The organism is Allorhizocola rhizosphaerae (assembly GCF_003426775.1).
GTDB classification, from domain to species: Bacteria; Actinomycetota; Actinomycetes; order Mycobacteriales; family Micromonosporaceae; genus Allorhizocola; species Allorhizocola rhizosphaerae.
The window spans coordinates 1-52263 of record NZ_QJUG01000029.1; the positions used below are offsets into that span (position 1 = coordinate 1).

44 protein-coding genes and 2 pseudogenes are annotated in these 52263 nt (G+C 66.4%); 20 read left to right on the top strand and 26 right to left on the bottom strand.

The annotated features are described in order from the left end of the window. Window positions 1–599 precede the first annotated feature (599 nt). Window positions 600–1157 (bottom strand): annotated as a pseudogene (locus DM816_RS44265) (transposase family protein); the annotation flags it as partial. A gap of 18 nt (window positions 1158–1175) precedes the next feature. Continuing rightward, window positions 1176–4496, bottom strand: a complete 3321-nt coding sequence (locus DM816_RS08365) for a tetratricopeptide repeat protein (protein ID WP_117209577.1) — start codon at window positions 4494–4496, stop codon at window positions 1176–1178. Here DM816_RS08365 and DM816_RS08370 point away from each other — a divergent pair. Next, window positions 4410–5105, top strand: a complete 696-nt coding sequence (locus DM816_RS08370; RefSeq protein ID WP_162907240.1) for a hypothetical protein — start codon at window positions 4410–4412, stop codon at window positions 5103–5105. The two genes, DM816_RS08365 and DM816_RS08370, sit on opposite strands and share 87 nt — an antisense overlap. A gap of 385 nt (window positions 5106–5490) precedes the next feature. Here DM816_RS08370 and DM816_RS08375 read toward each other — a convergent pair whose 3' ends face one another. Next, window positions 5491–6081 carry a hypothetical protein gene (locus DM816_RS08375; protein WP_162907241.1) on the bottom strand — a complete coding sequence of 197 codons (591 nt, stop codon included), beginning with the start codon at window positions 6079–6081 and terminating at the stop codon, window positions 5491–5493. A 182-nt stretch (window positions 6082–6263) separates the two neighbouring features. On the opposite strand from DM816_RS08375, the gene DM816_RS42315 reads away from it, so the two are divergent. Further along, window positions 6264–6401, top strand: coding sequence for a hypothetical protein (locus DM816_RS42315; protein ID WP_162907242.1), 138 nt, complete (start codon window positions 6264–6266; stop codon window positions 6399–6401). 262 nt (window positions 6402–6663) lie between these two features. Here DM816_RS42315 and DM816_RS08380 read toward each other — a convergent pair whose 3' ends face one another. Continuing rightward, the gene (locus tag DM816_RS08380) at window positions 6664–6906 is read right to left on the bottom strand and encodes a hypothetical protein (RefSeq protein WP_162907243.1); all 243 of its coding nucleotides are present in this window, start codon (window positions 6904–6906) and stop codon (window positions 6664–6666) included. A 61-nt stretch (window positions 6907–6967) separates the two neighbouring features. On the opposite strand from DM816_RS08380, the gene DM816_RS08385 reads away from it, so the two are divergent. The 3 genes from DM816_RS08385 to DM816_RS08395 all read left to right on the top strand — a co-directional run bounded on the left by DM816_RS08385 (window position 6968) and on the right by DM816_RS08395 (window position 9390). Further along, window positions 6968–7696 carry a tetratricopeptide repeat protein gene (locus DM816_RS08385; RefSeq protein WP_162907244.1) on the top strand — a complete coding sequence of 243 codons (729 nt, stop codon included), beginning with the start codon at window positions 6968–6970 and terminating at the stop codon, window positions 7694–7696. 357 nt (window positions 7697–8053) lie between these two features. Next, window positions 8054–8656, top strand: a complete 603-nt coding sequence (locus DM816_RS08390) for a DUF4240 domain-containing protein (RefSeq protein WP_117209612.1) — start codon at window positions 8054–8056, stop codon at window positions 8654–8656. Between the two features lie 221 nt (window positions 8657–8877). After that, window positions 8878–9390 carry a hypothetical protein gene (locus tag DM816_RS08395; protein WP_162907245.1) on the top strand — a complete coding sequence of 171 codons (513 nt, stop codon included), beginning with the start codon at window positions 8878–8880 and terminating at the stop codon, window positions 9388–9390. A gap of 277 nt (window positions 9391–9667) precedes the next feature. Here DM816_RS08395 and DM816_RS08400 read toward each other — a convergent pair whose 3' ends face one another. The 6 genes and pseudogenes from DM816_RS08400 to DM816_RS08425 form a co-directional block, all read right to left on the bottom strand. Further along, window positions 9668–10858, bottom strand: a complete 1191-nt coding sequence (locus DM816_RS08400) for an ABC transporter permease (protein WP_117209583.1) — start codon at window positions 10856–10858, stop codon at window positions 9668–9670. Between the two features lie 18 nt (window positions 10859–10876). Beyond that, on the bottom strand, window positions 10877–11482 hold the full coding sequence (locus tag DM816_RS08405; protein ID WP_425455228.1) for an ABC transporter ATP-binding protein: 606 nt from the start codon (window positions 11480–11482) through the stop codon (window positions 10877–10879). A 65-nt stretch (window positions 11483–11547) separates the two neighbouring features. Beyond that, entirely contained in the window at window positions 11548–12282 is a 735-nt protein-coding gene (locus tag DM816_RS08410) for an efflux RND transporter periplasmic adaptor subunit (protein WP_162907246.1), read from the bottom strand. A 103-nt stretch (window positions 12283–12385) separates the two neighbouring features. Continuing rightward, the gene (locus DM816_RS08415; RefSeq protein WP_117209586.1) at window positions 12386–12883 is read right to left on the bottom strand and encodes a hypothetical protein; all 498 of its coding nucleotides are present in this window, start codon (window positions 12881–12883) and stop codon (window positions 12386–12388) included. Window positions 12884–12953: 70 nt separating this feature from the next. Continuing rightward, window positions 12954–13496, bottom strand: a complete 543-nt coding sequence (locus tag DM816_RS42320; RefSeq protein WP_162907247.1) for a hypothetical protein — start codon at window positions 13494–13496, stop codon at window positions 12954–12956. Window positions 13497–14947: 1451 nt separating this feature from the next. Further along, window positions 14948–16066: pseudogene (locus DM816_RS08425) on the bottom strand (IS630 family transposase). Between the two features lie 188 nt (window positions 16067–16254). Between DM816_RS08425 and DM816_RS08430 the strand changes: the two are divergent. From DM816_RS08430 to DM816_RS08460, 7 genes are all read left to right on the top strand, one after another. Then, window positions 16255–17562 (top strand): vanadium-dependent haloperoxidase, encoded by a 1308-nt coding sequence (locus DM816_RS08430; RefSeq protein ID WP_246001711.1) that lies wholly within the window; start codon window positions 16255–16257, stop codon window positions 17560–17562. A 714-nt stretch (window positions 17563–18276) separates the two neighbouring features. Further along, the gene (locus DM816_RS08435; RefSeq protein ID WP_117209588.1) at window positions 18277–20856 is read left to right on the top strand and encodes a nitrate- and nitrite sensing domain-containing protein; all 2580 of its coding nucleotides are present in this window, start codon (window positions 18277–18279) and stop codon (window positions 20854–20856) included. Further along, window positions 20853–21293 carry a roadblock/LC7 domain-containing protein gene (locus tag DM816_RS08440; RefSeq protein WP_117209589.1) on the top strand — a complete coding sequence of 147 codons (441 nt, stop codon included), beginning with the start codon at window positions 20853–20855 and terminating at the stop codon, window positions 21291–21293. The genes DM816_RS08435 and DM816_RS08440 overlap by 4 nt, the downstream gene beginning before the upstream one ends. 65 nt (window positions 21294–21358) lie before the next feature. After that, window positions 21359–21916 carry a GTP-binding protein gene (locus DM816_RS08445; protein ID WP_246001715.1) on the top strand — a complete coding sequence of 186 codons (558 nt, stop codon included), beginning with the start codon at window positions 21359–21361 and terminating at the stop codon, window positions 21914–21916. A gap of 41 nt (window positions 21917–21957) precedes the next feature. Continuing rightward, the gene (locus DM816_RS08450; RefSeq protein WP_117209590.1) at window positions 21958–23133 is read left to right on the top strand and encodes an ABC transporter substrate-binding protein; all 1176 of its coding nucleotides are present in this window, start codon (window positions 21958–21960) and stop codon (window positions 23131–23133) included. Window positions 23134–23354: 221 nt separating this feature from the next. Further along, window positions 23355–23579 carry a hypothetical protein gene (locus tag DM816_RS08455; protein WP_117209591.1) on the top strand — a complete coding sequence of 75 codons (225 nt, stop codon included), beginning with the start codon at window positions 23355–23357 and terminating at the stop codon, window positions 23577–23579. Between the two features lie 528 nt (window positions 23580–24107). After that, the gene (locus DM816_RS08460) at window positions 24108–24608 is read left to right on the top strand and encodes an MmcQ/YjbR family DNA-binding protein (RefSeq protein WP_342768682.1); all 501 of its coding nucleotides are present in this window, start codon (window positions 24108–24110) and stop codon (window positions 24606–24608) included. Between the two features lie 189 nt (window positions 24609–24797). On the opposite strand, the gene DM816_RS42325 is transcribed toward DM816_RS08460, so the two are convergent. The 3 genes from DM816_RS42325 to DM816_RS08470 form a co-directional block, all read right to left on the bottom strand. Then, a complete protein-coding gene (locus DM816_RS42325) occupies window positions 24798–25040 on the bottom strand; it encodes a hypothetical protein (protein WP_162907238.1) in 243 nt (80 codons plus the stop codon). A 194-nt stretch (window positions 25041–25234) separates the two neighbouring features. After that, a complete protein-coding gene (locus tag DM816_RS08465) occupies window positions 25235–26212 on the bottom strand; it encodes an alcohol dehydrogenase catalytic domain-containing protein (RefSeq protein ID WP_117209592.1) in 978 nt (325 codons plus the stop codon). Then, window positions 26209–26544 (bottom strand): hypothetical protein, encoded by a 336-nt coding sequence (locus DM816_RS08470; RefSeq protein ID WP_117209593.1) that lies wholly within the window; start codon window positions 26542–26544, stop codon window positions 26209–26211. The genes DM816_RS08465 and DM816_RS08470 overlap by 4 nt, the downstream gene beginning before the upstream one ends. Window positions 26545–26620: 76 nt before the next feature. Between DM816_RS08470 and DM816_RS08475 the strand changes: the two genes are divergently transcribed. Further along, window positions 26621–27262: a TetR/AcrR family transcriptional regulator gene (locus DM816_RS08475; RefSeq protein WP_162907248.1), complete on the top strand. Its 642-nt coding sequence runs from the start codon at window positions 26621–26623 to the stop codon at window positions 27260–27262. A 1020-nt stretch (window positions 27263–28282) separates the two neighbouring features. Here DM816_RS08475 and DM816_RS08480 read toward each other — a convergent pair. From DM816_RS08480 to DM816_RS08495, 4 genes are all read right to left on the bottom strand, one after another. Next, window positions 28283–28822, bottom strand: a complete 540-nt coding sequence (locus DM816_RS08480) for a DUF4765 family protein (RefSeq protein ID WP_162907249.1) — start codon at window positions 28820–28822, stop codon at window positions 28283–28285. A 418-nt stretch (window positions 28823–29240) separates the two neighbouring features. Further along, window positions 29241–29708 (bottom strand): MSMEG_6728 family protein, encoded by a 468-nt coding sequence (locus DM816_RS08485; protein ID WP_117209596.1) that lies wholly within the window; start codon window positions 29706–29708, stop codon window positions 29241–29243. Between the two features lie 335 nt (window positions 29709–30043). Further along, window positions 30044–30295 carry a WGxxGxxG family protein gene (locus tag DM816_RS45705; protein ID WP_425455227.1) on the bottom strand — a complete coding sequence of 84 codons (252 nt, stop codon included), beginning with the start codon at window positions 30293–30295 and terminating at the stop codon, window positions 30044–30046. A 369-nt stretch (window positions 30296–30664) separates the two neighbouring features. Next, the gene (locus DM816_RS08495) at window positions 30665–31237 is read right to left on the bottom strand and encodes a hemerythrin domain-containing protein (protein ID WP_117209598.1); all 573 of its coding nucleotides are present in this window, start codon (window positions 31235–31237) and stop codon (window positions 30665–30667) included. 267 nt (window positions 31238–31504) lie between these two features. Between DM816_RS08495 and DM816_RS08500 the strand changes: the two genes are divergently transcribed. The 5 genes from DM816_RS08500 (at window position 31505) to DM816_RS08525 (ending at window position 36061) form a co-directional block, all read left to right on the top strand. Next, window positions 31505–31933, top strand: coding sequence for a DUF2243 domain-containing protein (locus DM816_RS08500; protein ID WP_246001712.1), 429 nt, complete (start codon window positions 31505–31507; stop codon window positions 31931–31933). 612 nt (window positions 31934–32545) lie between these two features. Then, window positions 32546–33676 carry a TolB-like translocation protein gene (locus tag DM816_RS08505; protein ID WP_117209599.1) on the top strand — a complete coding sequence of 377 codons (1131 nt, stop codon included), beginning with the start codon at window positions 32546–32548 and terminating at the stop codon, window positions 33674–33676. A gap of 219 nt (window positions 33677–33895) precedes the next feature. Beyond that, window positions 33896–34390 carry a MarR family winged helix-turn-helix transcriptional regulator gene (locus DM816_RS08510; RefSeq protein WP_117209617.1) on the top strand — a complete coding sequence of 165 codons (495 nt, stop codon included), beginning with the start codon at window positions 33896–33898 and terminating at the stop codon, window positions 34388–34390. Window positions 34391–34817: 427 nt separating this feature from the next. Beyond that, the gene (locus DM816_RS08520; protein ID WP_117209600.1) at window positions 34818–35624 is read left to right on the top strand and encodes an MBL fold metallo-hydrolase; all 807 of its coding nucleotides are present in this window, start codon (window positions 34818–34820) and stop codon (window positions 35622–35624) included. Window positions 35625–35629: 5 nt separating this feature from the next. Next, on the top strand, window positions 35630–36061 hold the full coding sequence (locus DM816_RS08525; protein WP_211588595.1) for a nuclear transport factor 2 family protein: 432 nt from the start codon (window positions 35630–35632) through the stop codon (window positions 36059–36061). Window positions 36062–36177: 116 nt separating this feature from the next. On the opposite strand, the gene DM816_RS08530 is transcribed toward DM816_RS08525, so the two are convergent. The 5 genes from DM816_RS08530 to DM816_RS08550 form a co-directional block, all read right to left on the bottom strand. Next, window positions 36178–36927, bottom strand: coding sequence for a S1 family peptidase (locus tag DM816_RS08530; protein ID WP_117209602.1), 750 nt, complete (start codon window positions 36925–36927; stop codon window positions 36178–36180). A gap of 402 nt (window positions 36928–37329) precedes the next feature. Further along, a complete protein-coding gene (locus DM816_RS08535) occupies window positions 37330–37764 on the bottom strand; it encodes a hypothetical protein (RefSeq protein WP_162907250.1) in 435 nt (144 codons plus the stop codon). Between the two features lie 139 nt (window positions 37765–37903). Further along, window positions 37904–40774 (bottom strand): AfsR/SARP family transcriptional regulator, encoded by a 2871-nt coding sequence (locus DM816_RS08540; protein ID WP_117209604.1) that lies wholly within the window; start codon window positions 40772–40774, stop codon window positions 37904–37906. Window positions 40775–41324: 550 nt separating this feature from the next. Then, the gene (locus DM816_RS08545; RefSeq protein ID WP_117209605.1) at window positions 41325–42524 is read right to left on the bottom strand and encodes an amidohydrolase family protein; all 1200 of its coding nucleotides are present in this window, start codon (window positions 42522–42524) and stop codon (window positions 41325–41327) included. Window positions 42525–42887: 363 nt separating this feature from the next. Then, on the bottom strand, window positions 42888–43496 hold the full coding sequence (locus tag DM816_RS08550) for a GNAT family N-acetyltransferase (RefSeq protein ID WP_117209618.1): 609 nt from the start codon (window positions 43494–43496) through the stop codon (window positions 42888–42890). A 278-nt stretch (window positions 43497–43774) separates the two neighbouring features. On the opposite strand from DM816_RS08550, the gene DM816_RS08555 reads away from it, so the two are divergent. Continuing rightward, window positions 43775–44260 carry a hypothetical protein gene (locus tag DM816_RS08555; RefSeq protein ID WP_117209606.1) on the top strand — a complete coding sequence of 162 codons (486 nt, stop codon included), beginning with the start codon at window positions 43775–43777 and terminating at the stop codon, window positions 44258–44260. A gap of 259 nt (window positions 44261–44519) precedes the next feature. Here DM816_RS08555 and DM816_RS08560 read toward each other — a convergent pair whose 3' ends face one another. Both DM816_RS08560 and DM816_RS08565 read right to left on the bottom strand, forming a co-directional pair. Then, a complete protein-coding gene (locus tag DM816_RS08560) occupies window positions 44520–45173 on the bottom strand; it encodes a response regulator (protein ID WP_117209607.1) in 654 nt (217 codons plus the stop codon). Then, window positions 45170–46294, bottom strand: a complete 1125-nt coding sequence (locus DM816_RS08565) for a sensor histidine kinase (RefSeq protein ID WP_246001718.1) — start codon at window positions 46292–46294, stop codon at window positions 45170–45172. Before DM816_RS08565 ends, DM816_RS08560 begins: the two co-directional genes overlap by 4 nt. A gap of 148 nt (window positions 46295–46442) precedes the next feature. Between DM816_RS08565 and DM816_RS08570 the strand changes: the two genes are divergently transcribed. After that, window positions 46443–48326: a serine hydrolase domain-containing protein gene (locus DM816_RS08570; protein ID WP_162907252.1), complete on the top strand. Its 1884-nt coding sequence runs from the start codon at window positions 46443–46445 to the stop codon at window positions 48324–48326. A 264-nt stretch (window positions 48327–48590) separates the two neighbouring features. Here DM816_RS08570 and DM816_RS08575 read toward each other — a convergent pair whose 3' ends face one another. Together DM816_RS08575 and DM816_RS08580 are read right to left on the bottom strand one after the other, a co-directional pair. Further along, window positions 48591–50081 (bottom strand): peptidoglycan-binding protein, encoded by a 1491-nt coding sequence (locus tag DM816_RS08575; protein WP_117209610.1) that lies wholly within the window; start codon window positions 50079–50081, stop codon window positions 48591–48593. A 32-nt stretch (window positions 50082–50113) separates the two neighbouring features. Beyond that, a partial coding sequence (locus DM816_RS08580; protein WP_211588597.1) for a hypothetical protein occupies window positions 50114–52263 on the bottom strand: 2150 nt, incomplete at its 5' end.

Below are 52263 nucleotides of genomic sequence, written 5' to 3' on the forward strand. Positions count from 1 at the left end.
TCCGAAACGGCGCGGTCTGCGACCGGGCAAGGGAATCCAGCACTTCCCGCTCACCATCGGATACCGGTAACGGATCGGCAGCAGCAGTCATGACATCGAATACTACACAACTGTCTATTCAAAACTGAGACGGCACACTAGCATTCCCAGCAACGTAAATGGGCAACTGCGGCCGAGTCGAGGCGTCATAGCAATTTATCGCGCCGCAAAAGCGTCCGAACAGTTGTCGCTGTTTGACTTGGTCATGGTCGGAGTTAGACCGGCGGCTGGTACGACGGTGGCTTGTGCCGTACCGGCTGCTATCACGGATCCAGCAAGGGACAAGGTGGTGACCACGACCAGTCGGCCGAGGACGCCGCAGGCGGATCGAATGCCCATTCGTTGTCTCCTTCGATCGAAGTGCCGGTGCCCGCATAGGCGCGGTACACCTCGGTTAGGTTCGCGCTGCTGACCGGTGGCGGGCGAGAGGCTCGGTGATCCGGGACCGTCGCGGCCATGTCCGCTGCGGCTTCATATATGGAGTCACTCGCTTTCGCGGCACAGACAAGCTGGTCGATGACCACTCGATGAACGAGTCCGAAGTTTGGGCTGGCTAATTGGTCGTAGGCGATGAGTGATCTCTTGTGGGGTACACCGGCGTTGGTGTTGTGCCAGGTGCAGGCGGCCATGGCCAGCAAGCGTTAGCCGATCCGAGCGTAGATGCCGCCTCCGGTATGTGTGCCCCGTGTTGTTGGCCCAAGTACAGTTGGCCTTTCAACGTGTCCAAGATTGCTTCGATCCACTGGCGCATACGTAACAAGCGACGTCCGGTCGGGACCGGGTCGGCGGTGTTCTTACGGGCCGGGGCGGACCAGGTGCGTACCCAGGCCGTCGAGCAAGGTTTCCACCTCGCCCCCCGGGCGAAGCCCTTGTTGGCCAGGATAATCTGCCCGACCGTGATGAGGTGATGGTCGACTCCGAGCAGGGCGGTTATCACCTCCCGCTCGCCGAGCTTCGGGTTGGCCAAGGCGCCAGGTGACCGGCATGCCCTTCCACGGTGCACACCAGGTACCGGCGCATGCCCCAGAAGCTACGCGAGTGCGAGGCGCTGTAATCGTATCCGGCGTCACCGACCAGATCCGAGCGTTTCGCGGCTCCCGAGATGCGCCGCAAGGTACCGCTCGAGGCGCCTGTGTTCACTTTTCGTCGGGTGACCGCATATGGCTTGTAGTAGTTCTTTTCGAACTCGTATGGCGCGATCGAATTTCGTTGTATCGAAGAGCAAGGGTCCGAGGGTTTAGCCGCCCGTAGGGGGCGTCTAATGCCAGGTGTAGGTGTGGATTTATGGCGACAAGGATATCGGCTATCCGTTTAACACCAGGGCGTGACATGTGGGAGTTTCTTTGCGGTGGCGTCAGCTGGTCCCCGATGGCGGTATCCCACTTGTTGTTGAACCCGATAAATGTGTCGGCCACTGCTTGGCGGATCCAATCTTCGTGGAGTGAGTCGGCGGCGGCGAAGGCCGAGGCTGCCATTGCCATACCGATGACCTGCTCGCGTGGAGGCGTTGACGTCGTGGGGGCGTGGGTGACGAACGCCAGCATGTCCCCGGCATCGAGCATGAGATCGCGCAATGCCCTCTTATCCCCTCTGGGTGAGGCAAGGGCGGAGGTCACCCATCGGCGGGTATCGAGCCGGATGTGGAAGTCTGCGCGGGACAGGTGGAGCCGGTAGCCGGTTTGGGTATGGATCGCGTCGGCCTGGCTCGCGGTCTGGCGTGCTTGATCGGACTCGCCGAGATCGTGGTGGACGGCGGCCAGGACGCTGAGGGCATAGGCCTGCAGATGGCGCCAGCCTGATGTCTGCGCTTGCATCAGCGCCTGCTGGATGTCGTTGGTGGCCTCGGCGAGGCGGCCCAGGTGCCGACGATCGGAGGCCAGGCCGATGAGCGTGGCGATTGTGAGATAGCGTTCCTGGCTTTGCATAGCTGTCTGGTAGGCCTCGAGGCGGGTCTTGAGTGCCTGCTCAGGGTTGCCGATACGGTGGTAGGCCTCGGCGAGGGCGTTGAGTGCGACGGCAACCTGATAGTTGCGGTGTCCGCTTTGCCGAATCAGGTTGACGGCCGCGGACGCTAGTTCTATGGCGTGACGGTTGTTTTCTGTAGCTGAGTGGATCATAGCGAGAACGGCGAGCGTTTCGGCCTCCTCGGCGCGGTTGCCGTTTTGGCGATGCAGGTCGCGTGCCGTGGCCAGGTGCGCGATGGCCTTCTCGGTACGGCCGAGCAGGTGGTATGCCAGGGCCAGGTGGGTCCGTGAGGTGGCTTTCATCGCTGGGAAGCCCAGGATGTCATGTATTGCGAGTGCGTCCTCGAGGCTCTTGATGGCCAGGTCGAAGCGACCCATCATGAGGTGGGTAAGGCCGAGGTTGGCCAGGACGGTGGCCTGCCCGGCGACGCGGCCGGTGCGCTGGTTCAGGGTCAAGGCTTCGTGGAGTTGGCTGATGGCGGCATCGAAATTGCCTTGCTCACTGCACTGGGCGCTGCTGCTCGCGAGGATTGCAGCTTCCCCGTCGGCCCAGTCGGCTCGCCGGGCAGCGGCCATCGCCAACTGAAAGTGCTGGACGGCCTGGTCAGGGTGGTCTTGGCGCCAGTGCAGCACGCCGAGACTTAGTTGGGCGCTGGCCTGGGCATGTGCGTTGTCGTCATGTTGAGCCGCGGCCAGCGCCGCGTCTGCGGTGGTCTGCCAGCTGACGGCGTGCATGCGGTTGCTGAAATAGCCGCGCAGGCCGTCGGCCAGTGACCAGGCGGCCGGTCGGGGGCCATGCTGCCCGGCGTGGACCGCGACGGCGACGAGGTTGAGGTGTTCGGCGTCCAGCCAGGCCAGTGCCCGGCAGGCGTCGTCGAAGTGGGTTGCCGGCTGTGTTGTGGTGCCGGGTAGCCGCAGAAGGTGGGGGTATAGCAGTTGCGCGGCGGCATCGACGCGATTGTGGTAGTGCTGCAGCAGTCGTTGTATGGCGGCTTGACGGGCCGGTGCGGGTTCTTCCCGCTGGGCGATGTCTGCGGCGCACAGGCGGATCAGGTCATGGCCGGCGTAGCGGTCGCCGCGGCGGTGGAGCAGATGCGCGTCGTGGAGGATGTCCAGTAGGCGTCGCGTCTCCTCGATGGGCAGGTCGGCCAATGCCGCGGCTGCCGGTGCTGTGGTGTCAACGCTGGGATCGACGCCGATCAGGCGGAACAGTCGTTGGGTCGCCGGGTCGAGTCGTTGGTAGGAAAAGGCAAACGCGGCACCAACTGCGGCCTGGTCATCGCCGACGACTTGCAGGGCGGCCAGTCTGTTGGTTGCCAACTGCTGCACGTAGTCGTTCAGGTCGAGGCCGAAATCGGAGAGGTTGGCTGCCGCGATGCGCAATGCCAGCGGCATCCTGCCGCATGCCTCGATCAGCATGAAGGCGATCCGCCGGAGGGCGCGTAGCCGCTGACCACCGATCAGCCTGGCCAGAAGTAACGCAGCCTCTGCGGTAGACAAGGGTTCCAACGCGATTCGTTGGGCACCCTCCAAGGCCGCCAACCCGCCGAAACCGGTCCGGCTCGTGATCAACGTCAGGTTCCGGCGCCCCGGGGGCAGCAGCGCCCGCACTTGCGCGGGAGAAAGCGCATTGTCCAACACGATGAGCATCCGCCGTCGAGCGATGATGCTGCGATACATTGCGGCGGCTGCGTCCAGATCAGGCGCAATCTGCTCGGCGGGAACCCCCAGGCTGGTCAGCATATGCGACAAGGCTTGCGCCGGCGGCATGGGTTCGGTCGGGGAGAAGCCGCGCAGGTTGAGGTAGAGCTGGCCGTCGGGGAAGCGTTCACTGACATGATGCGCCCAATGTATCGCCAGGGCGGTCTTGCCAACCCCGGCTGCCCCGCAGATGACAACGGGCACTGGTGGCCTCTGGCCGAGCGTTGCCAGCAGGTGGTCCAGGCGGCGAATCTCCTGGCCACGCCCACTGAACTCTGCGATATCCGCCGGTAGCTGCGCGGGCTGCACGGTAGCCACCGTTACGGGCTCCGCTACTTCCGTTGCCGCGGCAGCATCGACTAGAAACTGGACACGTTGATCTCCCTGCAACCCGAGCGCATCGGCCAGCACACGGATCGTGGCCGGCCGTGGCCTGCCAGCGCGGCCAGACTCCAGGTAACGGACCGTACGTACTCCCAACCCCGCCCGCTCAGCCAGTTCCTCCTGGGTCAAGCCGAGTCGTCGGCGGTATGCCACCACCGCTGCTGCGAACACTCCACCAAAATAGCGTCCACCATCGATATGTGGCGAGCGTTTGCCTGCCAGATGCCTCCCGGTTGCCTGGGCCAATCCACCGCACAGGCATAGCTTTCCACCAGATCCCTGCCGGCCGAGGCCAAACCTCCACGATGCAAGGAGACAACCATGGCACCACACCGCCGCACTGGCGCCGGCGCGTTGCCGTATCCGAGTTCTGAGACGGCAGCCGGTGATGGGCGTCCCGATCCGCACGCCGTGGCCACGGCCGCCGGGTTCGTGGAAGCGTTGCGGCAGTTGAGGAGCTGGGCGGGTGTAGGCTTTCGGCGGTTGGAAAAACGCGCTGCCAACCTGGGGATGGTACTGCCGCGCAGCACGATCACCGCGGCGTTAAAGCGGGAGGTGTTGCCGCGGGAAGAATTGGTGGTCGCGCTGGTCCGGGCTTGCGGCGGCGACCAGAACGACGCGGGCCGGTGGGTGGCTGCCCGGCGGCGTATCGCCGCAGGCACGTCACAGCCCTGGCCATCGTCGGCGTCTACGCCGCCGGTCCGGGAGGTGACGGGTCGTGCCAGACAAGGGCGGGGCGGGTCAGCCGCTGCCGGTGCCAGGTCGATCGCCCTCGACCGAGGAACGCCCGCCGACAGCCAGAGCGGCGTATTGCCGCTGCCGCCCCAGCGTCCTCATGACATGGCAAGGTTGAGCGGCCAGATGGCACAGCTAAAGCTTTTGCTGACAGTGGCATCCAGGCCCGCGGGATCAGCCGTGGTGATCTCCACCATCGAGGCGATGGTCACCACAGATAAAACGACATTCGAGGTACATGCCGGGCACCACGCGCCCGCCTGCATCGTCATCTACGTGTGAGCGCAACCAGCTCGGCCACGGCGACCTTGGCGGTGTACTGATAGGAGCTGCGCCGACGGCCTGACTCAGTTCGCAGGATGCCACAAGCGATCTGACGGGCATGTTCCTTTCTGCGGGTGGGGTCAGCGGACCGGAGCTCGGACGTTTGTAGCGGACGAGAACGATTGTGGTGTCAGCGGCGGGGCCCGGGACGTCAAGCGTTTCGTTCGTGCTGTCGGAGAGGCAGCCCGAACCGTGGCGGGGTGTTGGGTCGGCCTGCAAGATCAGAAGGTGGCCGACGTGTGCATGCGGGGGACGGGCCGAGGAATTTATCGTGGTGGAGGACGTCACGGCGGTCGGCTGCGGGTTGCTGCAGCCGACCGTTGTATCGATTCTGGAGTTGCTGTTAGGACATGCCGCTGATGCTGACCATGCCTATCGTGATGCGGTCGCTGGTGCTGCCGAAGACCACTTTCAGTCCCAGCGTGAGCGTGCCTGCCGGGGTGAAGCTGGCGGGCACGGTGTAGCAGAGCGGGCCGAGCGTGGTGCGGTCGGTGCCGTCGTCGAGCATGACCAGTGCCGAGTTGGGTGTGGTCATGCTGGTCAACCGGGTTTGGCTGATGTAGGTGCGCCCGGCTGCTGCCGTGGGGCTGATGGCGTAGCACACGGTCACAGCGTTGACCGAGGTGTTGTCCCAGGGCAGACCGAGATGCATCCACTGGAAGTCTGTCTCGGCCGAGATCTGGGTCGGGGTGAGCACGACGGCGGTGGACGGGCAGCAGTACGGCGTCGCGGTGAACCTGGCCGTCGCGGGGCCGGAGGGCCCGTTGGCGGTGGCGCCGAGCGGGCTGTACCTGGCTGTGACGGCAACAGCGTTGATGCTCGGCGGGTTGGCCGTTTGGTCGGTAGCCGCCGCGGCGCTGGTGATGAGGAATCCGGTGGCCAGGCATAGCCCGGCTATCGAGATCGACGCCATGATGCCTCTGATTCTGTTCACGGAGATTCACTACCTTTCTTTCGGGTTGGCCGGGTTACTCGTTCGGTCCGAGCTGGCGCTGCCAGTTGGTGTCGGCGTTCAGCTTCAGGCGGGGCAAGGGACGCCCGCGAGTGGTCCGGGCGGCGCGGGACTGTCCCGGTCCGCTCTGGAGTTTCAGCTTTGTGACGCAGCCAAGGGTGTCGATGGCTACTATGCTGAGGCTGGCGGATGGGGTGACCGGGGTGGTGGTGCAGTGGCTGAATCTCCTGAGGGAAACGGTCGGCCCGATCCTGGTGCGGCGGGCACAGCTGCCGAGTTCGTGGGCGCATTGCGGCGGTTGAAAGCCTGGTCTGGCATGGCTTCCGGAGGCTGGAGCGCCGTGCCGCGGCAGCTGGGCAGGTGCTGCCGCGCAGCACGATCACAGCGGTGCTCAACCGGAATGCGCTGCCCCGGGAGGAGCTGGTGCTCGCGTTAGTGTGTGCCTGCGGCGGCGATCAACATGAGGTGGCCCGGTGGGTGGCCGCCCAGCGGCGTATCGCCGCAGCCATACTGTCGCCTGTGCCTTCACCTGAACCGCGGGTGGACGGCGTACCATCGGTGACCTCAATGGTTCGGCCGGTGCGGTGCACGCTGCCGGCCGATCAGGCTCTGTTCGTGGGCCGGGACAAGGAACTCGAGCAGATCACCGCCGAGGTCGCCGATGCCGCCCAGGCTGGTGGGGTGATCACGATCCATGCCATCGATGGCATGCCCGGCGTGGGTAAGACCACCTTGGCTGTGCATGTGGCGCACAGGCTCACCGATCGGTTCGGTGATCGGCAGTTGTTCGTCGATCTGCGCGCCCACACCCCAGGGCAAACCCCGGTGCGACCATCTGCTCGAAGAGCCGGTCTACCGCCGGTATCGGATGCACGACCTGATTCGCGTGTACGCCCAGACTTTGACCGCCAACCTCGACGCAGACACGATATGGCGAGCGGCTGCCGGGCGGTTATTGGACTTCTATCTGCAGAACACGGCCACCGCCATGGACCTCACCCATCCCTACGAGCGGGGGCGTCGTCCGGCTGTCCCGGCGACCGGCGGCCCGGCACCGGATCTGTCCGATCGACGCAGGGCTGCCCAATGGCTGGACATCGAACTGGCCAACTTGCTCGCTGCCACAGGGTATACCGCGGACAACGCTTGGCCCGAACACCTGTTACACATGTCGGCCCTGCTGCACCGGCACCTGATCATTCGTGGCCGTTACCAGGAGGCGGAGGCATTGCACCAACGGGCCCTCAACCTCGCCTGCGGCTTCGGTAACCAGCTGGCCCAATTGGACGCGCTGATCCGCATCGGCGAAGTCCGGCAGATGCAGAGCCGTTTACAACTGGCCGCCGACCACTTCGGACGGGCGCTGCAAATGGCCCGTGGCACCAGTATCCGCGACGGCGAATCGTACGCACGGGTCGGCCTCGGCGACATTCACCGTCTGCAGGGCCGTCTTCAGCAGGCCGCCGAACATTACGGGCAGGCGTCACGGATCGCTCACGACACCGGCAACCACGACAGCGAACTGGCCGCACTGGTCGGCCTAGCGGACGCCCTCCTGGCGCTAAGCCGCTATGAGCAAGCCACCGATTGCGGATGATGGTGGGTCAGGGCGGGATTGGGATGGCCAGTGGCGTGATGGAGACGGCCCAGGCCTTGCAAGGCTTCAAACAGCCAGTTGCCGTTGCCAAGCTCGTGCGCCAGGTCGAGCATCTGCTGGTATAAGCGCTACAACACGCGATCAATCTCGCCCAACCTGCAGATCAGGCCTGCGCCCACGACGGCCTAGCCCGCGCCCTCGGTGCACCGAAGAAAGTGTTCTGACCTGGACAGGTGGGTGAATGCCCGATGGACTCTTCCAGACTGATTGAGATCATTTTCCAATGCGGCTCGACTTGGCGATCAGACGCGCCAGGCGAAGCGGGCCCGTCCGGAGGGCTGTGGCAGGCTCGTGGCTGTGCAGCAAGACACCTTTTGGCAGGTAGTGGAAGCCTCCCGCGACCAGGTGAGCGACTCATTGATTGATGTCGACAATATCGCTGAGGCGATGGTTGACCGTCTGGTGACGCTGTCTCCAGCGGAAATTGTCGAATTCCATCACGTGCTCGACGGGTTGCTGCGAGAGTCGTATCGGCGGGATCTGTGGGCCGCGGCATATCTGATCAATGGCGGCTGCTCCGACGACGGATTCGATTACTTCCGTGGCTGGCTGATCGCGCAGGGACACAAGGTATGGCAAGCGGCGCTGGCCGAGCCTGACTCGCTCGCCGCGATCGTCACGGTGCCGTTCGTGGAGATGTTCGGCGCGGCGGAAGGAGAATCGGTCCTCGGAGTGGCGTCGGCGGCATATGAGCAGGTGACGGGTGATTACCACGGGTTTTGGGATGCGGTCAGCAGCGTCGAGGTAACCCGGCCCGATGCGCACGACAGCGGGCCTGCCGGTGAGGACTTCGACTTCGACGATGACGACCAGATGCGGGTGCGGCTGCCTCGACTATTCGCCCTGGTGGCGCAGGCCAGCTTCGACGATGTCGACGATGATGACGTAGAAGCGGAGTAATCCCGCAGGAGCTGGCGCGGGTGGTGAGGGCAGCACGGGTGGATTCCAGTGCGGAGACATCCCGGCAGTCACTGTTCGGCAACGCCCGGCCAGGCGCTCAGCCACATCCACCGGCCCACGGGCATCCTTGAGGTTGTACGTGAACGCCGCGATGATCCCTTGCAGCGCAGTGCTGACCGTCCGTGCTCGGTTGAGATCATGTGTCAGTGCTTGCGATACGGATGAACGATGCTGCTGCATCAGGGCTCGATGTGCTGTCGGGACTGGCGTCGATGATGCCGCCGGATGGGATCACACCGGCCTTGCAGTCGATGATCGCCAACGGTATCGAGCTTCGCGGCGAAGTGGTGGTCTGGACCGACGGTGCGCAGTGGGCGCAGCCACCTCCTGGCAATTTCCCTGACATGACCGGTTGGGAGTGCTTCGTCAACAGCTTCCACCTGGAGGACCTCGTTCCGGTCGATGTCGTCGTCTCCGACGACGGCCAACCATGGATATCCGACAGCGACCAGCTCGTGTTGCTGCGTCACGGCGTGGCGTTCGCGCTGGAGGTCTGCCGGTTGGTGGCCGCCTTGGACCAGCCAATTGCGGTGCGGTGCGTGGTCGCCACCAACAGGACCAACGGCACGTTCCGGTTCCACCGGACCCGCGCTGGGCAGGGCTGGGTGCTACCTGATCTTAATAGCTACCAGTTGGAGAAGGTCGTCGTGGTAGATGTGGAACCGCCTTCGTAGTCGACCTCTGCCAGCCGACGGTGACGCTGCATGCTGGGCAGCGATAGCAGCACCAACCGAAGTTGGCTGGGTTCGCCGACTGACGGCCGCTGTGACGCGGTGGCTCACCCGCTCCGGCGCAGGCTCCTGACCGCGGCGTGGGCGGCGTTCACGGAATTGCGTAAGGCTGTTGCAATCGAGATGTTCGCCAGCAGGTGTCTGTCTCTCGCTTGAGAGATCTGAACCCTTCCTCCCAAGCGGAGTCGTAGGATCGGCGAGGATTCCGCGGGCCATATCATCAGTCCCGAAGCGCGGTGGCCACGTCGAGCCGGGCCGCGACTACAGCTGGGATAATCGATCCCGCAAGCGTGGCGGCTGTCGTGGCGAGAACGCCAGTGGCGACGGCAAACCACGGGACGCCAGGCGGTTCAATGGCCGTGGCCGGATCTATCTGCGTGGGAACCCACCATTGTGCCCCGACTATGGCCAGACCGATGGCGCCCGCCGCACTTATCAGGCCAACCGCAATCGCCGCGAGCAGAATCTGCCCAACGATCGCTGTGCGGGTCGCCCCGACCGCTCGCCGGACGACCAGCTCGCGTGTCCTCTCCCCGATGCTGGCAAGCCCGATGTTCAAGATGCCCAGAGCGGCGATCGCCAACGCCACCGCGGCGACCGCCGAGAAGGCCAGCCGCTGCGATTTCAGCTGTTCGAGAAGGTATGCCGTCTGGTCCGCGCGAACAAGATTGCCGTCCAGCCTTCCGCCTGCGGCCAAGGCCACCCGGTTGGCGATGCCCGTGAGGGTACCGATATCGGCAGTGGGATGGTGGATCAGCAGGCGGACTTCTGTGTCGGCGAGTACCGCTGGTCGCAGCCTCAGCAGGGCGGGCAGGCTCGCGTAAATCCGCGGATCTCCGCCACCGTCCGCGATGATCCCCACGCCGGCGGCCGTGATGGCGGGCTGATCGTTTGTTACCTTCAGCCGCAGAACTGTCCCGACACCACCCCAGCGTCGCACGGCGGCCTGATTGAACAGCAGCTCGACCGCGCCGGCGGAATCCTCCGCGAGCCATCGGCCCTGTAAGACCGGCAACCGTTTGACCCGGCTCAACTCTCCGGCGATGAGCCGCATCTCCTGAAAGGACAACGGGGTACCGATTGGGTCTTCGGGCCGCCCGGCTCCGGTCCGGATGGACGGCTCGGCGACGATGGCGGCGGCACCGCCGCCGACGGTGACCGGCGTGGTTGCGAGTAGGGCGGCACGGAGCTGATCCGGTTGGGTCACGCCGAGCTGGAGGCGGGCGCCGAAGGTCGCGGCCCGGCCATCCTGCTGTTCCGCCGCTGCAATGAAAACCTCCGCCGTGATCAGGCTGAGCATGTTGATGGCGACGATGGCGAGCGCACCGACCATCAAGCTGAGTCCGGACAGGGCCGCCCGCCACGGGTGTGCCCGTAGTTCGCTGAGTGCGTGTCCCGCGATGTGACGCATTTTCCGACCTCCGATGGCCTAGGCGAGGCGGCCGTCCATGAGCCGCACGACCCGGTCCATGCCCTGGGCCACCTGCGGGTCGTGGGTCACCACGACGAGTGTCGTGCGGCGCTCACGGCAGGCGGTTCTCAGCGTGCGCAACACCGTTGATGCGGTATCGACGTCGAGCGCGCCGGTGGGCTCGTCAGCCAGGATGACGGCCGGGTGGCGCACCAATGCTCGCGCGATAGCCACGCGTTGCTGCTCGCCACCGGATAGCTGACGGGGTTTGCTGCGGGCTCGATCTCGCAGCCCGACAGAGTCCAGGGCAGACTCGACTCTTTGCGCTCGTTGCCGATAGTGCAACCCTTCGCCGTATCGCAGTGGGAGCTCGACGTTACGATATGCGGACAGGTGGCGTACCAATGAGTAACTCTGAAACACAAACCCGATGTGCTCGTTTCGCCATAGGGCTCTGTTTCTGTCGGATAGGTTCGTCACGTTCCGGCCCGCGATGGCAAGCGTGCCCTCGCCGACCGGGGTGAGCAGACCGAGCAGTGCGAGCAGTGTGGTCTTCCCGGAGCCGGAGCGCCCCGTGATGGCCACCGACTCTCCCTCAGCCACCGCAAGCTCCACGCCACGCAAGATGTCCAGCCTTTGCCTGCCCGGTAGCCAAACACCATGACACAGCCCGTCGGCCTCGATGACGTTCATGAAACCGGAACTCGTAGATTCGGCCCGAACGCGAGGACAGCGTCGCCCTCGGCCAGTCCGCCGACGATCTCGATCATCACGCCATCGCTAATCCCGAGCTTCACCTCGGTAAGCACGGGTTTGCCGTCGAGCACCTTAGCCACGCTGCCTCGAGTTTGGTCACCGGCGACCGCTTCCACGGGCAGGACAAGCACGTCGCGCCGCTGTGCCGTGTGAAGCGCGACGATCGCCGACAAACCAGCGATCGCCTTGCCGTCCTTGGTCAGCAGGCACAGGATGGTCAACGGAACTCCCCCGGCATTGGGCGGCGCCGGAGCTATGGCGGGCTGCTCGGCCTCGACCGGGCGGCATTCGGCGGGCCCTGGCCCGCCGATGATCTGCAACTTTGCGGACGTGGGGCCGTCATACATTCGGTAGGCGTGCGCCGGGGGCAGCTTGGCAAGTGCACCAAAACCGTTGTGCTGCAACACCACCACCGGGATGCGCGCCTTCACCTTCGCACCGGCTGGGACGAGCCACTGCACGATCACGCTGTCTTCCGGCGCCACGAGCTCCTGCCCATCGGCACTGCCGAGCGCAGCGCCGGCGGAAACCTGCCTGCCAGCGTTCATCCCGTCGGACGGACGGATCACCGACTCGACCGGAGCCGACACCGTATATCTTGGCCGCGCCTCAATGACGGCGTCGATCGTCACGACGGACACGATGTCACCGCGCTTGACCTTGACCACACCGCCTGCCGGGTCCATTGTGGACGGCGAAATCGCCGGAGCTGTCGCATCGCACCCGGCGACGGCGAACAACCCGCAGGCCAGCAAGACCCGTGCCAGATGCCTAATCCGCGTCCACACAATTCGTCCGAAGATGGTTGTGCGCCGCCGACACATCGCCCAGCTCGAACTTCGCCAATAGCTGGTCGAAATGAACGCGTGTGCCGTCATCAGAGAATCGAGTGTACTGCTCCATGGTGGGCAGTTTACGAAGCTGTTCAAGAGCGGTGGCCGTGCGAGCCGCATCCTTGCCGTATTGGTCCGCCCATTCGGACAGCCATGCACAGTACCAACGCGCCTGAGCAGTCGACTTGCCCCAGCCGATCTCGTATGTGTTGCCTCGCATCACCCCACTCCCATCAGGATAGGAGGGGAGAATAGGCGCCGGCTTCCACTGCGCTCCCGGCGGCAGCTTCAGCCGCTCGGTTTCCTGGTAATACTCGGCTGCCATCTCACCCGGATCCAAGAACGTTTGCTGGCCATTGTCTTGCCGTGGCGAATCACATCCGGCGGCAAGAAGCGTTATGGTCATCACGACATGGACGATGTTCCGTCTGATCATGTTCCTGCTTCCTCATCTCCCCGCAGATAGTAAGGGGTGACGGACACAAGCCCGCCACCCGCAGGTTCGATCAGTATCGAAGCGTGCCAGCCCAGGTAGCATCGCCGCCACTCGAAGAGTAACAGCATGCGGCCACCCGGAACTGCAGACCGTTGGCCGGGTTTGAGTGGATCGTCTTCCACCAGTCCGTGCTCGTCCAGATCACGCTACCGGTGATCGCGCTGTTACTGAGGTTATTGAGCCGCAGGTTCAGCGCCGAAGCCGGTCCGCCTTGGTACAGCAAGTTCGATGGGCTGAACTCGATGGGAATACCAGTCGCGGTCCGGTTGACGGTGTAGTTCGTCCAACATGAACTGCAGTCGGTGCGAACCTCTCCTCCGAGCGGCGTTTCCGCAGCATAGGCAGTAGCTGGCACCAGAACAAGCATGCCAATTGCCGCTGCGATCATGGTACCCAGCTTGTTGAGCAGCGCACGGCTACCCGAGGATTTCTTGAGAAGCATTGCCCCCGCTTCCATAAGAAACTTAAATGGCACGATCCGTGCCCACCGCTTAGCGTAAAGCGCCGGGAACGTTGCCGCAACCGGCCATCCATATTGGACAGCTTGCCTCATCCAGGGATTCGGCGCCGAAGATGTCAGCCACACATTCCTGAATTTTTGGACCGGGAGCCTGGCAGTGCGCAACGCCGTCCCCATCGCCGAAGCTGTGGCCGAGGCGCGTGCTCTGCAAATGGCGTGAAGCCGCTGCCCACGCCCTCGTCGCGACCCGGATAAGGCGTTCTCGCGGTGGAGACGCTGACCTGCCTGCCGGTATGCCCTATGAACAATCGGAGATCGCTTAGCGCCGACCCCACGCGTTTGGTCGGGAGCGAGCGGCACCGCTTTCGTTGTGCTCATAGCGGGTGCGCCAGTCATCGAGAGCGCTTGCACGCTCGGCATTTGCGGAGATTCACTCGCAAGTACACATGCTTTCCACTAACGGTTCGGTTCTGGACTGGCGATCTGTTGTCCTGCATCCGAGCCAGACGCGTCCACATCGGACAGGCTGGCTGCTCGAACGTGCCGCATGCCGTGTATTCCTCGCACCTAACCGTTTCGACGGTGCATGCGCTATGGGCCTGCACTGCTCCGTTGCTGGTCCACGGATCAGCCTTTCGGAACGGCCCAGGCTGTCATGGGCAAACTTGAGTTCAACCAAGGCGCATCTCGGATCGAATCGAGGGCCCCCACCAGCGGATCCTTCGGCGAGCATCCGACAAGTTGGAAGGCGCTTCGATGACGTGCGGCCGATCCGCACTGCTCCGTTGCTGCTCCGGACCCCGCCGAGCACCCTCAGTAGGTGACCGTCGCGGGCCGCCCAGAACACGTTGCGGAGATCGCCGCCGACGCGGTCGCCGAGCTTCCAGCCCGCCTCGCCGAGCCGTTTGTGGATCGCGTCCAGGCCGCCAGGCCACGAATCAACGCGATCCCAGCGGTAGGTGTAGTGGCTCGGTGCGGGCAGCGCCCCGGACCAGCCCTCCTCGGACGATGCAGGACTCACCTCCCGTACACGCACGTCGCTCAAAGTCGCCGTATCCGGTACTACCAGGCGGGTGCGACGAGACTTGCGTCGATTGGTTTCTCGCCGATATTCCAGGCGATAAGGGCGGCAAGGCCGCTGAGCAACAATCCACAGTGGACAGCCACGACCATAACTGCGACGGCGCGCGCTCATGACGGGCGGCCCAGGATACTGCGCATCACGGCAAGATAGCGTCCCAACCTCGTCCATTGGCGGCGTGTGAGCGCGCTCCGCTCGAGTACTTCCATTCGGGCGCCAGCTCCGGGCATCGTTCTCGCTCAGGTCGGCGACCGAGACGCTCGCTGTGCCGGTGATCCAGTTTGGATGATTGAGTTGTTCGTTCTCGATCAGCCCCCGCTATCGATACGACCGCGACCGTTCCCGAAACGGAACGATTTTCGGACAACAGGATTTCGGCGTTGCGCGACAGCCGATCCGGACGGCGTCCCAGTGAACGGCCGGGACCACCTAGTGCTCTGGCCGAATACGTTTGCCGGGTTGGTCAGGCCGCTGCGGTGAGTGGGCGTCCGCCCCAGCGGATGCCCTTTTCGCTGCGGACGCGGGCGCGTTCGCGGCGTTGGGCTGCCAGTACGTCGGGGTGGCGGGCGTTGTTGTTGCGCCAGCGCAGGTAGGCGTGCAGGGCCCGGGTTTGGGCGGTGTGGTTGCGGTGGTGGGAGTTGGCGATGGTGAACTGCCGCAGCGGGCCGAAGTGGGCCTCGATCGGGTTGGCCCAGGATGCGTAGGTCGGGGTGAAGCACAGCTCGACGCGGTTCTTGCGGGCCCAGTGGCGGATCGTCTCGCCCTTGTGGGCGGACAGGTTGTCCATGATCACGTAGATCGGGGCGCCGTCGGGCCGGGTGGCGCGGGATCGACTTCACTGCGGCCAGGGTGTTCGTGGTGCCCTTGCGGCGGCGGTTGACGCCCCACAGCCTGTCGCCGACCGAGTAGCAGCCGTGGAAGTACCGGATGCCGTGGGTGCGGCGGTAGGTGGACGGCAGCCGCTGTGGGCGTCCCTGCTCTGCCCAGCCTGCTCCGGCGTGGGCCGGATCCCGAGCGGCCCGAACTCGTCGAACGCAAACACCCGCTCCGGAAACCGGTCCAACACCTCTTCGATCCGGTCGAGCTTGGCGTCGCGGTCGGGGTCCGGGGACTCCTTCCACGTCTTGGTGCGCTGGAACGTGACGCCGCGGCGGGCGAGCAGGCGACGCAGGGCTTCGCGGCCGATGCGGATGACCCTGCCGTGGACTCTGCGCAGGTAGGCAGCGAGTTTGCGCAGCGACCAGCGGGTGAAGGGCTGGCCGAGCTTGGCCGGGCGGGTGGTGGCCGTCGTGACGACGAAGTCCTCGTCGTCAGGACTGAGCAGGCGGGGACGGCCTCCCGCCCATTGAGGGTCCAGGCACGCCAGGCCGATCTCGTTGAACCGGTGGATCACGTCACGGACGGTGTCCTCGTCGGCCTGGACCAGCTGGGCGATCACCGGGACCCGGTTGCCGCCGGCGGATGCCAGGAGCATCATCGCGCGCCGGTAGCGCACCGAGCTGGTGCTGCCCCGGCGCACGATCTGCTGCAGCTTCTGCCCTTCCTGGTCGGTCAACCTGCGTACACGGACAGGCTCGGCCACCTTGCCTCCAGCCGTCGGATCGGATGTCGTGATCATCCAAATGCGACAGCAGCTAACCCGGCGAACCTTCCCGGTCACAGCACCTAGCTCCACTAATCGTCCGAGGAACCGGCCAAGATCAGGGTGTTACGATTTTCGCGGCCCCATCGATGCAACTTGCGGTAACCCCCGCCGACGAAGGGACCCCCATGAAACATCCCTATCGGACGCGCCGCTCGACCCGTTACGTGGCTGCCGCTGCGGCTGCCGCGCTGATGTGGACGTTCGCCGTCACGTCGATGCCCGCACAAGGAAACTCTCTCCCCCCGAGCACCAATTCGGTCATCATCTGGAACGCCAACGCCCAAACGGCCATTTGGGACGTCGCAGGCGAGTCGCCGTGGGTCCAGGCCCGCAGCTTCGCCATGGCGCAGACCGCCGTCTACGACGCGGTCAACGCGATCGCCGGCAAGCCATACCAGCCGTTCCTCGCCGCACCGCGGGTCAGCGGATATGAGTCCACCGACGCGGCGGTCGCGACAGCGGCTTACCAGGTGCTCGTGGCTCTGTTCCCGGCACAGCAGGAGCGACTGCGCGCCCAGTACGAGGACTACATCAATAAGATTCGCAACGGCCGCGCGAAGCTGGACGGGATCGCGGTGGGCACCCAAGCCGCCAACACCACGATTGCCGCCCGGCAAAACGACGGGGCGTTCGGCAATGAGCCATTTACCGTGGGGACGGAGCCTGGCCAATGGCGCCCCACGCCGCCCACCTTTGGCAATGCCGGCCAGTGGGCAGGACATCTGAAGCCGTTCTTCATCCCCGGCCCGTCGACGTTCCGCACCTCGGGCCCTCCCGCGCTCACCGGCGACACCTACGCGAGGGATTTCAACGAGATCAAGGTGATCGGCTCGGCGAACAGCACGGTGCGCACTCCCGACCAGACGGACGCGGCCATCTGGTGGCATGATCGCCGGCTCACCCAATGGGAGATCAACCGCCAACTGGCGTCGAGCCAGCGGCTCAACGTCCTGCAGAGTGCGCGGATGTTCGCGATGGTGACCCTGGCGGCCGCCGACGCCAACACCGCCTGTTTCAACGAGAAGGGCACGTGGAACTTCTGGCGGCCGGTGACCGCGGTCCGGCTGGCCGACACCGACGGCAATCCGGCGACCGAGGGCGACCCCAATTGGACTCCGCTACTTATCACGCCGCCGAGCCCGGACTACACATCCGGGCACACCTGCTACTCCGGCGCGACGATGAACACGCTCAAGTATTTCTTCGGGCGTGACGACATCGCCTTCGGCGCGACCAGCATCGCCTCCGGCACGACGAGACACTACCGCAGCTTCTCGCAGGCGCTCGCCGAGGTCATCGAGGCCCGCATCTGGGGAGGCATACACTTCCGCTCCGCCGATGTCGAAGGCGCGAAGATCGGCAGGGCGGTCAGCGACTTCCTTGTCAAGCATCACTTCCACCGGCTAGACGCGACTAACCCCAATGCCGCCTAGCTAGCGGGCTGGCTTGGGTGTGTCAAGAACCTGTCGATGCTGCAAATGCAACGGAGCTCCGACAGAGGGATTCGTCCTCCCAGGAAAGATCTCTGCTGGGAGCTCCGCTGTCTGTTCAGTCCGTCATGCGCCGTACCATCACGGTTGCTCAGGGTCGATTCGCGCCGGCGTCTGAGCGAGCTGACACAGATCGTTTCGTTCGAGATCGTCGATGCCGTACTGCCGTCGCCGCCAAGGACTGCATCGACGTACAGGTTCGGGTGGCCGGCGAGACGATCATGCCCCCGCATCGCCCGCAATCGGGTTCCGCCCACGCGACGAACCGCGGAACACTGCGGAGACGTCGTTCGGCGTCACGAGCCCGAAGTTGGTGTTCGCTTCGCCGGCGGGTGCACGGGTGGCCACGGTGGTGCTCATGAAGCGGCGCGCTGCTGACCGGCCGCGTCCGGATGGGTCACGCGGCCCTGAGGTCGCTACGTCGGTCCATTATGGACAGGCACGGGACGCGCTGTCGGGGTTGCACACCTGGTGTTTTGGTGATAATTAATGTCTTTCGTTAAGCGAAAATTAATACGTCTTGGCACGAGTGGGGTCAGTTTTGGTACGCGCTGCGGGGTGCGCCCGCGCGCGAACGGTTGCCCGGAGCTAAAACCCCCACCGGATAACTCGACCGCGTGGAGGAGAGCCGGTGCATAGGGTGTTGGGTCGGCCGTCGTGAGGATTGCGAAAAAGCTGCTCATGCTGGTTATCGTGCCGCTGGTGGCGGTGGTCGCGTTCGCGGCTGTGACGGTGGCTTTGACCAGCGGTCAGGCCATCCAGGCGGAGCGGCTCCGGCTGCTCGTGCTCGCCGGCGCTGAGGCGGGTGAGCTGGTGCACCGGTTACAGCAGGAGCGGGTCTTCGCCGTCGATGCGCTGGTGGGCCGGTTGCCAGGCGCAGTCGACTCCTACTTGGACGTTACGAAGGCCAGTGACGGCGCGATCGACCAGTTCAGGTTAGCGCGTTCGCTATTGGCTGAATTGCCCGAAGGCACGGCGCAACTGCTGGATCGCGTCGACCGGCAGCTCGGCCAGCTACCGGCGCTGCGCCAGCGGGTGATCTCGGGCCGGGGTTCGGCATCGGCCTCGGTGTTCTCCTACCGGATCCTCATCGCCGACCTGGTGTCCTATCGCGAGTCAATGGCGCAGGCCGGCGGGGCCCCGGCGGCCATCGGCGACCGGATGCGGGCCACGGCCGCGTTGACCCGGGCCGCCGAGTTTGTCGGGCTCCAGCAGGTGGCCGTGCTGCGAGCGACCGAGCTGGGCGAGCTGACACCCGCGGCAGCGCAGGAGATCACCGCGGCGCGCACGGGCTACACCGAGGCGGAGCTCACCTTCGCCGCCCTGGCGGGCCCGACCTGGCGCCAGTGGATGGAGGAGGCGCTGACCGGAAGCGAGATGGTGGAAGCGCAGCGGCTGGAGGACGGCGTGGCTCGGCTGCAGCCCGGCGACCGCCTCGTGGTCGATCATCCACAGTGGACCCGCGGGATGACCACGCGGTTGCAGCGCCTGGAGCGGGTCGAGCAGCGCGTGGATGCGGCCATCGTAGACGAGGTGACGCGGATGCGCGATGAGCAGCGGATGCTCGCGGCCATCCAAGCCTTGGCGGTGATCGGCATCGTGATCGTGCTGTTGGCGCTCGCGGTCTGGCTGGGCCGGCCCATGATCCGCGGGCTCCGCCATCTGCGCGACGCGGCACACAGAGTGGCCTACGAACAGCTGCCGTCGGCTGTCTCGCGCCTACAGGACGAGACCGTGCTGGGCGAGCTGACCCCGCGGCAGTTCGCCGACCGCATGCCGCCGCCCATTCCGGTGCGGGGCAAGGACGAGCTGGCCGAGGTCGCCTCGGCGTTCAACTCCGTGCATCACGCCGCGGTCCGGGTCGCCGCCGAGCAGGCACTGGTGCGTGTGGGCATCGCCGCGATGCTGGTCAACCTGGCGCGGCGGGGCATGGGCCTGGCCGACCGGCTGACCGCCGAACTGGACAAAGTGGAGCGCGACGAGCAGGACCCCGACCGGCTGGCGGTGTTGTTCCGCCTGGACCTGCTCACGATGCTGTTGCGCCGCACCAACCACAGCCTGCTCGTGCTCGGTGGTGACGCGTCCGCGCGGGCCGGTGCCTCCGACGAAAGCCTGCCGACGGTCGTGCGCGCCGCGCAGGGCCAGATCGAGCAGTACGAGCGCGTGGATTTGGCCGCGGTCGACGACGTGTCGATCAAGGCGGGCGTCGTGGACGACCTGGCCAAGCTGTTGGCGGAGGTGCTGGACAACGCCTGCCGGTACTCGCCGCCGCAACGTGGACCCGATGGGTTGCCCCGGCCCGATGTGGTGGTGTTCGCCCGGTCCCTGGGTGATCGCGTGGTCATCCAGGTGATCGACGAAGGCGTGGGTATCGACTCGGACCGGCTGCGGGAGTTCAACGAGCGCATGTCGAGCCGGCCCCAGCTGGACCTGACGGCCGTGCGGACCATGGGCCTGACGGTGGTCGGCGAGCTGGCCAACCGGCACGGCATCGTCGTGCACCTGCGCCAGCGCTCCGTCCGTGGGACCATCGCCGAGATCACGCTGCCCGTCGATGTGTTCACCACGGCGCAGCCGAGCCTGCCGTCGCGCCCGGCGACGACCCTACCCGCCCTACCCGCGGCCGCGGGCAAGCGATCGGTGGCCCCGGCCGCGCCGCTGTTCAAGCCCGCGCAACGGCCGCTCGTGCCGAGCCAGAGGACGTCCGAGACGGTGTCTGTAGCCGCCGACCCGGGAGCCGCCCAAAAGGGGGCCGCCGACAAGGGAATCGGCGACAAGGGCAGCGGCTCAGACAGCATGTCGACCATGGCGGTCCCCACGGTGTCGGCGGCGGCCGCCATGGATGACACGATCGAACTGCCGATCTTCCAGCAGTTGGCATCCCGATGGTTTGCCACGGCCGACTCCGACTCACCGGGACCGCAGGGCGACAACGGCCGGGCCGGTGGGACAACGGATGCTTGGGCGTCGCCGGCCGATGCGGGCTGGGTCGCCGCCAAGTCGGCGGCGGAGCCCCCGACGGGCGGCCTGACCGCGGCCGGGCTGCCGAAGCGGATCGCGAAGGCGCAGCTGGTCCCCGGTTCCGTGGCGGAACCGACGCGACCGTTGCCTGAATACCGAGACCCGGCCACGGTCGGTGCCACCATGGCGGCCTACAGCCGTGGGCTCAACCGCACTCGCCTGGGCCGAACAGCTGTGCCGCCGACCGCAACCGATGACCAAGGAGTGTCCGCGTGACCAACACCAACCCAGAGCTCGACTTCCTGCTCGATGACTTCGTCGGCCGGGTGCCCCACGTGGCCAACGTCATTGCGGTCTCCGCCGACGGACTGTTGATCGCGCGTAACTCGAGCCTGCCCAGGGATTCGGCGGATCCGCTCGCGGCGGTGGCCGCGGGCCTGTGCAGCCTGTTGCGCGGCGCGGCCCAGCACCTTCAGGCCGGGTCGGTGGTCTCCAATCTGACCGAATTGGACGGTGGGCTCATCTTCACCATGTCGGTGTCGTCCGGCGCCTGCCTGCTCGCGCTGGCTTCGCACGAGTGCGACATCGGTCAGGTCGCGCACGAATTGGCCGAGCTGATCAACAAGGTCGGCCCCGCGCTGACCCCAGGGATACGCATCGAACAGGTTGCCGTCCCGCTGAAGGGTCGTTATGCGGCAAGGAGCGCGCCGTAGTGTCAGAAACACAGAAACCAAAGACATTTTGGCGGTACCGGCCGGGCGCCCCGAAGCCTGTCAAGATCGTAATATCCGGCGGGTTCGGGGTCGGCAAGACCACCATGGTCGGCGCCGTCTCGGAGATCGAACCGGTCACCACCGAGGCCGCGATGACCGCCGCCAGCCAGGGCGTCGATGACACGAGTGTGCTCCCGCACAAGACGGCCACCACCGTGGCCATGGATTTCGGCCGGATCACGATCGACGAAGGGCTTGTGCTGTATCTGTTCGGCACGCCCGGCCAGAACCGGTTCTGGTTCATGTGGGACTCGGTGTGCTTCGGCGCGCTCGGTGCCATCGTGCTGGCCGACGTGCGGCGGTTGACCGACGCCTTCGGCCCAATTGACTACTTCGAGGGCGCGGGGCTGCCGTTCATCGTGGTGGTCAACCAGTTCGATGGCGCACCGACATATCCAGTGGAGGAGCTTCGCGAGGCGTTGGCACTGCCTGAAACCGTGCCGGTGCTGTCGTGCGACGCGCGCAACCGCGAAGGCTCCAAGCGCGTCCTGATCGAGCTCGTCGAACACCTGCTCAGGCTCCGTCAAGAATCGGCCGGCCTCGTCAATGCCGCCCCAGGCTAACCAGACCTATTGATCACTTTCAACCCCACAAAGGAACCGCGATGCAACCGCGATCCATTCCTCGGCATCTGCCCGCGCTGGTCGCCCTCGCCTTGGCCGCGTCGGGCTGCTCGGGCGATCCAGGGCAGGCCGAACCCGGTACCATAAGAATCGGTTTTATCGCCTCCCTTTCCGGGACATATCAATCGGTCGGCGAGGACATGCGCGATGGTTTCCAGCTCTACCTGGACACCCACAATGGACAGTTCGGCGGCCGCAAGGTCGACCTGGTGCTGGCCGACGAGGGGGATGGGCCGGCGACCGCGCTGCCCGCCGCCACGCGCCTGATCAAACAGGAGCGGGTCGCCGCCCTCGCCGGGATCGTGGGCGGCGGTTCATACGCGGCGATCGCGCCCGTGGCAATCGAAAACAAGCTGCCGCTCGTCGGCGCGAACGGGCGCCCTGCCGTCAAGGACGCCACCTGGCTGTGGCACACATCGTTCATATCCGATGAGCCGGGCATCGCCATCGCCCCCTATATCAAGGAGAAGGTGGACGGCTCGGTGTATGCGATCGGCCCCGACTATCAGGGCGGTCACGACGAGCTACGGGGCTTCACAGACACGTTCACCAAGCTCGGCGGCAAGCTCGCCAACCCCGACGGCAAGACGACCTGGACGCCGTTCCCGAACACGACCAACTTCCTGCCCTATTTCGCGCAAATAAAGAGCTCGAATGCCAAGGCGGTCTACACGTTCTACGCCGGCAAGAACGCGATCGACTTCGTGACCCAGTACAAGCAGTCCGACATCAGAAACATCCCGTTGTACGGGGCGTTCCTCACCGAGGGCACCGTGCTCAACGCTCAGGGCCCCTTGGCCGAGGACGTCTGGAACGTGCTGAACTACAGCCCCGACCTGGACAACCCGGCCAACCGGAGGTTCGTCGCCGAGTGGTCACAGCGCCACACGCGGATCCCCACAACCTTCGCGATGGCAAGCTACGACGCAGCGGCGGTCCTGGATCGCGCCGTGGGCAAGGTGACGGGCGAGGTCACGCCGGAGAAGATCAACATGGCGGTCGGCCAGGTGGGGCAGATCGACAGCCCGCGCGGCCAATGGCAGTTCAGCGCCACGACGCACGCCCCGATTCAGCGTTGGTACCTGAGGGTCGTGCGGCGCGATGGAGGGCAGGTGTCCAACCGCATCGTGCAGACCCTGACCACGCTCGGCGGCTGAAGCACCGAATCCGGCCACCACCGTGGACGCTATTTGGTGCCCGTCATCGACGGGTCCGCCTATGGACTGCAGCAGTATGTGGTCGCGGCCGGGCTGACCTCGTGTTCAGGAAGCCCATCCTGCACTTGTCAACATCTGTCACCGCAGCCCCGTCGGTCTGCTTCACATAATCGCGCATCTGATCGTGGGCGGCCCGGTCAGGCAGCCTGCCCGCCGCGATCGTGACGCTGGTGCTGAGATCCTTGTCGCTGTCGAAGGTGCACGAACCGATCCCCAAGCAGGAAGGCGCCATCAGGCTGGTAGAGGCGATTGACCGCGATGTCGGCGGAGCGGCGTTCCTGCGCGATCTGGTGCTGGCCGGCCTGTGGGCGTCAGGAGGCTTGAGTGGGCATGAGCCCAGGGGTGGGGTGCACCATCTTCGGCAAAGAGTGCGTGACCTCCGATGATCACATTGCCCGATAAGGGTTTCCCCGGCGGACAAAGCACCGAAGAGATCACGTGAAGCGAAGCGCCCCCGCGGTCGAATCGTCCGGGAGTGGTTCCCAACTGATACCAGACGACGGCCGTCCGAATAGGCCATCGAAATGAGACACCTACCGTAATCGCGATGTGTCGGTCGCCAAGAGCTTCCGGTGTCCCGCTCATCGATCCTCCATTGAGAGGGACGGATTCGATCCTTGCGAACCGAAGATCGAGTCTAGGGGTCGCGAATGCTCGGCGATCCGAAGCTGGTCTGCCGTGCAGCGGCGTTCCGGCAGCAACAGTGGGATGCCGTCGCCGTTTCACCAAGCCGAGCACACCAGCGGCGAGAATGGCAACGGAAAGCAACAGCAAGATGGCAAAAGAGCCGACCGTCATGCCACGAGGCTAAACGCCCAAGCATGATCACCACAGGTGGCTACCAGGTGGACCGCAAGCAGTGCCTTAAAGATCATCTTTGACAACCCGCAGAGGCCAGTGAAGGTTCGAATCCGTTGACACTCGAGTGCAGTGTGCCGCCGGGCACGTCCATTCCGTCGTACCGCGACGGTAACCTCGCGGCCATGGCTGGATCTGGAGACGTTCCGCCGCTGATCGAGGACCGGTTGCGCGCGGTGTGCCTGGGGCTTCCCAGCGCCTACGAGGAGCCGGCCTGGACTGGCATCCGCTGGCGGGTACGCGGCCGCACCTTCGCTCATGCCTGCACCGTCGAGGCCGACAATCCAACCTCCCACGCACGGGTCTTCGCCACCGACGGCCCGGTCTGCGTGGTCACGTTCCGGGCGCCCGCCGAAGAGGTCGCAGGCCTTATCAGCTCCGGATTCCCGTTCTACTGGCCCGGATGGGGCGCGAACGTCGTCGGGCTGGTCCTGGATGGGCAGACCGATTGGAGCGAGGTGGCCGAGTTGCTTACCGACAGCTACTGCGTGCAGGCGCCCAAAAAACTGGCTCGCCTCGTCGACCGGCCGCCCGCCCATCCAGCCCAGGCATCGTGAAACCACGCTGAGGCCCCAGCCAACGACCGGTACCGGACGAATCGCGGCCGGCGCCGGGACACTGCGGCATGGTGGGATACCGCTATAGCGGCGGTCGGGGAGCAACCGTTTATTCGGCTGCAAGCGCACGCAGCCTGCGCTGCAGTGCCGCTTCCAGCTGCTCGGGAAGTCGAAAGAACCCGCGATGGGTCAGCAGGCGGTGCCGGGGATTGTGTTGGCAAGAGCCCGAACCGTCACTCCTGCCTCCACTCGCACGGCGCCGACGATGGCTTCTGGCGGCACCCGGCCGCCCGGATCGGCGGTACGTCCGTCCAGCACATACACGCGGCCCGACCCCTGCATCTCGGCCTGGATCCGAATGCCAGGGCACCGCTCGACGTGCTCGTGGATGACGCGGGACAGGAACCTGATGCTCGCGCCCTCGGTCAGCACGTGTTGCTTTGAGCCAGGACGCCCACGGTCGACCGGGCTCGGGCCGCTTTGGGCCGCGCCGGGCCGAGCATCACCGCCCAACTCGACGACGCCCTCGCCGGCGTCGCCTTGAAACTGACGCCCACCAACGAGCCCGCCTGGGACTCAGCCACCTGGACTCACATGGGCGACCGGCTCACCCGCCGCGGGCGCTTTCAGTGTGAGGGGATCAGCAGCACTTTGCCCGTGACGGTGCGCTCCTGCAACAGGCGATGTGCTTCACATGCCTTTTCCATCGGTACCCGCTCCGCGATCAATGGGCGCAGCTGGCGTGCTTCGAGCCGGTGCAGCAGCGCGGCCAGTGTCTCACGCAGCCGCCCGGGGTTGGTGCGGGCGGCCGTGCTGAGCCGATAGAACAGTGCACGCCGGTTGTTGGGTAGCACGGACCAGACCCGCAGCCGCACGAGGTCGCGTAGCGCGGTGAGCCGGCCGCCGGCGTGGCTCAGGAAGCCATACGAGACGAGCCGGCCGCCTGCGTGCAGCGTTCGGAAAGACCGCGTCAGGTGCGCTCCGCCCAAGGCGTCGAAGACGACGTCCATGGTGGGTGTGTGCGCGTTGTGTTCGGCGAACGTCGCTCCGAACGAGGCGACAACGTCGCGCTTGCCGGCCGACGCGGTGCCGTACATGTCCAATCCGGACCACCGGCCGAGATCCAGCAGGGCCGTGCCGACTCCACCGGCCGCCCCGTGGATGAGGACCCGCTCGCCGGGCCGCACCTGGGCGACGTGATGCAGCAGCTCGAACGCGGTGACGTAGTTGAGGGTCAGGCACGCGGCCTCGTGTATGCCGACGCCGTCTTCCACCGGGACCAGGCTCACCACGGGAAGCGTCACATGGCTGGCATACCCGCCGCGGAGGATTAGCGCCGCAACGCGCTGGCCGATCCAGTGGCGGGGGACGCCCGGACCGACCGCTTCCACGGTGCCCGCGATGTCCCAGCCGGGCACGAACGGTGGACGCGGACCGCCCGGGTAGCGACCCGCCCGCATGAGCACGTCGGCGTGGGCGACGCCGGCGGCGAGCACCCGCACCAGTACTTCGCCGTGTCGGGGCTCAAGAGCCGGACCGGTCTCGATCCGCATGACGCCGGGGTCACCGAAGCGCGGGACGACCACCCGCCGCGGCAGCGTCATGCCGTGGCCCGCAGCTGGTGCCTGACCAGCACGCCACCCATGACGATCGCGGTGATCGCGCCGAGCAGGCTCGCCGCCCCGAGCCGGCCCGTGACCAGATAGGACGCTGCGGCGCTCATCAGCACACCCGCGGTGAGCCCAAAAGCGAAGATCAACGCGGTTGCGGCGATTCTCGCGGGGACAAGCGCCGCGGCGACCAGCAGCCCGCACAGGATCAGGTCCGGTACCAGGAAGGGGTTGTCGGGGCGCCAGGAGCCGCCGATGAACAGGAAGACAAACGTCCCCGCGCTTACGGCGATGCCGATGATCCGTGCTACCAGCAGTGTAGTCATGTCTACAGCGTAGACTTCTGGAGCATCCGGTGTCTACACCGTAGACACCGGTTTCGGATGCGGCAGGATGACAGGCATGCCAAGGTCCAGACCGTTGACACCCGCCGTGATCGCGGAGACCGCGCTTCGCTTCGGTGACCGCGAAGGGCCACAGGCGATGTCGATGCGGCGGATCGCGGGCGAGCTGGGCTGCGATCCGATGGCGTTGTACCGCCACTACGCCGATCGCGAGGCGCTGCTCGACGCCGTGGCCGACCTGGCGCTGGCCGACGCTGCCGACCCCGACCCCGCGGGCAGTTGGGAGGGGCGGCTGCGTGCCGTCGTCACCGCGATCCGGTCCGCGGCCTTGCGCCACCCTGGAATCGCCGCGCAGATCGCCGCGCGGCCACCGCTGGGACCCCAGGGCCGCCGGCTCGGCGCCGCCATGATGACGGCGTTGCGCGACGCCGGGCTACCGGAGCCGCTTGTGGTCAAGGCGGCGCAAACGCTCGTGGCCTACCTGGCGGCGGGGCTGGCGATGTCAACGCGTGCCGGTACCCGCGACGCCCGCTGGGAACAGGTCAGCCAGGCCATCGACGAGTTGCCCGGCGGGCCGCCCGGTCGCGACCTGCTCATCGCCGGCTCGGACGAGCAGTTCGAATTCGGGCTACGCCTGCTCATCTCCGGCATCCGCGTAGAAGCGGGATCGGCAAGGCAACGCCCCGGCTCATCCAAGTGAACTCACGGCTCGCCGGGCAGGCCGGTTCGGTGAACATCTTCGCCACAGACGATGGCGGCACGCTCGTGCGGCTCAGCACCACCATTGGATCTGGGTCCTGGAGCACCTACAACATCACCGGGGCCAAATACGCCGGCGGGAGGCATCGACGCGATCCAAGGTGCAGAAGACGTCGTGGTATTCGCTATTGGAGCGTGATCCTTGAGGATCGAGAGTCGCCGTGACGGGATCTGGCGATTGCCTGCCCAATCGACTCTCACTCCCGGCTGACCTCGACAGGCTACGGGTTCGCTGTTGACGGACAGTTGGGTACAGAACGACTTCTCAAAGGCCGTGTCTCTTGAAGACCGCGATTGGTCGAGCACATGCTGGACGCGGGTGACTTCGTGGCGCCCATGGTTGAGCCGGCCTGGGGCGCGGTGTCGAGATTGCTTCAGAACCGTTTCTCCAGGCCGCTCACCGAACCCGCCGTGCCGGTACGGACCAGGCTAAGCCGCGGCCGAGGAGGAACCCGGTGATGGCAACGCCAACGCCACCGGCGCGGTTGACGACCAACGCGGGCTTGCGTCCAAACGCGACCGGGATGCAGTCAAACGCGATGTCAAACCCACCTACACCGCGGTCAACGCCGACGCCGCCAGAACGGCCTTCGATACGATGGCCGGCAACTGGGCAAGCGGTACCCACCGGTGAATCGGTTTGTTCGCGACCCCGGTTCGCTCGCGCATTTGAACAACGCCTGGCAGGAGTTCATCCGTAGACAGCCGCTGTGGCGCGGCCACACCGGCGCTGGAAAGGGGCATGCGGACGGAGAACGAGCGCCGCCGCACAGTCCACCTGAGACGCGGTCATGAGAATACCGGACAAGCCCGCCGCCGAGGTTCTCGGCGGAGCCACACAAGTGGCACCAGGCGACGCTGGCGGCCAACGGATGGGCAGCGGGACGCGCATGCGCCGCGCCAGCATGTCGCGCATCGCGTGGGGCCTGTCCGGTCGCGGCGCTGGGATCCAGAATCAGCGTCAGGAGGCGTTGGGCTCGCCCTGCGGTTCTGGGAGTCCAACGGTGCGGTCGACGGTAGCCAGCACCGTCACCGGCGCCGAGGGTTGCGCGACCCATCCAGACTCGGTGCTGCTACCCCGGGCCAGGTACCGGGTATTGATCTTCACGACCACGAGGTGATGCCGCCAACTCCAGCTCATCTTGGTCGGATCCTTGGCCGCGTATTCAGGCAACCGCTGGCCCTTGGCGATCTGCTGCTTTCGCTCGTCCTCACTGGGAGCCTTGGCGTTGGCGTCCGCGGTGGCGCCGCCGGCCGACTGCTGCTGAACGATGTTCTGTAGCTGGGGCCCGCGGGTGCCCCGGCACAGCACCACGTCGACGTCCTGGTGATTGTCGACGGCGGCCTTGACGTCCTGGTCGTTGGTGATCTTCAGGTGTGAATGCGTCTGTAGCAACTGCGGCCACAACTCGTCGAGGTTGTCCTCCAGCGGCTTGGTCTTCTTCTCGTCTTCCCATTCGACCGTGGTCGTGACGATCGCTGGGAACTGCGGACTTGTCATAATCGGTAACCCATCCTGTGTCGGTCGGCGGCGGGAATGCCGCCGGCTCTCGTATGGGTAGAGCACACCTCCTGGTCCGGTGATACGTCCGACATCGGACTCTGACGCGGATCTGCGGACGCGGTCCGGCACGAACCTCCATGGCCATGCACACACGTATGGTTCGCCCATTGTCCCAGCGCTGAGCGATGCAGCCGAGGAACATGCTGCACGGCGCATCCGCAGGTGGCCCATGGGCAACCCAAGATGAAGCGTCGACCACAGTTGCGTGCAGACCGAAACGCCGGCGGCTGCACCGACCGTGCCTCAGGCGATCCGCTCCGTCGGGCAGCACACGGCACTCCGCTCTCTGCGCTCGTGGCGCATTTAAACGTCACGCTCAGAGGGCGACATCTTGGCCCCGGGACGGCTTTGTCCGTCATATGGACCGTTTGAGGGCGCGGTCCGACAGCGGCCAGACATAGGGAAGGTTATCGGGTACATCGGGCCCGAAGATGGGACGGTAGTAGGCCGGATTCTTGCGTAGCAGCGATGATTGATGGCTCAGGTGCAGGTCGGCCCAGCCCAGCCACTGCGGCAATTCGCCTAGTTCGGCTAGCTCCGACTGGCCGCGTACGGAACGGGCGAACTCTGCGCGCAACGTGGCGGCGACAGTATCGGCTGCTCCCATGGCGCTCCACCGCGCACATATGGTGAGGCCGTAACATACCAGCGCTTCCTGGTAACCGATCCACATCTTCACGACGGGATGGTGCCGCCAGCCGTAAAGCGGAATCGTCATCGCGCGTAGAATCTGAAGCGCTTCGACACGTTGCTTGCCAAGCCGAACGCGGTCCAGTACGGCAGCCGTCGCTGCGAATTCGGCGTATGGCAGGAACGTCTGCATCCTCACCTGCTAATCGCGTAGCCGGTCGTGGGAACGCGTGGCGACGCGCGTTGGCCCCTGACCACCGCGCCAACTCCTGGCTCAGCAACCCGTCGACCGACCGTGCGTGAAATCATGGCCGGGTCTTATCGCCATCGTGCCGACGCAGCGAGAGGCGTGCACATGATATCCGGACACGACATCCGGTGCTTTGCACAAGTGGCGCCGCTTCACCGCGTGCCACTCGCCCGGTGTGCTTGATTTTGGGGCGGACCTGGTACAGATCAACGCTTTGCACTGCTGGCGACCGCCCCAATCCCTCAGATCGAACCAACATTGCCGGCGTTGCCGATTTGTCAAGATCTAGGCATTCCCTCGTACCGGTTTTCGGGCTGCTTACGTCGGAGAAGGCCCAGCAAACCGGCCAAGCCCAGAAGCCCCCAGAGCCCGTGGAGTCCCCGGTTGCCCTCGTTGGAATCGTCCTGCTGGACCGAAGTGGAATGCGTAGTCGCCGGGTCATTCGTGGGATCGCTTGCCTGCGCGGCTGCCGCCGGCCCGAACGCCAGCGCCACGGTCAAGGTGGCGACCGCCATGGATTTGCGTACCATGAGTCTCCCTCCTAACTGCCAACGTCAGGCTCTTTCCCATACGGCCGGCTAAAACCTCATCGGGTCGATGAACAAAGAGTTGTTGCACCTGCCGCGCGCGGGTGACAGCCAGAATCTGTTCGTGCCACCGCGGCTGCCGAGTTCGCCTATGGTAGAGGAATGCCGCTGGGACCGACCGGCTCGCTTCTGCTCGCCGGCCTGCTGTGCCTGGTGCTATGTAGCGAGCCAGACTGAAGCCCAATCGATGAGAACGGCGCAGCAGGCGCTGGCATTCGCGTTCCGGCCATGCACATCACTGTGATTTACGATTCTCATTCATCAGTTTGATTTGGCGCTCGGCCCAGGTTCAACCGGTGGTCCTGTGTTCCATCATGTGCTCGCCGACCCGCCGTCGCGAATGGCGTCGCGAATGGCGTCGCGAATGCGGTCGAAAACCGCGAGCGGCGGCCCGGCCAGAATGTTGGCCATCGCCGACTCCCCGGCGCCCGGGTGTGGGCGGGTCGGCGCGGTCGCCTCGGCCGCTCGCACCATGGCCGCCATCCGCTGCAGCTTCTCCGGTGAGTTGTCCCGCAACAGCAACGGGAACTCCTCGGCTTCTTCCCGCTCCGCATGCTGGATGACGGACGCACCGACCATGCTGAGCCTCGTGGCGAACTGCGGATGGTCCACGCCCATGTCGTAAAGTTTGGCCAGGGCGTGCTTGGCCTCGTTTTCCTCACCGAGCCGCTGCTGCACAACGCGCTCGTCCGAGTCGCGCGCCGCCGGATGGACCACCATCTCCTCGGCCGACTCGTGCACCGCCAGAAACCGCACCAAATAATGGAAAAGCCGTTCCCGCTCAGCGCCGCCAGCGCGCTCCAGCCGAGCGAACATGTCTTTGATCTGCTGATGTTGCTGCAATAGCAGCTCTACCACATCTTGTTGCTCGGTCGAACTGGTCATGGCGCACGCCTACCCGCCTCATCGAGCACGCAAACCGGAAGCGAAGCCAAGCATCGCGGGGAGTTACGGCAGGGTTTGGCTTTGATACAGGGCGGACATCGGTGTGCCGACTGAAAGTGCCTTCGTGGTCCCGTGGTGTACACCATCGGCGTGCGACGGCATGACGTGCTCGTCTCGTCCGTGGCCGTTTCGTGGTTACGCGCGCTACCAGCGGGGTATTCGCGTCCGGTGTCCACAGAACCGAGTTCGAGCGTGTTAGGGCCTGGCTTGCTGCTGGGAGCCGGACTGGGTGGTTTCGTCGACGGGATCCTGCTTCACCAGATCCTGCAGTGGCACCACATGCTCACCGAACGCGGCTACGGCTTGACGGTCCAAACGCTCGCGGACGGCCTGTTTCACGCCGCGACCTGGCTGGCCGTAACCGTCGGGTTGTGGTGGCTGTGGCGGCGCGTTCGCCTGCGCCGGCCACGGCCTTACAGCGCGCTGGCCGGGCCGATGCTGGCCGGTTGGGGCCTGTTCAACCTCATCGAGGGCATCGTGGACCATCATTTGCTCGCTGTGCATCATGTGCGCTCGGGCGAGCACCAGCTCGCGTGGGATCTGGCGTTCCTTGGCCTGGGCGCCGTTCTGCTCATCGCCGGGTGGCTGCTCCACCGCGATGCCATCAGGCGCGACCGGGTACCGCCGGAACGGTAGTGAGCACAGCCAATCCTTATTTGCGGTCGTGGATGCACACGTGCCTTCGTTCAGGCTTGCGGCACGGATGGCGATCTCGGTTTCGCCGGAGCCTGGGGAAGACGCCGCCGCACCGCCAGCTTAAGGGTGTCCAGGTCACCCGGGCGTGCGGCCTGGACGACGGCGCCTGCGCCACGGCGACGATCCGGCCGGCCCGCCGGTGCGCCGATTCCGCGATGGCGTCCCCACTTCCGGCACCCGGGGGTTGCCAGCACGACACCACGGAATTCGCGGTCGGCGAGCAAGTCGGTGGCCGAACTCCGTACCAGAACGTCGTCTTCCAAGCCAAGTGGGTGGACAACCGCAACCGCTTGGCCGTCACGGGAGGTGATCCCGGCGGCCCTGGACGACGCGAACTCTTCCGCGCCCGTTTCACCAATCCGGAGACAGACCCCGGTCTTTGCATCGATACTCCAATCGCGGCAAGGCGTCGTCCATACCGATGACACCGGGTATCGCCCAGATCAGGTTTTCTACGTCGCCCGGCCGAAAGGCGACACGTGGCAGGTTGCCACCGCGGCGGCGCATGTTGGGGGTGGCGCCCGGCGAATGCATCCGGAAGCATGGTGGGACATGACGAGGCGCGGCAGGGTGGCCGGTGGGATCGGCACCATGGTGATGCTGATGGTGTTGACGTCGTGGCCGCCGGTGCGTTTGCTCAGCTTCGATCCCGACAAGGCATCCAAGGGCGGCTCTGTGCTTGACCACCTGCCCGCGCACATCCGCCCGCTTGCGATCGACCTGCCCGGTGGCGGGGTGCCCATGCGTGCCGACTGGTCTCCCGGCGGTGATCGGCTCGTGTTCCTGGACGCGCCGATCGGCGACGTGTGGGAATACGACCTTGACAGCGGTGTCGCCCGCAACCTGACGGAGGCCTTCCTGCCAGGCGGTGTGTTAAGGGCTCATCACCTCACCAACGGTGATCTCGTGTTGTGCGCGCCGCTGCAACGCAATCGTCAGGATCCCGAGGGTGATCGATTCGCCGGCCGGCTATGGGTCCTTTCTGCGCCCCTCGGTTCCCGCGCCCCGGTCGGACTCGATGCGCCCTGCTGGGAGGGGATCGCGGTGTCGAAGCAGCCGGGTTCGACGCGCATAGCGTGGAACGAGGCATCGATCGACTTCACCGCCGTACCGCAGGTTTTCGGCGAGGCGCTCTTCGGCGAGTCGAGAATCTTCACCGGCCGGATCGTCTATGACCACGCGGGTAGGCCGGCACTTGTCGATCGGAGGGTCGTCGTGGACAAGACCGATGTCGGTGTCATCACACCAGCCGTCGAAGCGCAGGACTTTCGCCGCATCGACGACGGCGATCCGAACGTCGATGACGAGCTGATCTTCAGCGCCTACTTCCACAACGGCGGTCAGGTCATGGGGGTCGACCTCGACACGGGTGCGATCACCGACTACGCGCCCGCCTCACACTTCTACGAAGAGGCAGAAGGCATCGATCCGGCGGGGCGTTACGTGCTTGTCGAGCGGGACCTCGCGATCGTACTTTTCCCGGGAGAGCTCGACATCTGGCGGCTGGCGCTCGACGGCAGCGGCTCATTCGAGCGGCTCACGACCTTCAATCATTACGCCGGTTACGGCGCGACCAACCCGGTCGTGTCGCCTGACGGCAACAGCATCGCGTTCCAGCTCGAGAAGGCGGACTCCGAGCACGGCCAGGGCCACGGCCTGCTGCTGTTCGACCTGGCACGGTGAGAAGGCCGGTCAGCGCCACGCAACCGACAGGCGCTGCGCCGTCGTGGAAAACCCGCACGCCATCCCACAGCAGTCCAATGTGGTCCCCGCCCGCGCCCGCAGTGGTTCACGTGGCGGACGCCCGGCGGCCTACGACGCCCAGCCCTCGCCCACATATGGCAACTGCACATGGGCGGTGATCCCGTGGCGATGCCATCTCTGTAAGGCATGATCGATGCTGTGGTTGACCGAGCGGAGATTTCGACGGCGAAGGATGCCGCGGATCATGAACTGATCGTGGCCTTCGGTAGGTTCCTGGGTTCGGCCAACCGGCTGGAATACATCCTGGGGCGGGCGATCGAGCAGGAATGCGGGATCAGCCACCTGATGTTCGAGGTGCTGCTGATCCTGGCCCGGGCGGGCGGTCCGGGTCTGACGATGGGTGCCATCAGCCGGGAGCAGGTGCTCACCACGGGTGGTGTGACTCGGCTGATCGACCGGATGGAGACGGCTGGGTTGGTGGAGCGCAGCAACGATCCTCATGACCGGCGCGGCCGCCTCGTCCGATTGACCCCTCTCGGCGAGCAGACGGTGGTGCACGCTGCCCGGGTCCACGTGGAAAACATCGTGCGTTACTTCCTCGAACCACTGCCCGCAAACCGCCGCAAGCGTTTCGTTGACGACCTGCGGATCCTTAGCCACTCAGCCCGCGACATGCTTCCCCGCCTGCGGTAAGGCCTGCGATCCAGATCACACCGCGACGCACACCGCTCGGGAAATATCTGACGCATCAGATTCTGTTGAGTCAGGCATGAAGCTGGTCTACGCTTTCGACGCGCACTGCGGCTGGTCACATGGGTTCTCGGGTGCGATTTCGCCGGTCGCGCCGAGACATCCCGATCTGCCTATCGAGGTCGTGTCGAGCGGTCTTTCACCGGCGAGCGCCGGCAGCCGATCCGGGCCACTGAGGCCGACTTCGCCTCGTCGTCCAGCCTGGCATCCACGCCTACCCGGCCCTGCTCGCTGCCTCTGGCGAGCACGTCGTCCCACTGGCCAGCGGGCATGCCACCGCTGATCAGATCGATTCACGCCTTTCCACGGTACCGACCGATCTAATCTGATCATGGCCTCGCAGCCGATTCGCACCTTATGAGGAGAAATCGTGAGCACGCTCAACTTCACCGTCGCTGACCTGGACTTCCCGGTCGGCAGCAAGAACAAGACGGCCACCCTGGTCACCGGTGACCACGACGCACTGCTGATCGACGCCGGGTTCACCCGGGCAGACGGCCATCGCCTGGTGGCACAGATCCTCGACTCTGGCAAACGGCTGACCACCCTGTTCATCAGCCACGGCGACCCCGACTTCTACTTCGGCGCGCAAGTCGTGGCCGACGCGTTCCCCGACGCCGCCATCGTCGCCACCCCGCAGACCATCGAGCACATCAACCACTCGTACGAAGGCAAGCTGAAAGCCTGGGCGGCAGCCGGGGTCAACCTGCCGACCCGGCTAGTCGAGCTGACCCCGCTGACGGGTGATGTTTCTCTTGAAGGGCATCAGTTCCAGCTGCGCGGCGGCCCGGCGGCCTTGCCCGACCGGCACTATCTATGGCAGGCCGAGCACCGCGCCATCCTCGGCGGCGTCTTGTTGTTCCAGCACGAACACGTGTGGGTCGCCGATACCGCCAAGCCCGAGCAGCGCGCCGCCTGGATCGCCCTGCTTGACGAGATGGCAGCCCTGGACCCGCAGCTGGTCATACCTGGACACCGGCTTCCCGGCACGCCGGCTGACGCCAGCGCCATCGCCGGTACCCGTGACTACCTGATCGCCTTCGAGCAGGAGCTGGCAAAGGCGGCCGACGGCGCCGCGCTGACCGCAGCGCTGGTCAACCGGTACCCCGGCTATGGCATGCAGATCGCCGCACAGATCGGCGCGAAGGTCGCCAAAGGCGAAATGGCGTGGGGATGACCCTGATGACAGATTTCGCCACCTCCACCGCACCCGCCGACGTGGTGCGGCGCCAGTACCTGGCGTCCGCGACCGGCAATCTTGAAGCCCTGCGCGCCACCCTGGCTCCCGACGTCGAGTGGACCGAGATGGCCGGCTTCCCACTCGCCGGCACCTACCGGACACCAGCCGGTGTCACCGCCAACGTGATGGAAAAGCTCGCCGCCGAGTGGGACGACTGGACCGCCCACGACGACACCTACATCGCTGACGGAGAAAATGTCGCCGTCCTGGCCCGATACACCGCCACCAACAAAGCCACCGGCAAAGCCATCAGCGTCCGGGTCGCCCACCACTTCGTCGTACGAGGCGGACAGATCGTGCGCTTCGAACAGTTCGTCGACACCGCCAAAGTCCGTGAAGCCATGCCCAGCGGCGGTCTCAGCCCAGAACCTTGAACGGGCCGATGACGGGAGCGGCGAGCTGCTGTCAGCCGATTTGCGTTGGCACGTAGCACTTCAGGGCCTGCTTGGCTCCCGATGCGCTCGGGGGCTGGCGCATCGGGAGCGTCTCATCAGGCCGGGAGGCCGCCGACCTGCGAATTGATCCAGGAACGGATCGAGGGAAGGTCACCGTAGATGGACGGGCTGGTGCCACAGACCGAGCTTCCGCGGCTCGTGGCGCCGATCAGCCACCAGCGGGTGCTACCCGAGAACTTGCGCACCTGTGGGCCGCCGGAGTCGCCGTAGCAGGCGCCGGAGTTGCCGCCGGGGTTGTTGGTGCAGATCTCGTATGGGCCGTTGATGCCCCCGCACCTGCTGTCGGAGAGGATCGACGTGTCCAACTGGTAGGCCCTGGTGGGCGCACCGCCGCAGCCACGGGTTGGGCACGTTTGGCCCCAGCCGATGATGCGGGTGGGTGTGCCGGCGGCACCGGATGTGGTGGGGATGGGCGCCGGTGCGTAGCTCACCGACGAGCGCAGCTGCAGCAGCTTCACGTCGATGAAGGGGTGGTTGACGCCGCGCAGGACGCCGACGACCGTGCCACCGCTGTCGCGGTAGACACTGCCGACGCGCACCGACGTCGGAGTCGGGCAGTGCTTAGCGGTGACGACCCAGTTGGCCTTGATCAGCGTGCCGGTACAACCGGCAACATAGACCAGCCACGGGTAGTTTTCCGTCACGGGTTGGCCGCCTACGACCATTGGGGTGACGCCGTCATCACCCGAGTAGTAGGAGGCGTTAGCTGGGGCCGGGACGGCAAGCAGCGCGGCGGTCAGGGCGGCAGCCGCTAGCGCGCCGGCTATTGAGCGGGGTGTTTTCATGCCGCATACGGTGCCGTATGCGCATATAAATTTTCAATTTCCTAACTGAAGTTTGAACAATTGACGAAACCCCGGTCAGCCTGCTGCTCCGACGTCCACATTGCCCGCAGCGTCGTACCGGATCCGCAAGCCGCCCTCATCGTGCACGCCGGGCGAGTCGAAAGTCATGTACGCAGATGTTGGGGAACCTTGTGCCCGTCAAGGCTATGCGAGTCCGGCGGGTGTGCTCGGCAACGAGGTGCTGATGAACGACCCGGAGGGCAACGAGTTCTGCGTCGCATGAGGCGGTGCGGGACACGCCACCGGGTCGGCCGGGATCGTACGCACAACCGCCGGCGGTCCATCGGTGCCGGGCGTGGGCACCGGTTGGCCGGTGCCCACGCTTGCTCGGTCACTTGTGGCTCAGCAGCATCGGGTGGCAGGGCCGAGGGCATTGTAGACTATCGATCCATTGACAACGATCTGCACGCGGGTCCTGAAATCCAGATTAGTCCGACCCTCGATCTTGACGGGCGATCCCCAGTAGTGCCCTATCGCGCAGCCGTCTTCGACCCAGCCTGTGTACCCCTGCAACACACCGTCTCGAAAGACATCCACCCTGACTTTCGACGTGCAGGTGCCGGAGTATGGCGCCGGCGCGTTGATGTAGAAGTCAGGGTACATGAATCTGCCATCGTCTCCGCTGCAGACGCCGATGTGCCAGTTTCTCTGTGTAATGTCGGAGCATCCACCGCCACTTGCGTGCGCTGGGTTTGCCACCACCACCATCGCCACCACCGAGGCGATGACGGCGGCGAGCATGACAGCTGCCGCCGCGATGGGCCTTCGCTGACTCATTCTTCCTCCCAGGTTTCTGAGCCCGGGCCCGGGCTCGGCCGTTACCCTCGTCCTGCCCGGTTTGGCGGTGGTATTGATCCGGTATGGGCGCAGGTCAACGGTGCCGGCCTGACGCGCGTGCTGGTCCGCTTGCGGCAGCTCAGGGTTGCAGGGCGTCGAACTCTTCGACAACGAGGCGTCGATGCAAGCCGGACAGCTTCGGCTCGGTGAGGAGGCTGCGCAGGATGGTCCCCGCGGCGCTGGTGTCGCCGCGCAGCCGTAGCAGGCGGGCGCGGCGGCGTGCGGTCGCGTGTTCGACCGGCCGGGAGTAGGTGTCGGTCACGTGATCGTCGGCAACATCGAGAAGCCGCTCAGCCTCGCCGAGCCTGCCCTGATCCAGCATCACCTCGGCGAGCACGCCGGCGCATGTCGACTCGAACTGCAGCCCGATGGTGCGCAGCATGGTGCGGGCGCGCGAGACAAGCTCGGCCGCCTCGTCGAGGCGGCCGAGCTTGCGCATGAGCAGGCCACGGTTGTACCAGGCGTGAGCCTGGTACATCGGGACGCCAAGCTGAGTGCTCAGCGCCATGGCTTGCCCGAAGTGGTGCTCTGCCTCCTCATACCGTCCCATGTGGACGTACAGGTGCGTGAGCTCGTTGTGCAGGTTGCACATGCCGCCTTGGTCGCCCAGTGAGCACGTGATGGCGTATGCCTGCTCCAGGTGTCGCAAGGCGTCGTGCGGCTCGTCCAGCCAGAAACTTGCGTGATAGGCGGCGGTATGCGCTGCCGCGTCGCCGCGCGGCCACCCCGTTTCCCTTGCCGCCTGCGCTGCGGCCCGCGCGTGCTGCCGCATGGCGTTCAGGTCGCCGAGGTTGCCGGTGGCGCTCGCCCGCGCCAGGTGGGCGGCTGCCAGGCCGCCGGAGTCCGCTGCCTGGCTTGCGGCCTCCAGGGCAAGCCCGGACAGCCACTGATACTCGTCGACAAGACCGCGGATGGTGTAGTAGCCACGCAACGCGTCGACGAGCCGCCAGCACAGATCGGTGTGAGGCCCGCCCGCCGCCCAGGAGGCCATGGCGACCAGGTTTTCCCGTTCGGCGTCGAACCAGTCGCACGCGGCCTTCCAGGTTGTGAAGGGATCGTCCACATCGGACTGATCGGCGGGAAGTGGGAGCCGGGCAGTTGCCGGGTTGATCCGCGCGGCGGCGCGGTGGCCAACTCCCAGATACCAGCGGGCCAGGCGGACCGCCGCGGCGTCGCCGCGCGACCCGAATGCCGGTGAGACGCCGACGGCGAATTCGCGCAGGAGATCGTGCTGGCGGTATCGCTGCGGACCTGAGCGTTCGACCATGCTCGCCGAAGCCAGCCTCCTCAGCGCCGATCGGGCTTCGAGCTCGGCAGTCGAGGAGAGGGCTGCCGCGGCTGCTGTCGTGAAGTCCCGGCACGGGGCGTGCGCCATGAGGCAGAACAGCTCCTGCTCGGGCTCGGGCAGCATCCGATATGAGTGGTCGAACACCGCAGCGATCGAGCTCCGCGGGTCGTCATCGGTCTGCAATGCGCGCAAAGGCTGGTTGTCGAGATCCTTGACCAGCTCCGAAACGAGAAGGGCCGGACGGTCGCCCAATTGCGCCGCGCAGATCCGCAACGCCAACGGAAGATGGCCGCACGCGCGGACCAGCCGAGCGGTCGCCTCAGGCTCGGCGGCGCACCGATCCGCGCCGATCATGGCCACGAGGGCGGCCCGCGACTCCTCCGGGCTGAGCACGTCGAGATCGATGCGGCTGGCGCCTTCCCGTGCCACCAGGCCGCCGAGCCGATAGCGGCTCGTGATGACGGTCAGGCAGCCGGGACCGCCGGGCAGCAACGGGCGCACCTGCTCCGGTCCTGCCGCATCGTCGAGAATCATCAGCATCCGCTTGCCGGCAACCGTGCTGCGAAACAGCGCCGCGGCCGCCTCGACCTCCGACGGGATGTCCAGCGCCCACACGCCCAGCGCTCGCAATATCAGCGCCAATGCCCGTTGGGGGGCAAGCGGTTCGACGGCGTGGCCGCGCAGATCGACATGCAATTGACCATCGGGAAACAGGTTCAGAGCACGGTGGGCCCACTCCAGGGCCAGGGCGGTCTTGCCGACGCCGCCCATGCCGACGATGGTCACCACACCGGCGTCTGCTGCCGCAAATTCGTCCAGCTTGGACAGTGCCTCATGTCTACCGACAAAAGCCCGCGGCCGGGCCGGCAGCTGCGCCGGAACTGGCGCAGACGCCACCGATGACACCTGCGGCAATGCGGCCGGCGCCGGATCGTCGCCACGCAGGATGTCCAAGTGAATGCGCTGCAGCGGCTCGGCCGGCTCGACACCGAGCTGATCGCGCAGGATCCGGTAGCCATCCTGATAGACCGCAAGTGCCTCGGCACTTCTTCCACACCGGAAGAGAGCGATCATCAACTGGCCGCGGAACCGTTCCCGCAACGGGTGCTCGTGGACCATGCCTGACAGCTCGGCGACAACCCGCTGATGCTCACCCAGCGCCAGGTCGGCCCCGATCCGCTCCTCCACGGCCTGCAGGCGTGCCTCGTTGAGCCGCGTGGTGCTCTCGCGCAGCGCGTCCACCGATGCCAGATCCGAGTAGGCGGGCCCGCGCCAAAGACCCAGCGCCTCAGCCAGATACGACCGCCCGCCGCGGACGTTCCCCGTCTCGATCGACCGGCGCGCCAGCTCCACCAACGCCTCGAACTCCGCCGCGTCGAACTCGCCGTCGCCGACCATCAGCCGATATCCGTGCGGCTGGCGGGTGATCCTGCCCGGCTCGCCCAACGCCTTGCGCAGCTGGTACACATACACCTGGATGTTCTTGGCCGCAGTCCGGGGTGGACCATCGGCCCAGACCGCGTCGATGAGCGTCTCCATTGAGACCGCACGATTCGGCTCGGTCAAGAGTTTCGAGAGAACGAGGCGATCCCGGCGCGCGCCGATCACGATCTCACCCGTGATGCCGAGCACCCGCAAAGGACCGAGAACCTCGAATCGCATGGCATTGATCTTAGTGCTGCTGGGCGATGCACCTCACCCATACGAAGTTGACGCTGAATTGACGGCTTGCTTTTCTGTCGAGGCCGGCTCGCCGCTGGCGAGGCTGTGCCTGGTGCCCTTGTATCGAAGGAGCCGCTGGTGGCTCGGCGAACTGTCCTGGGCGCAGCTTGCCCGCCAGCCGGGCGTGCATGTGCACGGCAACCCTGCGCCTCATACGCCAGATGCCCGGCTGGTTCCCGCGCTACGTGTTCACCCCGCAGGCACTGCGCTGAGTCGCAACCCGTCTTCCGGCGGGCCCGACTCACCGCCTGGAACGCGAACGTCCACATATTCGTCAGCCGTCCGTTGTCCGTGCGCGTTGCCGCTGGCTCGGAATGAAGTTGTGGTCACACACACGCTGCCGGGTCGCGTGGACCCGGCAGCGAGGACGGTGGCCGGCCGTGGAGACAGATGTCCGCGCTGCGGGCAGTGCCGATTCCGGCTCGGCCAGCCGCCGTTATCGGAACAGGGTTTTGGCTTATCGGGCTCGGGTTGCCGGGCTGTGTGCCGTTCAGCGCAGCACCCGCTGCGCCAACGCACGGCTCGCGCGGCGCAGGGCGGCCAGGTCGAGGTCGACCAGCCGGCCGTCGCGCTTGACGATGCGGCCTTCGACGATGACGGTGTGCACGTCGGCCCGGCTCCCGTTGGCTACGGCGGCTGCGGCGCTGGGGGCGGGCAAGCCGTCCAGCAGGATCAGGTCGGCGCGCTTGCCGACCTCGACCGTGCCGATGATGTGGTCGAGGCCGATCGCCCTGGCGCTGTCCACGGTTGCGGCGGGCAGTATCGCTCCCGCCGGGAGCATGGTGGCGGTGCGCAGTCGCTCGGTGCGCAGGGTGTCGCGCATCGGCTCGAAGAGGTCGACGGGCGCGTTGACCACGACGTCGGTGCCCAAACCGGCGCGGGCGCCCGCGTCCCACAGCCGCCCGTATGCCGATGCGCCGTGTCCCATGGTGCCCTCGACGACCGGTGTGACGGTGACTCCAGCACCGGTCTCGGCGAGCATCTTCGCGTCGTCGGCGGTCATCCCGTTCAGGTGCACGAGGTTGACGTGCGGACCGAGCAGGCCCACGTCGTAGAGCGCCCGGACCGCAGGGCCTCCGGCATGCATGGTCACCGTGACGCCCATGTCACGTGCGAGACGGACGGAGCGCACGGTGTCGTCGTGGTCGCCATATTCCATGCCGGCGATGGCGAATCCGGCGGTGACCGTGGCGGGACCGCGCTGCACGCGCCGCGCGTATGCCTCGTGGTCGGGGTGGACGAGGCCCACGACGGCGCGGATGCCGGCGGCGGCGAACGCGTCACGCACCGCGTCGGTGTGTGCCTCGGTGGTGGTCGTGTTGCTCCAGTCGAAGACGGTGGTGATGCCCGCGTCGAGCGCTTCGGCGGCGCCGAGGAGCGTGGCCAGGCCCGCGTCCTGTGGCGTGTAGCCGGTCAGTATCGGCCCGAGCACGGTGGCCAGGTAGTCGGGAAGGGTCATGTCGGCGCCGACACCTCGCAGCGGCGCCTGCCAGACGTGACGGTGGCTGTCGACGAGCCCCGGCATGACGATCATGCCGGCGGCGTCGATGACCGTGGCGCCGGGCGCACCGTTCACACCGGGCGCGACCGAGGTGATCACGCCGTCGTCGATCAGCACATCGGTCTCCGGCAGCTCCGTGCCGCCGTCGCCCGCCGCCACGTGGCCGCCCTTGATCAGGATTTGCGTCATCGATACCTCCAATAAAAGCTTTTTGAAAAGCTATTGGAAAAGGTTTTTGTGCGCAAGAAGATTTCCTCGCCTTGTGAGCAGAGACACCACGAACATGATCGCCGAGGCGTGGGCCGGGAAGAGCCAGGCGTCGTCGGCGACGAACTCAGGTGGCCAAACGCGCCGGGCAGCGCGCGGCACCGCTGAACGAGCGGGTCAAGACCGATTTGGAGCCGGCTCGGGTCGGCCAAGGCGAATAGGTGATCCTCGCCGTCCCTTCACGTGGCCGCGGGCGGGCCTACCGGCTGCACCCGTCCGACCTAACCCAGCGGCTCCTGCTCTCTCGGCGACACCGCCAAACCCGGGGTGCTACAGCCCAACCCGTCACCACGCCGCCGCCACGGTATCGGCGCTGCCCTCCTTGGGCACCCACTCCGCCCCGGACGACGGCCGCCACTCCCGCCTGATCAGCCCGTAGACCCACGAGTCGGAGACCTCGCCGTTCACGACGCAGTCTTCCCGCAACGTCCCTTCACGAACGAACCCGAGCTTCTCCAGCACGCGGGCAGACGCGACGTTGCGTGTATCGGTCTCAGCCTGGACGCGATTGAGGTCCAGAGTGTCGAATGCCCACTGCAGCAATACGCGCGCGGCCTCCGTCGCGTAGCCGTGGCCCCAGGCCGCCTCGTTGAAGCAGTAGCCCAGCGATGCACTGCGGTAGTCCGGATTCCACCGGTTCAGGCTGCACCAGCCGATAAAGGCCCCGTCGGAGGCACGATCCACGGCCAGCCGCGCCCCGGTGCCCCCGTCTGCCATCTGCCGGCAAGCCGCGATGAACTGCTCGGCGCGCCTGCGTTCGCTCCACGGCGGCGCGTCCCAGTAGCGCAACACGTGAGCGCTGCTGTGCATCGCGAAGAGGTCGTTCGCATCCGCGTCGTCGAAGGGGCGCAGGCGAAGGCGGGCCGTGTCCAGCGTGGGCGTGGGCAGCGACATGCGCGTCATACTCCCTCCGATGCCGGCCACCGGCAACGGATTATCTCTGGACACGCGGGCGTGTGCAGAGCGCACGATGGCCGAGAGTGCCCGCAGCGCTGTCAGTGCGGCGGTAATCGCGTTTGGCCTCTTTTGCGGCTGCGCTCGGCCGGTCGGCCTATTGGTCCAGACAGCCCTGCGGGATACAAATTCCAGGCTGATATCCATCTCCGGCGCCGCCGGGACCCCATCCACACTTGGCGAGGACACGTATGCGCAGAATCCTGACGATAGCGGCCATGGCCGCGACGCTCCTGATGGCCGGCCCGGCCGTGGCCGGTTACGCTGCCACCGGCGATGGCATCGCGCGCGGCAACTATCTGGTCGGCACGGGCACGCTCGGCCAGTTCGGCACCCCAACGGCGTACCTGGGCGCATATGAGACCAACAGTGGCCCGTTGGGAGGGTTCACGATCACCTACCCCGACGGCACCTACGCCGCCGGCCGGGTCACCTGCCTCACCGTCACCGGCAATATCGCGTTTCTCACCGGCAAGATCGCACTGTCCGGCGGCCCGCGCAAGGAGACCAACAGGTGGCTGAAGGACTACAGCGTCGTGATCGGCGTCGAGGACAACGGAAACGGTGGCGCCGCTGAAGCGCCGGACCGGCTCAACTTCTCCCTCGGCTCACCCACCGACCGTGGCTGCGGCTGGAATATCGCCGCCCAGCCCGTCTTCATCATCGTGAAGGGCAACTACCGGATGGCTGACGCGAGCGCCTGACGCCGTGGGCGTACCTGGAACTCGTATGCATGCCTCGGTTCCAGGTACGTCGCGAGGAATGAACAGCACCACCCGACGGCACCGACATCCGGCTCCCCGTTCGCTGTACCGGCGAACCGCTACTCGATCCAGTACACGTTCGGCGTCGCACTCGCGTTCCACTGCAGCCGGATCTCCGGATGGCGGGGTGGCGAGCCGGTCGACACCCTGGGATCGCGGCAGCGATCAGCACAGGCCGATTCACCGCAACGCGTGCTGCCTATTCGACGAGTCCGGCGCGGAACGCCGCGATCGCCAGCTGCACCCGGTTGGTCGCGGTCAGCTTCTCGAAGAGGTGCGTGATGTGGCTCTTTACGGTGGCTTCGCTCATGTGAAGGCGCTTGGCGATCTCGGCGTTGGCGTGGCCGAGTCCGATCTCGACGATCACCTCTCGCTCCCGCTCGGTGAGCCCGCTGAGACGTTGGAGCGCCTCGCGCTGGTGCGGTGTGCGGTCCTGTGCGGTGAACCGGTTGATGACCCGGCGGGTGACCGCGGGCGACAGCATCGCCTCGCCGACGGCAGCAATATGTATGGCGCGCAATAGGTCTGGCGGTGGCGTGTCCTTGAGGAGAAATCCTGCCGCGCCCGCGTCCAGCGCCTGGAAGAGATCGTCGTCGGTGTCGAACGTCGTGAGCACTATCACCGCCGGCGGGTCCGGCAACGCCCGGATCTCCGCCAACGCGGCTATCCCGTCGAGGCGGGGCATGCGGATGTCCATCAGGACAACGTCTGGCCGGTAGCGCTTCGCCGCCACAACGGCCGCGTGGCCGTCTTCGGCCTCACCTACCACGGTCAGGTCGTCGGCGGTTTCGAGGATCAGGCGCAGACCCGCGCGGACAAGCGCCTCATCGTCGGCGAGCAGCACCGAGATCACGGGGCCTCGCCCGTCAACGGCACCACCGCGCACAGCTCCCATCCGGCACCGTCTTCGGCGTCGAGCGGCCCGCTGCGCAGGCTTCCACCGGCCAGCCGGATCCGCTCGGCCAGACCGACCAGGCCCGAGCCCGAACCGGGGAGGTCCATCGGCGCCGCGGCGCCGCTCCCATTGCGCACCTTCACCATCACGTTCCCGTCGTCATTGCTCACCACCACGGTAATCGGTGCGTCGGGAGCGTGTTTGTGCGCGTTGGTGAGCCCTTCCTGGACGATGCGGTAGACCGTCCGCGCGGTCGCGGGCGGCAGCGTGCCGGTCTGATGGTGAAGCTTGACCCGCTGACCGGCCCGAATCGACGCCTGCACCAGCGTCGCGAGGTCACTGGGCTGCTGCCTTGCCGACTCCGGCCCGGCGTGCAACAGCCCGAGCACGTGACGCATCTCCTGCAACGCCTCGCGCGCCGTCGCCCGGATCAGCGCGGTGCCCTCCTGTAGCCGCGGGCTGCCACCGGCGTGTAGTTCCAGCGCACCGGCGTAAAGCGCGATGAGCGAAACCTTGTGGGCAAGCACGTCGTGCAGTTCCCTGGCGATCCGGTCCCGCTCGGCGGCTCGGGCCTGCTCGTCGCGAAGCCTGCGTTCGGTCTCGATCCGTTGTGCCCGGTCATGCATGGACGAAAGCAGTTCGCCCCGCGCTGCCACATACCGGCCGATCATCACCACGAACCCCGTGGCCAGCAACGCGGAGAGTGCGTCGTCAAGCCGCGGCCGGCCACCGTCGATCCACGACTGGGCGAAGAAACCCGCCCACCCGGCGACGCCGCTTATCCAGCCCCAAACCGGGCGCCGCGGCGGGTGGGCCGCGCTCGCGTAAAGGCCGATCATCCACGGGCCGGGATTGCCCGACAACGCGTAGGAGGCCGTACCCGCCACCGCCGCCACCACGGGCCGTCGACGCCGGGGCCACTGCGCCACACTGCCGAGGACCCCGGCCACGGCAACGACCGTCAGCGGGAGTGTCGACCACGGCGTCTTCACCGCGAGCGCGGTAAGGAACAGGCACGCGGCAACGAGCGCCGCGTCGACCATGCGGGGGTTGCCGGACAGGGCCCGCAGGCGCGTCATGTCCACAGCGAACAGCCTAGGCATGCCACGGCCGCGAGGAGATCCGACTTTAGTCGAGTGCTCGGCCGGTCACGTCCGACTATTGTCGAGCGCAAGCGTCGACCGCGCGGTGATGTGCCGACCGGCCCACCGCACGCAGGCTGAGCGCATGCGAGCAAACAACTTCGGAGCCGTCCTCGGCGTCCTGATCGGATGCGTGACCGTTGTCGCGGCCGCTCCGGCTCACGCGGCACCACTGCCGGAATGCGCTGTTGTCGGCACACCCGGGTTGGCCGAGTTCCTCGACGACGCCGTGCCGCGGCTGTTGCGCCAGGATCGGATACCCGGAGCGGTGGTGTCCGTCGTCTCCGCGGGGTCGACCGCATTCGCCAAGGGCTATGGGATGGCCAACGTCGAGGACGCAGTCGCCTTCGACGCGTCGCGTTCGCTGGTGCGGATCGCGTCCATCACCAAGCTTTTCACCTGGACCGCGGTCATGCAGCAGGTGGAGGCGGGCCGGCTCGACCTGGACACGGATGTGAACAAATACCTGAAGGGCTTCCAGATCCCGGCCATCTACCCGCAGCCGGTGACGCTGCAGCATTTGATGGACCACACCGCCGGCTTCGAGGACTATTCCATCAACGTGGCCGCCCGCAGCGCCGCCGCCATCCCCCCGCTCGGCAGGTATCTTGCCGAGCACATGCCCGCACGCATCCGGCCACCCGGCGAGATCTCCGCCTACTCCAACTACGGTGCCGCGCTTGCCGGCCACATCGTCGCCGAGGTGAGCGGCGAGCCATACGACGCCTATGTGCAGCGCCATCTGCTCGACCCGCTGGGGATGAGCCGCAGCACCGCCGCGCAGCCTGTGCCCAGCACGCTCGTGGCCGACCTGGCGCGCAGCTACAACACCGACTCAGACCCGCCACAGCCGATTCCGTTCACGTTCGACAACCTGCCGCCGGACGGCTCGATCAGCGCCACCGCAGTCGACATGGCCCGGTTCATGAACGCCCACCTGCATCCGGGTAGCGTGCTGAGCCCGGCCACGGCGGCACGCATGCACCAGCGGTCCTTCGCCGCCGACCCGCGGCTGGACGGTTACGCCCACGGTTTCAAGGAGCGCACCATCAACGGCCACCGCGTCCTGACCCACGATGGCGGCTGGGAGGGCTTCCGCAGCATGCTGATGCTGGCACCCGGCTGCGATCTCGGCATATTTCTTTCTTTGAACGGTACCGGTGTCGGCGCCGGAGCCGCCCAGTTCATCGACGCGTTCTTCGACCACTTCTCCCCGGCCGCAGACGCCCCCGCGCGCACGGCGGAGGCGGCCGCCGCGCCGCTGCCGGTGGCCGCGCCACGAGCCGGTTTCTACCAACCGACCCGGCACAACGAGTCGACAGTGGAGAAGGTGGCGTCAGTGCTCGGACCCTCCCGGCTGACGGTTGACGGCGACGGTACCGTCCGCTTCAAAGGGAAACAATGGACCACACAAGGGGATGGCCTTTACCGCGCCACCGACGGCAGCGACCGGCTGGTGTTTCTCGCCGGCTCGCGGGGACGGCTCTATGCCGCCACCGACGGCCCGGCATACGAGATGATGACCCGCAGCGAGGAGCTACCGTTCAACCTGCTGATCCTGCTGGCGTATGCGATCCCGGCGCTCGCCGCACTGGCGATGCCGGTCGCCTGGGCGGTCCGCCGGATCAGGCGCCGGCCAAGCGGGCTCACCGCCACCTGGCGAGCAGCGCGCATCCTTGCGGCGAGCGCGGCCGGTATTGGCGCGATCTTCCTGCTGAACCTGCTGGCGACACTGGTCGGCAACACCGACGAGTTCCTCTACAACGTGCCGTTGAGCTTCCGGCTCCTGCTCTGCCTGCCCCTTCTGGCGCTGGGCACGGGCGCCGCGTCAATCGCGTTGACCGTCAAGGGATGGCGCGGCTCGGCCGCCGGCGTCGTCTCCCGGATCCACCAAATCGGGCTGCTCGCCGGCCTGCTGGCGCTGACGTGGTTCCTTTGGCAGTGGAACCTGATCGGCTGGCAATTCTAAAGCCGCAGCGGGAAACGCTGCCAGCGCGCAGTGTCCGTTCAGCCACTCTATCCAGACGTGACCAACGCTTGTGCCGCTGGGTGAAGCGCAAAGGCGATCTGGTCTCCGCTGTCCGGCTAGGAGCGTGTGTGAGACGCGGCGGATCATGCGATGATCCGCCGCGTCGAGGCCCGGCCGACGACCGCAGCCGGATCCTGCACAGGACGTCTTGTCCGTCCGCGGTTTCGTTATCCTGCCTCCACGCCACCGCCCTCGCCGTGGGCGTCAGAGCCAGGCGGGCTGTTGCTCAAGCGCCGCCCAGGTGTCCTTGCCGACGATGCCGTCGGCTTTCAGACCATTGGCCCGCTGGAAGCCGCGCACCGCCGACATCGTCTGCAGACCGAAGTTTCCGTCCACACGCAGCGATGAGTATCCATGTTCGATCAGCCGGCGTTGCAGATGCTCTACATCGGACCCTTGCGCGCCCTGCTTGAGGGTGGGCCGGCGGCCCGTCGCCGTGCCCGAGGTGGCACCGGAACCGGAATCTGGTTCGGCATCAAGCAGCTGCCACGTCTTCTTGCCGACCATGCCGTCGACCCTGAGCCCGTGGTCCGACTGGAACTTGCGGACCATGGTTTCCGTTCGGCGGCCGAAGTCGCCATCGTCGTCCACGAAGTATCCGTGCGCCTGCAGGCGTTGCTGCAGATGCCGCACTGCCTGGCCCTTCGCCCCGCGCCTGAGGTCGGGGCGAGCGGTGCCCGGCCCGCCTGCCCCACCGGGCCGGTGCGGCGACTCGATGGCGAACGGCCGCTGCTGCTCGAATTCGGCGCTCAGGGTCCCGGTCACGTACAAGTTCGGTGACTGGTCGGGTGGCATCCGGTCCAGGATGTCCCGGTGGAAGCTGCGGTAGTCACCGGTGAACGTGCCGTCGTCCCAGACCGCCTTCAGCTCCTGCGTGAACCGCCCGTTCTGATCCCCGTCGGCGGACAGCTGGTTGTCCTGGCAGCCCGAGATGAGCAGCACGCTGGCCGGAACGTCGGCCGGCGACTTGACGCCGGACAGGTACTGAACGGTGTCATAGAGACTGCGCATGGCCGCCACATTCCTGTTCTGAACGCGGATCGGCAGGTTGCGGGTGCGCAGGAGAGATGCCTTGACGCCTTCCTTGGTGGGTACGCCCTCGGGCGCCCGCGCCACGACACTCGGCTTCATTTCGCCCGACTCCTCTGCTCCTCGCGCACCGGCAGCCGTTGCCGCGGAGGGCATCTCGGGCAGGACCCGGGGCACGTCGGCCTTCAGCGCGGCGGCCCGCATCTTGTTGGCCGCGAGGACCTTCGCGACGGTGCCGCTGTGGCAGCTGTCCGAGAGCATGATGATGCGGACGCCGGGCGCGAACTGTGCCCACATCCCATACAGCTCGTCGTCGACGAGCTGCCGGTCGTAGAGCACCAGGGTCTCGTCCTTGGCGTCCGCCTCGTCGCCGTCCACGTCGGGTACCTGCCCACCGTGGCCGGAGAAGGTCAGCAGGAAGATGTCGCCGTCGGCGAGTGCGGCTGCGGCCCCGCTGAGCTCGGCGAGCACCCGGGCCGAGGTCGCCTCCTCGTTGAGCAGGATCGACGTCTGGTAGCCGAGGTCTTCCGCCATGGCGCGCATGTCGTTGGCGTCGTTGACGCATCCGAACAGTTCGCCTTCCATGCCCGGGCCGCCCCAGTCGCCGCCCCAGGGCACGGGGTCTACAAAGTTTAGTCCAATATGGAGCGAAAAACCTGTGGCCATCGCAGTCTCCTTCCACCCGTGAGGTTTCCCCATTAGCTGATCTGTTCCCAGGTCAGGCTGACGACGTGGCCCTGTGTGCTCAGCTGCCACGTGCGAAGTTCTCCCGTGCCCGCCGACGGTCCGCCGGTGCGCGTCACCCGGTATTCGAGCACCGGGTCGGCGGCGAGCGCGGTCAACGCCAGCACGAACCGCATCGGCTGCGCGGTGCCGTCGCCAGTGAACACCGCACTCTGCGGTCCGCCGAGGCCGCGGATACCGGCGGTCACCTCGATCGAGTCCAGCTGCCGCGCGGCCAGGTCCACGAGATTGACGAATATGACCTCTACGGAGATGTCCTCCACGTAGGCGCGGATCTCCGCCAGCGAGGCGGGGGTCGGGCGCACCGAGGACACCGGTATGACCTGCGTGGCACCCTGGGCAAGCGCCACGCTGTGCTGCGCGTGCGGGGCGAGGGTGACCTCCACCGGCACCGTGTCCACTGCCCCGCCGGCGCCCACCACGATCATGTCGCTCACCGCGACCTCGGTGTCGATTTCGTTGCGCAGCAAGGCCTGCGAGCCGTCCAGCGCCGCCGAGACCGGGCCCGTCGACCACGGCCCCACAATCTTGCTCAGCTGCAGGTCCAGCGTGAGGTCGAGCACCGTGCCGTCGGCGAGGGTCAGGCCGGCCGACCCGTGGATTCCGCTGTGTGCCAGGATCGCTTGCAGCGCGAGGATACCCGCGGCATTGGTCGTCACCGTGACGTGGAAGCCGTCCCACGACCGGACTGCGTTGACCTGCGCCGCCCAGCCGCCGGTCGACTGTGGCAGCGCCCAGTCGAACGTCACCGTCGCGGGCAGCTCGGTCACGTGCTCGATGACCGGCTCCGGATGGTGTTTGGCGCGCAGCTCCTGCTCGATGCGCAGCCTGCGATCGGGCGGCAGGTCGGGTTGCAGGCCGGCAGACAGGACACATTGGATATTCGTGGGCTGGTCGGCGTCGATCGTGCTGTAAAGCGTTATCGCGGGCCGGTACGCGCGCCCGGCCTCACCAGCCTCGTAACGCCCGATCCGGTACGCCGCCGGCACCACGACGAACCGGCCGGGCGAGGTCAGCACGCGCAACACCCGGGTACCGGCCGGTGCCGCGGCGACGTCCACCCGCTCATAGATCCGGCTCGGCGCCTGTCCCAACTGATAGGCCTCCCGGCAGCCCACCGCGCGCGGGCCCGTCTCCGTCTCCTCGACATAGAGGGCGCCGAAGGTGGCGCAGGGCAGGCTCAACTCCAGGTTTTGGGCGCGCCCATGGGTACGCCACCCGTAGCGGCGTTTCTTCAGCGCGGCAACGATTTCGGGCCGGATGATCACCTGTGGGCGGATCACGGAAAGGTTCGGCACCGGCAAAGGCCGATCACGCACCACCGCGGTCGCGACCGGGGCCACATGCAGTGCGGCCGCGCCGTGCACCTTGCCCGGTGAAACCGCCACCCAGCCCCCGAACGTGTAGGCCACCGACACCTGAGCCGGGCGCTCCTGGAAGCCGGGCACCGCCAGCGCGCCATAGGCCACGCGCGCCCACTCGTCGGTCAGCTCGATCGTGGCCACGACACCCCTGTCCGTCGGCTTCACCGAGCCGGCCCGGATGGCCTGTACCTTCGCGGCACCTGACGGATCCCGGTAGGGGACAAGCAGTTCCACGGACAGATGCTCGACCGGTACCGGTGTGGCGCGCGGTGAGCCCATCCGCTCCCACTCCGCCTTGGTGTCGGCGGCCATGGCCCATTCCAGCGTCACCCGCACCCGTCCCTGCAGCGCCGGCCGGCCCTGCGGACCGTGCCCGACCGTGCGGAACGTGAACCGGAACGGGCTCTTGGCCGGGTCGGTCTCCTGGGCTTTCGGCGCGACGAGTGCTGCCGTTGGCGCGTACCAGAAACGGTCCTCATCTTTCCGATCGCGCCACGGCCCGGATTCGCCGGCGACGATCGGCCCCGGCTTCGGCTTGTCGCCGGGCGTCAGGTCGAGCGCGAGGTCGTTGATGTTCCACCGGTTGAGGCGGTGGCGAGCAGGTCCGGCCGGCTCGCGGCGAGCACCGCGTGGGCCGCGGGCAGCGTCGCACCGGCCGGGCGTGCCGCGTTCCACGCGGTCGTGACCCTGCCGTCGGCGAGCACCATCGCGGGCGGCGCCGGCCGCGACTTGCTGTGCAC

What these genes read in the sequence shown, in the direction of transcription:
- DM816_RS08370 (WP_162907240.1), top strand. Translation starts at nt 4,410, where the DNA reads ATGGCACCACACCGCCGCACTGGCGCCGGCGCGTTGCCGTATCCGAGT.
- DM816_RS42315 (WP_162907242.1), top strand. Translation starts at nt 6,264, where the DNA reads ATGGCTACTATGCTGAGGCTGGCGGATGGGGTGACCGGGGTGGTGGTG.
- DM816_RS08385 (WP_162907244.1), top strand. Translation starts at nt 6,968, where the DNA reads ATGCACGACCTGATTCGCGTGTACGCCCAGACTTTGACCGCCAACCTC.
- DM816_RS08395 (WP_162907245.1), top strand. Translation starts at nt 8,878, where the DNA reads ATGAACGATGCTGCTGCATCAGGGCTCGATGTGCTGTCGGGACTGGCG.
- DM816_RS08400 (WP_117209583.1), bottom strand. Translation starts at nt 10,858, where the DNA reads ATGCGTCACATCGCGGGACACGCACTCAGCGAACTACGGGCACACCCG.
- DM816_RS08415 (WP_117209586.1), bottom strand. Translation starts at nt 12,883, where the DNA reads ATGATCAGACGGAACATCGTCCATGTCGTGATGACCATAACGCTTCTT.
- DM816_RS42320 (WP_162907247.1), bottom strand. Translation starts at nt 13,496, where the DNA reads ATGAGGCAAGCTGTCCAATATGGATGGCCGGTTGCGGCAACGTTCCCG.
- DM816_RS08430 (WP_246001711.1), top strand. Translation starts at nt 16,255, where the DNA reads ATGAAACATCCCTATCGGACGCGCCGCTCGACCCGTTACGTGGCTGCC.
- DM816_RS08450 (WP_117209590.1), top strand. Translation starts at nt 21,958, where the DNA reads ATGCAACCGCGATCCATTCCTCGGCATCTGCCCGCGCTGGTCGCCCTC.
- DM816_RS08465 (WP_117209592.1), bottom strand. Translation starts at nt 26,212, where the DNA reads ATGACGCTGCCGCGGCGGGTGGTCGTCCCGCGCTTCGGTGACCCCGGC.
- DM816_RS08470 (WP_117209593.1), bottom strand. Translation starts at nt 26,544, where the DNA reads ATGACTACACTGCTGGTAGCACGGATCATCGGCATCGCCGTAAGCGCG.
- DM816_RS08475 (WP_162907248.1), top strand. Translation starts at nt 26,621, where the DNA reads ATGCCAAGGTCCAGACCGTTGACACCCGCCGTGATCGCGGAGACCGCG.
- DM816_RS08480 (WP_162907249.1), bottom strand. Translation starts at nt 28,822, where the DNA reads ATGACAAGTCCGCAGTTCCCAGCGATCGTCACGACCACGGTCGAATGG.
- DM816_RS08485 (WP_117209596.1), bottom strand. Translation starts at nt 29,708, where the DNA reads ATGCAGACGTTCCTGCCATACGCCGAATTCGCAGCGACGGCTGCCGTA.
- DM816_RS45705 (WP_425455227.1), bottom strand. Translation starts at nt 30,295, where the DNA reads ATGGTACGCAAATCCATGGCGGTCGCCACCTTGACCGTGGCGCTGGCG.
- DM816_RS08495 (WP_117209598.1), bottom strand. Translation starts at nt 31,237, where the DNA reads ATGACCAGTTCGACCGAGCAACAAGATGTGGTAGAGCTGCTATTGCAG.
- DM816_RS08505 (WP_117209599.1), top strand. Translation starts at nt 32,546, where the DNA reads ATGACGAGGCGCGGCAGGGTGGCCGGTGGGATCGGCACCATGGTGATG.
- DM816_RS08525 (WP_211588595.1), top strand. Translation starts at nt 35,630, where the DNA reads ATGACAGATTTCGCCACCTCCACCGCACCCGCCGACGTGGTGCGGCGC.
- DM816_RS08530 (WP_117209602.1), bottom strand. Translation starts at nt 36,927, where the DNA reads ATGAAAACACCCCGCTCAATAGCCGGCGCGCTAGCGGCTGCCGCCCTG.
- DM816_RS08535 (WP_162907250.1), bottom strand. Translation starts at nt 37,764, where the DNA reads ATGAGTCAGCGAAGGCCCATCGCGGCGGCAGCTGTCATGCTCGCCGCC.
- DM816_RS08540 (WP_117209604.1), bottom strand. Translation starts at nt 40,774, where the DNA reads ATGCGATTCGAGGTTCTCGGTCCTTTGCGGGTGCTCGGCATCACGGGT.
- DM816_RS08545 (WP_117209605.1), bottom strand. Translation starts at nt 42,524, where the DNA reads ATGACGCAAATCCTGATCAAGGGCGGCCACGTGGCGGCGGGCGACGGC.
- DM816_RS08550 (WP_117209618.1), bottom strand. Translation starts at nt 43,496, where the DNA reads ATGTCGCTGCCCACGCCCACGCTGGACACGGCCCGCCTTCGCCTGCGC.
- DM816_RS08555 (WP_117209606.1), top strand. Translation starts at nt 43,775, where the DNA reads ATGGCCGCGACGCTCCTGATGGCCGGCCCGGCCGTGGCCGGTTACGCT.
- DM816_RS08565 (WP_246001718.1), bottom strand. Translation starts at nt 46,294, where the DNA reads ATGACGCGCCTGCGGGCCCTGTCCGGCAACCCCCGCATGGTCGACGCG.
- DM816_RS08570 (WP_162907252.1), top strand. Translation starts at nt 46,443, where the DNA reads ATGCGAGCAAACAACTTCGGAGCCGTCCTCGGCGTCCTGATCGGATGC.
- DM816_RS08575 (WP_117209610.1), bottom strand. Translation starts at nt 50,081, where the DNA reads ATGGCCACAGGTTTTTCGCTCCATATTGGACTAAACTTTGTAGACCCC.